The sequence below is a fragment of the Pseudomonas sp. 32A genome (genome assembly GCF_052682255.1).
Genome location: NZ_JBQYLY010000001.1, coordinates 4054856 through 4112526, shown reverse-complemented (window position 1 = coordinate 4112526; position 57671 = coordinate 4054856). Strand labels below are relative to the sequence as shown.

General features: G+C 60.6%; 46 protein-coding genes and 3 pseudogenes (1 of these 49 cut by a window edge). 25 read left to right on the top strand and 24 right to left on the bottom strand.

The genetic code is table 11. The features are described from left to right. Nucleotides 1–514: 514 nt before the first annotated feature. Together ACUN0G_RS18860 and hmpA are read right to left on the bottom strand one after the other, a co-directional pair. Nucleotides 515–1021: a disulfide bond formation protein B gene (locus tag ACUN0G_RS18860; RefSeq protein ID WP_258347750.1), complete on the bottom strand. Its 507-nt coding sequence runs from the start codon at nucleotides 1019–1021 to the stop codon at nucleotides 515–517. 236 nt (nucleotides 1022–1257) lie between these two features. Further along, nucleotides 1258–2438 (bottom strand): annotated as a pseudogene (gene hmpA, locus ACUN0G_RS18855) (NO-inducible flavohemoprotein). A gap of 147 nt (nucleotides 2439–2585) precedes the next feature. Between hmpA and norR the strand changes: the two are divergent. Continuing rightward, nucleotides 2586–4130: a nitric oxide reductase transcriptional regulator NorR gene (gene norR, locus ACUN0G_RS18850; protein ID WP_445574004.1), complete on the top strand. Its 1545-nt coding sequence runs from the start codon at nucleotides 2586–2588 to the stop codon at nucleotides 4128–4130. A 139-nt stretch (nucleotides 4131–4269) separates the two neighbouring features. On the opposite strand, the gene ACUN0G_RS18845 is transcribed toward norR, so the two are convergent. After that, nucleotides 4270–5181 carry a DMT family transporter gene (locus tag ACUN0G_RS18845; protein ID WP_177044446.1) on the bottom strand — a complete coding sequence of 304 codons (912 nt, stop codon included), beginning with the start codon at nucleotides 5179–5181 and terminating at the stop codon, nucleotides 4270–4272. 137 nt (nucleotides 5182–5318) lie between these two features. Between ACUN0G_RS18845 and ACUN0G_RS18840 the strand changes: the two genes are divergently transcribed. Continuing rightward, nucleotides 5319–6194, top strand: a complete 876-nt coding sequence (locus ACUN0G_RS18840) for a helix-turn-helix domain-containing protein (protein WP_063027310.1) — start codon at nucleotides 5319–5321, stop codon at nucleotides 6192–6194. A gap of 135 nt (nucleotides 6195–6329) precedes the next feature. Here the strand turns inward: ACUN0G_RS18840 and dacB are convergent, their stop codons facing one another. From dacB to ACUN0G_RS18805, 7 genes are all read right to left on the bottom strand, one after another. Continuing rightward, entirely contained in the window at nucleotides 6330–7790 is a 1461-nt protein-coding gene (gene dacB, locus ACUN0G_RS18835) for a D-alanyl-D-alanine carboxypeptidase/D-alanyl-D-alanine endopeptidase (protein ID WP_445574003.1), read from the bottom strand. A 101-nt stretch (nucleotides 7791–7891) separates the two neighbouring features. After that, on the bottom strand, nucleotides 7892–10318 hold the full coding sequence (locus tag ACUN0G_RS18830; protein ID WP_445574002.1) for a TonB-dependent siderophore receptor: 2427 nt from the start codon (nucleotides 10316–10318) through the stop codon (nucleotides 7892–7894). A 110-nt stretch (nucleotides 10319–10428) separates the two neighbouring features. Further along, nucleotides 10429–11364 (bottom strand): glutathione S-transferase family protein, encoded by a 936-nt coding sequence (locus tag ACUN0G_RS18825; protein WP_445574001.1) that lies wholly within the window; start codon nucleotides 11362–11364, stop codon nucleotides 10429–10431. 75 nt (nucleotides 11365–11439) lie between these two features. Further along, nucleotides 11440–11715, bottom strand: a complete 276-nt coding sequence (locus ACUN0G_RS18820) for a GIY-YIG nuclease family protein (protein WP_445574000.1) — start codon at nucleotides 11713–11715, stop codon at nucleotides 11440–11442. A 36-nt stretch (nucleotides 11716–11751) separates the two neighbouring features. After that, the gene (locus ACUN0G_RS18815) at nucleotides 11752–12222 is read right to left on the bottom strand and encodes a nuclear transport factor 2 family protein (protein ID WP_445573999.1); all 471 of its coding nucleotides are present in this window, start codon (nucleotides 12220–12222) and stop codon (nucleotides 11752–11754) included. A 100-nt stretch (nucleotides 12223–12322) separates the two neighbouring features. Continuing rightward, the gene (locus tag ACUN0G_RS18810; protein WP_421524206.1) at nucleotides 12323–12958 is read right to left on the bottom strand and encodes a response regulator; all 636 of its coding nucleotides are present in this window, start codon (nucleotides 12956–12958) and stop codon (nucleotides 12323–12325) included. A gap of 201 nt (nucleotides 12959–13159) precedes the next feature. Beyond that, a complete protein-coding gene (locus ACUN0G_RS18805) occupies nucleotides 13160–13900 on the bottom strand; it encodes a response regulator (protein WP_445575569.1) in 741 nt (246 codons plus the stop codon). 507 nt (nucleotides 13901–14407) lie between these two features. Here ACUN0G_RS18805 and ACUN0G_RS18800 point away from each other — a divergent pair. Together ACUN0G_RS18800 and ACUN0G_RS18795 are read left to right on the top strand one after the other, a co-directional pair. After that, nucleotides 14408–15037, top strand: a complete 630-nt coding sequence (locus ACUN0G_RS18800) for a DUF1120 domain-containing protein (protein WP_445573998.1) — start codon at nucleotides 14408–14410, stop codon at nucleotides 15035–15037. A 42-nt stretch (nucleotides 15038–15079) separates the two neighbouring features. After that, nucleotides 15080–15352, top strand: a pseudogene (locus ACUN0G_RS18795) (DUF1120 domain-containing protein); the annotation flags it as partial. Between the two features lie 83 nt (nucleotides 15353–15435). On the opposite strand, the gene ACUN0G_RS18790 reads toward ACUN0G_RS18795, so the two are convergent. After that, nucleotides 15436–15612, bottom strand: a complete 177-nt coding sequence (locus ACUN0G_RS18790; RefSeq protein WP_445575568.1) for a twin-arginine translocation signal domain-containing protein — start codon at nucleotides 15610–15612, stop codon at nucleotides 15436–15438. Between the two features lie 128 nt (nucleotides 15613–15740). On the opposite strand from ACUN0G_RS18790, the gene ACUN0G_RS18785 reads away from it, so the two are divergent. From ACUN0G_RS18785 to ACUN0G_RS18760, 6 genes and pseudogenes are all read left to right on the top strand, one after another. Then, a complete protein-coding gene (locus ACUN0G_RS18785; protein WP_445573997.1) occupies nucleotides 15741–16370 on the top strand; it encodes a DUF1120 domain-containing protein in 630 nt (209 codons plus the stop codon). A 64-nt stretch (nucleotides 16371–16434) separates the two neighbouring features. Next, nucleotides 16435–17061: a DUF1120 domain-containing protein gene (locus tag ACUN0G_RS18780; RefSeq protein WP_445573996.1), complete on the top strand. Its 627-nt coding sequence runs from the start codon at nucleotides 16435–16437 to the stop codon at nucleotides 17059–17061. A 15-nt stretch (nucleotides 17062–17076) separates the two neighbouring features. Next, nucleotides 17077–17775 carry a fimbria/pilus chaperone family protein gene (locus ACUN0G_RS18775; protein WP_421524211.1) on the top strand — a complete coding sequence of 233 codons (699 nt, stop codon included), beginning with the start codon at nucleotides 17077–17079 and terminating at the stop codon, nucleotides 17773–17775. A 141-nt stretch (nucleotides 17776–17916) separates the two neighbouring features. Next, nucleotides 17917–20284 (top strand): annotated as a pseudogene (locus ACUN0G_RS18770) (fimbria/pilus outer membrane usher protein). An 11-nt stretch (nucleotides 20285–20295) separates the two neighbouring features. Continuing rightward, nucleotides 20296–21423, top strand: a complete 1128-nt coding sequence (locus ACUN0G_RS18765) for a DUF1120 domain-containing protein (protein WP_445573995.1) — start codon at nucleotides 20296–20298, stop codon at nucleotides 21421–21423. 15 nt (nucleotides 21424–21438) lie between these two features. Then, nucleotides 21439–22089 (top strand): DUF1120 domain-containing protein, encoded by a 651-nt coding sequence (locus ACUN0G_RS18760; RefSeq protein WP_445573994.1) that lies wholly within the window; start codon nucleotides 21439–21441, stop codon nucleotides 22087–22089. Here the strand turns inward: ACUN0G_RS18760 and ACUN0G_RS18755 are convergent. Both ACUN0G_RS18755 and ACUN0G_RS18750 read right to left on the bottom strand, forming a co-directional pair. Beyond that, on the bottom strand, nucleotides 22086–23366 hold the full coding sequence (locus ACUN0G_RS18755; protein ID WP_445573993.1) for a CynX/NimT family MFS transporter: 1281 nt from the start codon (nucleotides 23364–23366) through the stop codon (nucleotides 22086–22088). The genes ACUN0G_RS18760 and ACUN0G_RS18755 overlap by 4 nt on opposite strands. Further along, a complete protein-coding gene (locus ACUN0G_RS18750) occupies nucleotides 23356–24015 on the bottom strand; it encodes a FadR/GntR family transcriptional regulator (protein ID WP_445573992.1) in 660 nt (219 codons plus the stop codon). Before ACUN0G_RS18750 ends, ACUN0G_RS18755 begins: the two co-directional genes overlap by 11 nt. 159 nt (nucleotides 24016–24174) lie before the next feature. Between ACUN0G_RS18750 and ACUN0G_RS18745 the strand changes: the two genes are divergently transcribed. Together ACUN0G_RS18745 and ACUN0G_RS18740 are read left to right on the top strand one after the other, a co-directional pair. Continuing rightward, complete coding sequence (locus tag ACUN0G_RS18745; RefSeq protein ID WP_445573991.1) at nucleotides 24175–24486, top strand: type II toxin-antitoxin system MqsR family toxin; 312 nt, start codon at nucleotides 24175–24177, stop codon at nucleotides 24484–24486. Next, a complete protein-coding gene (locus ACUN0G_RS18740) occupies nucleotides 24483–24971 on the top strand; it encodes a type II toxin-antitoxin system MqsA family antitoxin (RefSeq protein ID WP_445573990.1) in 489 nt (162 codons plus the stop codon). Before ACUN0G_RS18745 ends, ACUN0G_RS18740 begins: the two co-directional genes overlap by 4 nt. A 59-nt stretch (nucleotides 24972–25030) precedes the next feature. On the opposite strand, the gene ACUN0G_RS18735 is transcribed toward ACUN0G_RS18740, so the two are convergent. From ACUN0G_RS18735 to ACUN0G_RS18720, 4 genes are all read right to left on the bottom strand, one after another. Continuing rightward, nucleotides 25031–25795: an amino acid ABC transporter ATP-binding protein gene (locus ACUN0G_RS18735; protein WP_003171943.1), complete on the bottom strand. Its 765-nt coding sequence runs from the start codon at nucleotides 25793–25795 to the stop codon at nucleotides 25031–25033. Nucleotides 25796–25805: 10 nt separating this feature from the next. After that, nucleotides 25806–26903 (bottom strand): amino acid ABC transporter permease, encoded by a 1098-nt coding sequence (locus ACUN0G_RS18730; protein WP_177040790.1) that lies wholly within the window; start codon nucleotides 26901–26903, stop codon nucleotides 25806–25808. 10 nt (nucleotides 26904–26913) lie between these two features. Next, nucleotides 26914–28095: an amino acid ABC transporter permease gene (locus ACUN0G_RS18725; protein ID WP_445573989.1), complete on the bottom strand. Its 1182-nt coding sequence runs from the start codon at nucleotides 28093–28095 to the stop codon at nucleotides 26914–26916. Between the two features lie 72 nt (nucleotides 28096–28167). Further along, nucleotides 28168–29199 carry an amino acid ABC transporter substrate-binding protein gene (locus ACUN0G_RS18720; protein WP_003216321.1) on the bottom strand — a complete coding sequence of 344 codons (1032 nt, stop codon included), beginning with the start codon at nucleotides 29197–29199 and terminating at the stop codon, nucleotides 28168–28170. A gap of 347 nt (nucleotides 29200–29546) precedes the next feature. Here ACUN0G_RS18720 and ACUN0G_RS18715 point away from each other — a divergent pair, with 347 nt between their 5' ends. Further along, a complete protein-coding gene (locus ACUN0G_RS18715; protein ID WP_445573988.1) occupies nucleotides 29547–30203 on the top strand; it encodes an alpha/beta hydrolase in 657 nt (218 codons plus the stop codon). Nucleotides 30204–30299: 96 nt separating this feature from the next. Next, a complete protein-coding gene (rhlB, locus tag ACUN0G_RS18710) occupies nucleotides 30300–31787 on the top strand; it encodes an ATP-dependent RNA helicase RhlB (RefSeq protein ID WP_445573987.1) in 1488 nt (495 codons plus the stop codon). Nucleotides 31788–31798: 11 nt separating this feature from the next. On the opposite strand, the gene ACUN0G_RS18705 is transcribed toward rhlB, so the two are convergent. Continuing rightward, the gene (locus ACUN0G_RS18705) at nucleotides 31799–36574 is read right to left on the bottom strand and encodes an RHS repeat domain-containing protein (protein ID WP_445573986.1); all 4776 of its coding nucleotides are present in this window, start codon (nucleotides 36572–36574) and stop codon (nucleotides 31799–31801) included. A 46-nt stretch (nucleotides 36575–36620) separates the two neighbouring features. Continuing rightward, nucleotides 36621–37649, bottom strand: coding sequence for a hypothetical protein (locus tag ACUN0G_RS18700; protein WP_445573985.1), 1029 nt, complete (start codon nucleotides 37647–37649; stop codon nucleotides 36621–36623). 254 nt (nucleotides 37650–37903) lie between these two features. Between ACUN0G_RS18700 and ACUN0G_RS18695 the strand changes: the two genes are divergently transcribed. Beyond that, nucleotides 37904–39040: an NAD(P)/FAD-dependent oxidoreductase gene (locus ACUN0G_RS18695; protein ID WP_445573984.1), complete on the top strand. Its 1137-nt coding sequence runs from the start codon at nucleotides 37904–37906 to the stop codon at nucleotides 39038–39040. Between the two features lie 156 nt (nucleotides 39041–39196). On the opposite strand, the gene moaE is transcribed toward ACUN0G_RS18695, so the two are convergent. The 5 genes from moaE to ACUN0G_RS18670 all read right to left on the bottom strand — a co-directional run bounded on the left by moaE (nucleotide 39197) and on the right by ACUN0G_RS18670 (nucleotide 43384). Next, nucleotides 39197–39646, bottom strand: a complete 450-nt coding sequence (gene moaE / locus ACUN0G_RS18690) for a molybdopterin synthase catalytic subunit MoaE (protein WP_445573983.1) — start codon at nucleotides 39644–39646, stop codon at nucleotides 39197–39199. 2 nt (nucleotides 39647–39648) lie between these two features. Continuing rightward, nucleotides 39649–39891: a molybdopterin converting factor subunit 1 gene (moaD, locus tag ACUN0G_RS18685; protein WP_003216306.1), complete on the bottom strand. Its 243-nt coding sequence runs from the start codon at nucleotides 39889–39891 to the stop codon at nucleotides 39649–39651. Further along, nucleotides 39888–40361 carry a cyclic pyranopterin monophosphate synthase MoaC gene (gene moaC / locus ACUN0G_RS18680; RefSeq protein ID WP_010170404.1) on the bottom strand — a complete coding sequence of 158 codons (474 nt, stop codon included), beginning with the start codon at nucleotides 40359–40361 and terminating at the stop codon, nucleotides 39888–39890. The genes moaD and moaC overlap by 4 nt, the downstream gene beginning before the upstream one ends. A gap of 152 nt (nucleotides 40362–40513) precedes the next feature. Next, nucleotides 40514–41908, bottom strand: a complete 1395-nt coding sequence (locus ACUN0G_RS18675; protein WP_008435664.1) for a PhoH family protein — start codon at nucleotides 41906–41908, stop codon at nucleotides 40514–40516. Nucleotides 41909–42259: 351 nt separating this feature from the next. Continuing rightward, nucleotides 42260–43384, bottom strand: a complete 1125-nt coding sequence (locus ACUN0G_RS18670) for a polysaccharide deacetylase family protein (protein WP_421524222.1) — start codon at nucleotides 43382–43384, stop codon at nucleotides 42260–42262. Nucleotides 43385–44345: 961 nt separating this feature from the next. On the opposite strand from ACUN0G_RS18670, the gene yaaA reads away from it, so the two are divergent. The 10 genes from yaaA to ACUN0G_RS18620 form a co-directional block, all read left to right on the top strand. Beyond that, nucleotides 44346–45125, top strand: coding sequence for a peroxide stress protein YaaA (gene yaaA / locus ACUN0G_RS18665; RefSeq protein WP_017477648.1), 780 nt, complete (start codon nucleotides 44346–44348; stop codon nucleotides 45123–45125). 868 nt (nucleotides 45126–45993) lie between these two features. Next, entirely contained in the window at nucleotides 45994–47310 is a 1317-nt protein-coding gene (locus ACUN0G_RS18660) for a nucleotide sugar dehydrogenase (RefSeq protein WP_445573982.1), read from the top strand. Between the two features lie 83 nt (nucleotides 47311–47393). Then, entirely contained in the window at nucleotides 47394–48875 is a 1482-nt protein-coding gene (gene alg8, locus ACUN0G_RS18655; RefSeq protein ID WP_017477650.1) for a mannuronan synthase, read from the top strand. Between the two features lie 36 nt (nucleotides 48876–48911). Beyond that, nucleotides 48912–50081, top strand: coding sequence for a PilZ domain-containing protein (locus ACUN0G_RS18650; RefSeq protein WP_421523709.1), 1170 nt, complete (start codon nucleotides 48912–48914; stop codon nucleotides 50079–50081). 95 nt (nucleotides 50082–50176) lie between these two features. Beyond that, nucleotides 50177–51598, top strand: a complete 1422-nt coding sequence (gene algK / locus ACUN0G_RS18645) for an alginate biosynthesis TPR repeat lipoprotein AlgK (RefSeq protein WP_421523759.1) — start codon at nucleotides 50177–50179, stop codon at nucleotides 51596–51598. Further along, nucleotides 51595–53082, top strand: a complete 1488-nt coding sequence (locus tag ACUN0G_RS18640) for an alginate export family protein (protein ID WP_003216288.1) — start codon at nucleotides 51595–51597, stop codon at nucleotides 53080–53082. Before algK ends, ACUN0G_RS18640 begins: the two co-directional genes overlap by 4 nt. Then, nucleotides 53082–54674 carry a mannuronan 5-epimerase AlgG gene (gene algG / locus ACUN0G_RS18635; RefSeq protein ID WP_445573981.1) on the top strand — a complete coding sequence of 531 codons (1593 nt, stop codon included), beginning with the start codon at nucleotides 53082–53084 and terminating at the stop codon, nucleotides 54672–54674. Before ACUN0G_RS18640 ends, algG begins: the two co-directional genes overlap by 1 nt. A gap of 11 nt (nucleotides 54675–54685) precedes the next feature. Then, the gene (locus ACUN0G_RS18630) at nucleotides 54686–56134 is read left to right on the top strand and encodes an alginate O-acetyltransferase (protein ID WP_258348625.1); all 1449 of its coding nucleotides are present in this window, start codon (nucleotides 54686–54688) and stop codon (nucleotides 56132–56134) included. 8 nt (nucleotides 56135–56142) lie between these two features. Next, a complete protein-coding gene (locus tag ACUN0G_RS18625) occupies nucleotides 56143–57252 on the top strand; it encodes a mannuronate-specific alginate lyase (RefSeq protein ID WP_445573980.1) in 1110 nt (369 codons plus the stop codon). 208 nt (nucleotides 57253–57460) lie between these two features. Then, nucleotides 57461–57671, top strand: the 5' portion of a protein-coding gene (locus tag ACUN0G_RS18620) for an MBOAT family O-acyltransferase (RefSeq protein ID WP_177080108.1). Its footprint extends 1355 nt past the window's final position; 211 of the gene's 1566 nt are visible here — the first part of the coding sequence; the start codon lies at nucleotides 57461–57463; its stop codon lies off the right edge, out of view.

Sequence of the window (57671 nt, the reverse complement as noted above, 5' to 3'; positions counted from 1 at the left end):
GCAGCACCGGACATTCAGTGCGGGCGATTGTAGTTAGCTAGCGATGTATAAACCATGTCTTATCCAGAAATAATTTTTATCGTTTCCAGCAATAATCCTTCACCATTATTGCAAAGGTCCGCGATCGTATCGCGTTTGATTCTCGACAAAAACCACAAAAATTGCCGTGTTATTGGGCGCTTTGCCACATCCCCTACAGGCTGTAAGGGCATCGAAAACTGATCCAAGTCCCCTAAAAACAAGGCATTCGGACATCAGGCAATGTCGCGTACCTCACGCCGCTCGCGGCCCCGGCCAAACGACGAACTGACAGCCACAAAACGCTGCCTTGTGCAAATTTATGCCGCGTTTACGGGCGTGAGAAACGTCCTGCGACAGCTTCCGTGTGACAACATGTCGCACGCTGCGCGCACCCAAACTTGCCCCGCGTCACGGTCCCTTCACAAAATGCCTACAAACAAAAACGCCCCGTCCTTCTTTATAAGGAAGGCCGGGGCGTTTGGTTGTTTACGGTTCAGGCTTTGTTCTGGCGATTCCGGTAAATACCCAGTGGCACCAGGATGACCGTCAGCACAAAGGCCACCAGCGCCCACTGCGCCAGGGACAGGCCGAGAACGGGCGGGTAAGGCGTCTCACAGAAACCGTCGACCTGGAAACCCAGGGGGAACACTGAAGCCAGCGGCAAGCCATCGACAATCGGTTGCAGCACATCGATGCCGCAGCTGACCTTCGGAAAGAACTGGATGTACACGTGATAGCCGGCGGCGGCGACACCCCCGAGGGCGCTGAGGGTCACCAGTGCTTCAAACAGCGTGACGCTGCGGGTGGTGCGCATGGCGGCACCGATGAAGGCGAAGATCGCGATCAGCAGCAAGGCATAACGTTGCAGGATGCACAGCGGGCAAGGTGCCTCGCCCAGCACCACCTGCATGTACAGCGCCCCGCCGATCAGCGCCAGGCAGATAATGCCCAGCAGTACCAGAAAGCGTCGCTCCCTGCCCAAACGCAATTCGTCGATCATCCCCGTTTCCCTTTAGCCAATGTTGGTTGTGCCAATGGCCGCAAGTTTACACGCGGACGGTGAAAGTTGAGCAGTTGGCGTGTGGAGGTTTAAACAGGGAGGGTTAACAGCGGATTAATGCCCCCTGTAGGAGCGAGCTTGCTCGCGAAAAACGTCAACGATAACGCGTACATTCTGGATATACGCGATGCCCTTGCGTTCTTCGCGAGCCAGCTCGCTCCTACAGGGAGGGTGGGTTATTCCAGCGCCGACGCCGGCCCAAAGAACTCATACCGGCTCTGCTGCTCCGGCACACCCAAGGCCTTCAAGTGACGCTTGATCGCCGCCATGAAGCCTTTAGGCCCCAGGAAATACGCATCCACGTCCCGCTCCTGGGGCAACCACGCCGCCAGTTGCTCCTGGCTCAGCATGCCAACCTTGTCCGCCGCCGGGCTCACGCCATCATCTTCGGCGTAGCAATAAAAACGCTTGAGCTGCGGATGCTGCGCGGCCAGGCCATCCACCCACTCACGGAACGCATGCACCCCGCCGTTACGTGCGCAGTGGATAAAGTGAATCGGACGTTCGGTGGCCAGGGCCGCTTCGAGCATCGGCAGGGTTGGCGTGATGCCCACGCCACCACTGATCAGCACCAGGGGCTTGTCGCTGGCCGCAACGTGAACTCCCCCGATGGCGGAAACAGATCGATGGTCGCGCCCACCTGGAACTGGTCATGCAGGTAGTTCGACACCCGGCCACCGGCTTCACGCTTGACGCTGATGCGGTACTGGCCCGAGTCGCCACGCGCCGACAGGGAATAGTTGCGGCGCACTTCCTCGCCCTCCAGCACCAGCTTCATGCCGATGTACTGCCCAGGCTCGGCGGCCAGGATCGGGCCTTTATCCACTGGCGCGAAGTAGAACGAGATGATTTCCGCGCTCTCCTCTACCCGCTTGACCAAGGTGAAAGGCCGCGCACCACGCCAGCCGCCCGGCGCTTCTTCCTTCTCTTTATAGATAGCCGCTTCGGCACCGATCAGGATGTCGGCCAGTTGGCCATAGGCAGCGCCCCAGGCGCTCATCACTTCAGGGGTGGCGATTTCACTGCCCAGCACTTCGGAAATCGCTCGCAGCAGGCAGGTACCGACAATCGGGTAATGCTCCGGCAGAATCTGCAGGGCCACGTGCTTGTTGATGATCTTCGCCACCAGGTCGCCCAACTGGTCCAACTGGTCGATGTGGCGGGCGTACATCAGCACGCCGTTGGCCAACGCCCGGGGCTGGTCGCCGCTGGCCTGGTGGGCCTGGTTGAACAGCGGGCGAACTTCGGGGTACTCGGACAGCATCATCCGGTAGAAATGGGTGATCAGGGCTTCGCCGCCACTTTCCAGCAGGGGCACGGTAGATTTGACGATGGCACGGTCTTGGGCACTAAGCATGGCAGACTCCTGAGTCTTTTTACTGATTACCCTTGGTTACTCAGCATTCATGCCAACTAATAAAACCTTATAAATCAGTAACTTGAATTAAATGTAGTCAGTATGACTTCCTACACCTTATAGTCACTATGACTACAAGGAGTCATTATGACTGCGAAGCCGCTGCTCACCACCCTGCTGCCCCTGGTCGCCGACCTGTCCCGCGAACTGCCCGAAGGCGAGCGCTATCGGCGCCTGCTCCAGGCCATGCGCGCCCTGCTGCCCTGCGATGCCGCCGCCCTGCTGCGCCTCGACGGCGAATGGCTGGTGCCGCTGGCGGTGGATGGCTTGAGCACCGACACCCTCGGCCGGCGCTTCAAGGTCAGCGAACATCCGCGCTTTGGTGTGCTGCTCAGCAGCCCCGGCCCCACCCGCTTTGACAGCGACAGCGAACTGCCCGACCCCTATGACGGTTTGGTAGACGGCCTGCACGGGCACCTGGAAGTCCACGACTGCATGGGCTGCCCGCTGTTTGTCGACGACCAGCCCTGGGGCCTGCTGACCCTCGACGCCCTCGACACCGAGCGTTTCGAGCGGGTGGAACTGGACGCCCTGCAAGCCTTCGCCAGCCTCGCTGCCGCAACGGTGAATGTTGCCGAACGCATCGAACGCCTGGCCCTGCGGGCCGAAGACGAACACCAGCGGGCCGAAATCTACCGTCAGGCCAGCGGCCAGCAGCACAAGGAGATGATCGGCCAGAGCAAGACCCACAAACGCCTGGTGGAAGAAATCAATCTGGTGGGCGGCAGCGATTTGACCGTACTGATCACCGGCGAGACCGGCGTCGGCAAAGAGCTGGTGGCCCAGGCGATCCACGCCGCCTCATCCCGCGCCGAGAAACCGCTGATCAGCCTCAACTGCGCCGCCCTGCCGGAAACCCTGGTGGAAAGCGAGCTGTTCGGGCATGTGCGCGGGGCGTTTACCGGCGCGCTGAACGAACGCCGGGGCAAGTTCGAGCTGGCGAATGGCGGCACGCTGTTCCTGGATGAAGTAGGCGAATTGTCCCTCACCGTGCAGGCCAAGCTGCTGCGGGTGCTGCAAAGCGGCCAGTTGCAGCGCCTGGGGTCTGACAAGGAGCATCAGGTGGATGTGCGCCTGATCGCCGCCACTAACCGCGATTTGGCCGAAGAAGTGCGCAGCGGTCGTTATCGTGCCGACTTCTATCACCGCTTGAGTGTGTACCCGCTGCAAGTCCCTGCCTTGCGCGAGCGTGGTCGCGATGTGCTGTTGCTGGCGGGGTTTTTCCTTGAACAGAACCGCTCACGCATGGGCCTGGGCAGCCTGCGCCTGACCAGCGATGCCCAGGCGGCACTGCTGGCTTATACATGGCCAGGGAATGTGCGCGAACTGGAACACTTGATCGGCCGCAGTGCCTTGAAAGCCCTGGGCAACTGCCGGGAGCGCCCGAAGATTCTCAGCCTCAGCGCGGCGGACCTGGACTTGCCTAACGCCACCGCACCACCGCTCGAAGAGCAGCCCGACCCCGTGCCGGACGTCACCGGCGACCTGCGCCTGGCCACCGAGAACTACCAGCGCCAGGTCATCAGCACCTGCCTGGAACGCCACCAGCATAACTGGGCCAGCGCCGCCCGCGAGCTGGGCCTGGACCGGGCCAACCTGGGGCGGATGGCCAAGCGCCTGGGCCTGAAGTAATGAACGGTGATTCTCAGGTAAAGGAGATCAACTGTGGGAGCTGTCGAGCCTTAGCGAGGCTGCGATGGCATCACTGCAGTGCACCTGCAAAACCGCAACGCCTGCATCGCAGCCTCGCTTGGGCTCGACAGCTCCCACACTAAACCTGCTTCGCCTTGTAGATTGGATTGATTGGCGCGCCAGCCTTGGGCTTACGAAACACCAACACATTCCCCAGCATCACCAGCACCAACCCCGCCAACGCCGGCGCTGTCCACTGATAGCCCTCGGCAAACGCCGAGACGTTCAACGCCACCACCGGGAACAGCACGGTGCAATACGCCGCCCGCTCCGGGCCCATGCGACCGACCAGGGTCAGGTAGGCGGTAAAACCGATCACCGACCCCGGGATCACCAGGTACAGCAACGAACCGATGTAGCGGCTGTTCCATTCCATGTCGAACGGAATGCCCTGCACCGCGCAGTACATCGCCAGCATCGACGCGCCATAGGCCATGCCCCAGGCATTGGTGGTCAGTGGCTTGAGGCCGGCCTTCTGTTGCAGGCTCGACAGCAGGTTGCCCGCCGAAAAACACATCGTACCGAGCAGCGCCAAACCCAGGCCGAGCAAGGTTTGCGGGCTGGCGGTGTGCCCCACCAATTCCGGCCAGAACAACAGCCCGAGGCCCAACAACCCGAGGCCGCCGCCCATCAATACATTGCGTGCGACCTTCTGGCCAAAGAACACCCGAGCGTTCAGCGCGTTCCACAAGGTCGCCGTCGAGAACACCACCGCCACCAGGCCGCTGGGAATCCACTGGCTGGCGGTCAGGAAGCACATGAAGTTGACGCAAAACAGGCACAGCCCCTGGGCCAGGCAGATCAAATGCCCACGGCGGTTCATCACCTGCAGCTTGCGGCTGAGCAGCAGCATCACGAACAGCACCAGCGCCGCCAGGCCAAAGCGATAAACGATGGACACCGGAATCGCCACCACGCCCAGCTGCCACTTGAGGGCAATCCAGGTGGTGCCCCAGATCAGTACGGTAAGTAAATACAGGAAAAGGTTCATGGCGGGCTCCGAGGGTTGAGCCACAGTTTCGCCCCGGGCGGCACCCAGCCTCTTGCACATTCTTGCGCTTTTGTCGGCTGCCGGGATCACAGGAATCGCCGCTGGGAGTAGGATGCGAGCTGTCAGAGAGTACGAATATGCCGCCACTGGAAACCCTGCAAGTCTTTCAATCCCTCAACCGCTCGCCCAACGCTCGCCTTGAGCTGTGCGCCGAGCTCGGTGACGGCTTGTCTGCAGCCTTGTGGAGCAACCATCACGACGCCCAGGATTACGAAGCCCCCGACCATCACACCCTGTCCTGCTACATCGGCGGCGGCACCGGCACCTTTCGCCGCGACCAGCCCGGCACCAAGGGCGGCCCGGACAAGTTGTGCATCCTGCCGGCCGAGCATCAGTCGGCCTGGGTGATCAACGGCGAAATCCGCCTGGCCCATGTGTATTTCAGCCCGGAGCAATTCGCCCTGGGCTGCGTGACCTTGCTGGACCGTGAACCCCGCGAGTTGCAATTGCGTGAAAGCACCTTCCTCGACGACGCGCAGCAGGCCCGGCGCTTTCACCAGTTGATCAGCCTGAACTGGAAAGAACCCGGCGAGCGCCTGCTGACCAGCAGCCTGGCCCATGAAATGCTCAGCCATACCTTGCTCAGCCAGGTAGGGATGCGTGAGGGGTTGCGCTTGAAAGGCGGGCTGGCCGCCCACCAGCGTCGGCAATTGGTGGAGCACATCGACCAGCAACTGGCCGAGCCAATCAGCCTGGGGCAGTTGGCAGGCTTGTGCGCCTTGTCGGAGTACCACTTCGCGCGGATGTTTCGCGAGAGCTTTGGCCTGCCGCCCCACCAGTACCTGCTGGCGCGGCGCCTGGCCCGCGCCCGGGAGTTGTTGCGTGGCGGGTCATTGCCCTTGGGCGAGATTGCGCTGGCATGCGGGTTTTCCAGTGCCAGCCACTTTACCAACCGGTTCCGCCAGGCGATGGGCGCGACGCCCGGGGAATACCGCCAGGCGTTCCTGCCTTGAAATGCAATCTGCCTGACTGCACAGCACCAATGTGGGAGCGGGCTTGCTCGCGAAAGCGGTGGATCAGTCAGTACATGTGTTGACTGTCATACCGCATTCGCGAGCAAGCCCGCTCCCACATTTGATCTTCGGTGCTCAATAGTCCGTGCTGTTGGCCAGTGCCGTGGCCAGACGGTTTTCCAGCGCCTTGACCCGCGCGCCTGCGACCACGTAATTGTTGGTCACCATCGAAAACACCAACTGGCGTCCCTTGGCATCGGTGACATAACCGGTCAACGACGACACGCCGTTCATCGAGCCGGTCTTGCCGTGCAGGTTGTTTTCCGCCGCCGTGCCCCGCAGGCGATAGCGCAAGCTCCCACCCACCATCCGGCCCGGATTACCGGCAACCGGCAAGGCGTTGTACCAGGCGTTGAACCAGGGCTGTTTGCTGGCGGCCAGCAGCACGTCCGTCAGGTTCTGCGACGACACCAGATTGCGCCGGGACAAGCCCGAACCGTCCACCTGGTTCAACGTCGCCGTATCAATCCCTTGACGCTTCAGGAACCCCGCCACCGCCGCCACACCGGCAGGCGCCGTACCGGCATTCACGGTCTTGCGGCCCAGGGTCTTGAGCAGTGCTTCAGACATGTTGTTGTTGGAAAGCTTGAGCAGCGGCGTGATCAATTCCTGCAACGGCGCCGACTCATGCATCGCAAGCACCGTCGCCGTGGTCGGCGTCACACCCCCGATCATCCGACGCCCTTGCACGACAATTCCCTGCTGCGCCAATGCCTGCCCAAACAGATTGGCCACCAGTTGCGTCGGCTCCCAGACGCTGACCAATTGCCGACTCTGCTTGCCCGGGGCCAATGCGCCACTGAGGCGCAACAGGTTGGTGCCGTGCTGGCGATTGATCCCATAGCTGTTGCCCAGGCCGCTGACGGCACGGTTGCCAATCTGCACGTAGTCGGTCGCCGGGCTGATATCCACCGTCACCGGGCGCCCCGCCACGGCCGGCGCCTTGGCCGTGACCAGCAAGGAACCCGCATCGAAGTCGTCATTGGGCGACACTGTCAGCGCCGAAATCTGCGCGCCGTAGTAGGTGCTTTCATCGTCCTGGGACCAGTCGGTGCCCAGGCGCTCGGCGTCGAAGAACGTGTCATCGAACACCAGGTCGCCCTGCACTTGCTGGATGCCCTGCTGCGCCAGGCTGGCGGCCAACGCCTGGTAATCCGCCCACTGGATCGTCGGGTCGCCCAGGCCGCGCAGGTAGAGGTTGCCATTAAGCACCGCGCCCTGGCGGGTGCCGTCGCTCAACAGTTGCGTGGCAAAACGGTACTGCGGCCCCAGCACATCCATCGCCGCTGCAGTGGTCAGCAACTTGAGGCTGGAGGCCGGCGTCAGCCGTGTGCGTGGGTCGTGTTCGTAGAGCGTGCTGCCGCTGCGGGCGTCGCGCACCATCAGCGACACGCTGGCACCGTGTAAGGCTGGGTCGGCCAGCAACTGGTCGAGGGTGGCGCTGGTGGAAGTTTTCGGCGCCGTGGCGCAACCGCCCAGCAACACGCTCAAGCCCAGCAGCAGCCCGCCGGTGTGTATCCATCGTCCCAACTGCATCGGTATCGTGTTCCCGCAAAGTCATTAATGGCGGCCACGCTAGCAGCTCGACAACCGTATGGCGAGGCAGCCGGCTACCGCGCCATACGGTGCAGCCGAAATTAGAACGTCAGGGTGCTGGACACCGACACCTGCCGCGCATCGCCGATGGACACGAACTGAGTGTTCACTGCGGAGGTGTAATAGGTTCGGTCAAACAGGTTCTTCACGTTGAGCTGGAACTTGACCTTCTGCCCCTCGATTTTAGTGTCATAGGTGGCAAACGCATCGGCCACGGTGTAGCCCGGCAAGTCGAAACTGTTGGCCGCATCGCCCGAGCGCTCGCCGACATAACGTGCACCGGCGCCGACCCGCAGTTGATCGCCACCGAGGATGCTGCCGAAGTCATACACCGCCGACAGCGAGCCGGTGTTCTTCGCGACGTTTTGCAGGCGATTACCTTTGTATTCGGGGTCCTCAGTAACCTCGGCATCGGTGTAGGCATAGCTGCCGATCACGCTCCACTTGTCCGTCAGTTGGCCGCTGGCATCCAGTTCCAGACCACGGGAGCGCACCTTGCCGGCGACGCTGTACACCGAAGTCAGGCCATCGCCCACCTGCACCAGCACGTTGCGTTTTTCGATGTTGAACAGGGCGGCGCTGGCGGTGATGCGGCCCGGTATATCGAGTTTGGTCCCCAATTCCCAGGACTTCGATTGCTCCGGCTCAAGGCTGCCATCCAGTATCGTTTTATTGGCCAGAGGCGCGATGGTGGAGTTGGGCTTGAACGACTCGGTGTAGCTGCCATAGAACGACAGCTCGTCGGTGTAGCGGTACACCAGGCCGACCCGTGGTACCCATTTCTGGCCATTGCCGTCGGTGTTGGCGGTGAACGGGACGCCCTTGCCGGCGTATTGGTCGTACATCTGATAACGCGCGCCGCCCACCAGGATCCACTGGTCGGTGAGGTGGATCGCGTCCTGCATAAACAGCGAATCGCTGCGCAGCAGGTCGGTCTGGTTACTGTCCGGCGCGCTGACTTTGCTGCCCGCCACTTCATTGCCATAGACCGGATCGTTGTAGTTGAACGTGCCACGGGGCGACTGGCGGATCAGGTCGGCCCGGTAGATCTTGCGGTACTCGTCATCCAGGCCGAAGGTCAGGTCGTGCTGCATGCCGGCGACATTGACCTTACCTTCAAGGCTGGCGGTGGCGAAGCGGTCCGTGGTCAGCGCGCCCTGGGTGCCGTCCATGCTGCGGGTCAGGGTGCCGTTGGTGTTGACCTTGACCACGCGCACCTGGCTGGCATCGTAGGTTTCGCGGTTCCAGCTATAGCCGAAGTGGGCCTTCCAGTCGTCATTCAGGTCATGGTCGGCCTCGAAGCGGTACAGGTCAGAGCGGCCTTCCATATTATTGAACGGTTCGTCCAGCCGACGGGTAGCCGGAATATCCAGCGGATGGTTGGTCGTAGGGCTGATGGCGGTCCCCCGGTCAAACGGCGAGAGAAACTCCCGGTGCTCATAGGCGAACAACAGCTTGGTGTTCTCGCCGTACCAGGCCAGCGACGGGGCGATCAGGCTCTCGCGGTGGGTACCGTAGTTGCGCCAGTAATCTTCGTCTTCATGGTCAACGATCAGGCGATACGCCAACCCGCTGTCACCGATCGGGCCCGTGGTGTCGAGGTTACCGCCGCTGCCGTTCTTGCCGTCACCAAAGGTCGAGCCGCGCGCCGTCAGCGAGGTGGATTGAATCAGCTCGGGTTTCTTGCTCACGATGTTGACCACGCCACCCGGATCCTGGATGCCGTACAGCAACGACGACGGGCCCTTGAGCACTTCGACGCGCTCGGCGGTGGAGTTCATCGCGCGGCCCTGCACCAGCGGCATGCCGTCCTGCATGATCGAACCGCTTCGGTTGTCACCAAAACCACGCAACATCACCGCGTCCTGGGTGCTGCCCAACGTGTTGGCCTGGGTAATGCCGCTGACGTTAGCCAGGGCATCGTCGAGGTTGCGCGGCTGTTGATCGCGAATCACCTGGGCCGGCACGACGTTGACGGTTTGTGGGGTTTCCAGCAGCAGGCCGTGGGAACGCATCACCGAACTGGTAGGCGGCGGCTGATAGCTGGTGGTATCCGAGGCCAGGGCGGCACCGCTGATGGTAGTGGCGCCGAGGTTCAGCGCGCCGTCGGTCGGCAGTGGCTCAAGGGCCAGGGTGCGGGCGTCGATCTGGCGGAAAGTAAAGCCGGAATTACCCAGCAGGCGTTGCATGGCCTGGGCCGCGCTCATCTGCCCGCTGATCGCCGGAGCCTTGATCGCATAGGGCGCTTCGTCGGTGTAGACCACGCTGATGCCGGTCACCCGGGTGAAGTCGCTCAAGGCCTGGGGCAGCGGCTTGGCGGCCAGGGCAAAGTTGAACAGCGTGCTCTGCTGCTGCGCCTCAGCCGCCTGCGCCACGCCCAGGGGCAGCAGCGCCAACCCCGAAACCGCCAATACCGAGGCTCCCAGCCAATGTTTAACCGAACCCGCCGACGTTGCCCTGGACTTCATGCTTGAGAACCCGTGTGTAAAAAGCGCTGTTAATGCGAATTGATCGCAGTTTCAAGCACTACACGGATGGCCGACAGGTTTACCTCACACCGATTTGAAAATAATTTCAGTCACGCCGGTTGGATCCGAAATCCGAAGCGCGGAACGTGCACATGGACGGTGCCGGCGCGTTCATCGGTGCGCCGCAGAATCAGCTCTTCACTCCCGGCAAACAGCAGTTCCCCGGCCACCGGATCGGTGCCGTAGTCAGTGGCGCTGAGGGTCACTTGCTGGCCGGGCTTGAAGCCGTTCGGGTCTTCGAAAATCTCTTCCGGCAGGTTGGCCGGCGTGGCATTGCGCGCGACTTCCAGGGCTTGCTCGGCGCTCATCTGGCTCGACGTGCCATGGCCGAAACTCAACACCCGGGCCAGCCAGGCGGCCACCGCAGGATAGGTTTCCACCAGCGGCGAGGTCACCGGCGACCCCATGAGGAACCACAACGGGTGCGCCAGGGCGAAGTCGGCAATCGACGGCTCGCCGAACAGGAAGTCGCCCTGCTGGTGCTGCAACTGCTGATTGATACGACCGATGATCACCGGCCATTGATGCTTGGCCTGATCCAGTTGCACACGGGTGGCCGTGCCGCCACTGAACAATTTGCTGCGGTCGGCCACCAGCACCTGGAGCATTTGCGGCGGCACTTTGGCGAACTTGACCGCCAGGGATTCCGGCTGGAACACCAGGCTCACGGCATGGGAGAACACTGTCGAATCAGCCCAGGCGGCGAAGCTTTGGCTGACCAGTTCCAGGCCTTGGGGAAACAGCGCCGGCGCGGACTTTTCCAGCTCCAGGCGGCGGGCGATCAAAGCGGTGTCGCAGTAGATATCGGCGCCCACCTGCAACACCGGGGTCTTGCGATAGCCGCCGGTGAGGGCGGTCAAGTCAGGCTTGGGCATCACCGGTGAAATGTGCACCGAACGCCAGGACAAGCCCTTGAAGCCCAGCAATAGCCGGGCTTTTTCGGCAAACGGGGATTGCGGGTAGTGGTGCAGGATCAACTCAGTCATGCCAGGCTCCGCTCAATGAGTGAGCGTCCAGCTTAGCCTGCAAACCCGGCAAAGGCGCGCATGGGAACCTATCAGTCAAACTGATGGGCCGATCGCCGCCAGGCACTCCTTGGCGCTTTTCTTGAGTTTTTTGATCAGACGTTCCTGGCGCAACGCCTCGGCCTTGCTGAAGCATGCCTCGGTGTACACCAGCGCCACGGCGGGGCTCGAGAGAAAAAACCGCGCGCCCTTGCCGCTCTGGTGCATGGCAAAACGGCGCACCGGGTCGTTGCTGATCCCGCAATAGAGCGAGCCATTGGCGGCACGTACCAGGTAGACAAACCACGGCTTGGCTTCAGAAGGAGTCGTCACGGATCAATTCGGCAAACCAAAGGAACGCCAATCTTATCAACGACTGGCCTGGAACGCCTTCAACCCTTTCAGGGCCTGGGCCCGCACGGCGTTTTTCACCAGCGGCGTCCAACCCAGCAACAGCCCTTTGGTGCCCAACGCCTGGCGTGACCAGCGCCACAGGTCGAAGTGGTCGTGATGCTCGCAGATCTTGCCGTCGCGAAATACAAAACGCGCCCGGATATCGTTGACCACGGTGTTGCCCGTGGCGCTGAACAGGTAGGTCGCCACCCAGTGGGCGCTGCCGGTGATTTCATCGCTGCGCACACTGTCGAAGGTCAGGGAAAAGTCCTTGGCCCGGGTGGTCAGCATGCGCCACATGTCGCCGGCACCACGGCCACGCAGTTCACCGAATGCCGGGTCGCTGAACACCACGTCGTCGGTGTAACAGGCGCTCATGGCCTCGGCATCCAGGCGCTGGAAGGCGCTGTAGAACTCGGTGATCAGGGCGTTATGGGCGTCGCTCATGGGCAGTTTCCGCAAAGGGGGTTTGGATGGTCGGTACGATAATCCCCAAGGCCCGGGAACACTACTGGCATCAACGCCAGGAATACCTCGTCCCATCCCTTCAGGGCACCATTCCGCTGCTGCGAGCATAGGCGAACAAATCCACATCAGTGGAGATACACAGCCGGTTCATGGCGGTGCTTTTCTGTTTGCTGATGGTGGAGATGCTGCGATTGACCCGCGCGGCAATCTGGCTGACGGTCATGCCGCTGGCCAGCATGCGCACCACTTCGCGTTCCTTGCCCGACAGTTGCGGCGGTTGTGATTGATCGCCCGTGCCGGCCTGCACCAACTGGGTCCGCAGGGACTCGCTGATGAAGGTCTTGCCCTCGCAGACCTCCTTGATTGCCGTGGGCAACTCCTTGGCCGATGCACTCTTGGCGACAATGCCTCGGGCGCCCTCGGCGAACGAAGCCCGCAGGGTGGCGATGTTGGCGAACATTGTCACCAGGATCACCGGCACTCCGGGGTATTGGCGTTGCAACAAGCCCAACAACACATAGCCGTCAGCCTGCTGCCCGCCCGGCATGGCGAAGTCCGTCACCAGTACGTCGCACGGGGTGGCATCCAGTACCCGCAGCAGCTCATCCGGGCCATTGGCCTCACCGACTACTTTGCACTTGCCGCTGGCCTCGATCACCACCTTTTGCCCGACTCGGACAATGGGATGATCGTCAGCAATAATTACGCGAAGCATAGGAACCCATGAGTGATGGCGAATTGATTTGCGCAAAATAACCCTGTCCGACGTGAGCAACAACCGCCTACCCAAGCGTGGTTTTCACTTGTGTCCCGTGTTCTTAAGTGGATGATTTTTTACCTACAACAAAAAAGGAAATCCCTTACAAATCAAGCCTACACACATAGGTAACACTCCCTACAAAAACTGGGGGAAGTGTCATAAATCTGTCAAATAGCGCAGGTACACCAGCAGGTCCTGGTCGAACTGCTGCAATGCCCGCGAGTTGTACCGAATGCCGTACTTGCGCACCTGCTCGATCAACTCCCCCGCACAGCGGTCCAGCTCAGTCTCGCCAAAAAACGCCAGGCCTCCCGCCAGGCGATGCAGACAGTCGACCAATGCATGCGGGTCGACGATACGGCAAGCCTGTACCAGGCCTGCGTAATCAGCCTCGGCCTCCAATACCAGGGTGCGCAACATCTGGTTCACCACCTGTTCATCACCAAATGTCTTGATCAGTTCGGCGCGGGTCGGCCAGTGCGCCCTGGCGGAGGTTGTGGCAGGCGGGCTCGGACCGGTAGCCGCGCCCGGCGGCTGTGGCAACCACTGCTCCAGCACCCTGCGCAATTGTTCCAAAGTCAGCGGCTTGAGCAGCCAGGCATCCATGCCGGCCTCAAGGCAGCGGCGGGCATCGTCCGGGGAAAGTTTGGCGGTCAGGGCAATGATCGGCACACGCGGGTGACCGTGTACGGCCTCACGCCGCCTGATCTCACGAGCCATGCTGTAGCCATCCAGCACCGGCATGCGGCAATCGCTGATCACCAGGTCGAAAGGCCGCAGGGCGATGGCCGTCAACGCGGCTTGTCCGTTGCCTACCAACGCGTAGTCGACTTCGAATTTTTGCAGAAACCAGCCCATCAAGGCGCGATAGGCCTGATGGTCTTCGGCGACCAGCACGCGCAGATGCTTCCAGTGAGCAGGAGGGCTGCGCCATGGCACGGTTTGCTGCCTGGGGGCGTCGTCAGCAAACACGCTTGGCGTCATGGCCACCTCGATATCGGTGCCGACCTGCCAGGGTCATTGGGCGACCCAGGCACATCGTCAGGTGAGGGTGCGCGCGACGAAGATTTTTAGATCATTCTTTTGGCACCCATTACCGAATCAAGCTATCCATATGAATACCACTCTAGCGATACAACTACTACGAAAAAGACAGTTTTTCCTACACGACAGCCCGCAAATTCCGACTTGACGAAAGCGAGCCATAGCGATAGCAGATTGTCGTAATTCTTGTATTTCCCCGCCTCCCCCCCCGGCGCTAAATTGCGCCCCACCCCAAGAGGGCAACCCGCCACTTCACCTGGCGGCCAACTATCCGAACTGACCCTACGCCGACCCGCGCCTCTATTTCTGCGCTGCGGTGACACGCACCCGTCAGTTGACCCAACACTGAGACAACACACCATGAACAAGCACCTGATCGCCGTCGCCAGCGCCCTGCTGATCACCGGCACCGCTCCCGCCTTCGCCGCCAGTACCGTGGACCTGACCGTCAAGGGCATCATCACCCCGAATGCCTGCACGCCTAGCCTGTCCGGTGGTGGCGTCATCGACCACGGCAAGATGTCGGCCAAGGACTTGAACACCACCCAGATCACCCTGTTGCCAAAAGTCACTTTGCAAATGACCGTGACCTGCGATGCGCCGGTGATCTTCGCCCTCAAGGCGACCGACAACCGTATTGGCTCCGGCACCGGCAGCGGCTTCGGGCTGGGATTTATCAATGGCACGCAAAAGCTGGGTTCCTATAGCTTGACCCTCGGCGCCACCGGTAGCCCGCCCCAGGCCGACGGCGAAACCGTGCAAGCCATCGGGTCTTTCGACAATGGCGTCACCTGGGAGCGTTGGAACAACTTTGAAACCGGCACCTATCTCTCGGTCGCCACCCTGGCAGACGCCAGCACCCCGCGTGCCACCCAGCAACTGGTCACCCCCGTGGCCTACAGCGGCTACATCAACCGCACCGACGGCCTGGACCTGAGCAACGAAGTCAATATCGACGGCTCGGCCACCATCGAAGTGATGTACCTCTAAACCCTTAACGTCATCGACTGCAACCAAAGGTGCCGCTCGCCCATGAATTCCTCATCCGCTGTCTTTCTCGCCACTTTGCTGCTGGCCCCCACCGTGCTGGCCGCCAGCAGTACCGACCTCGCCGTCACGGGCACCATCACGCCGAATGCCTGTGAACCCATGCTCTCCAGCGGAGGTGTCGTGGATTACGGAAAGATGGCAGCCAAGGAACTCAGTGCGGATCGCCCCACCTCTCTGCAGTGGCAGGTCATGCAACTGGAAATCCTGTGTGACGCGCCGACGTTCATTGCGCTGAACACCATCGACAACCGCGCAGGTACCGCGGCGATCAACCAGAACTGGCACGGTCTGGGCACAACTACCAACGACGAAAAACTTGGCAGTACCGGCTTCGGTCTCTACAACGCCGTGGCCGATGGCCTCGCCGCCAAAACCATTACCTCAACCGATGGCGGCGCCACCTGGAGCCCGTCGGTGTTCCTCGGCCATAGCTTGATTACGTCCATCGCCGCCGCCGGCAACAGCGTGACGCCGATTGCCGTGGAGCGCTTCAGTGCCGATCTGCGCGTGTACACGATGGTAGATGGTACCGACCGCTTGACCGTACTCGACGAAGTGCCGCTGGACGGCCACGCCACCGTACAACTGAAGTACCTGTGACCCTTTACCCAACCGACCCCACCCGAAAGGAAACGTGTGCCCCATGAAACTCACGCTCAATGCCCTGGTCACCGCGCTGCTGATCGGCAGCAGCGCCTCTGCCCTGGCGGCGTCAACCGTCGACCTGACCGTCAAAGGGGTGATTACCCCCAATGCCTGCACGCCCAGCCTGTCGGGCAGTGGGGTAGTCGACTACGGCAAGATTTCCGCCAAAGACCTGAACCTCACCACCGTCACACAACTGCCGCTCACCACCCTGCAACTGACCATTACCTGCGAAGGCGGCACACTCTTCGCCATCAAGGGCACCGACAACCGTGCCGGGTCCAACTCCGCCGGCGGCGGTTATGGGCTGGGGTTGATCAACGGCACGCAGAAGCTGGGCGCGTATGACGTGGTCCTGCTGAACGCAGTCGCCGACTCGGGTGCTGTCAGCGTGCTGGAATCAATGGATAACGGCATCACCTGGACCGACTCAGGCGACGCAATATTGCCAGTCAACGCGCTGGGAGCTTTCGGTGACAAGTCCAGCGGTGTCTGGCTACCGGTGTCGATCCAGCAAGTCACCACCGACTTGCTCGTCTACGGGCATATCGCCCGGGCCGACAGCCTGGACCTGAGCGATGAACACCCCATCGACGGCTCCGCCACGTTCGAAGTGAAGTACCTGTAAACCTGCGGCCTCGCCGTTCGCGGCGAGGCGCCTTACTTGCACCGAACACATTGAAGACCGAATGATGAACAGAACCCTACGCCTGTACGCGGCGCTGTTATTGCTCAACACCGGCTCTAGCGTGTTTGCCAGCACCGCCACCGAGATGACCCTCTCGGGCCTGGTCACCCCCAGTTCCTGCACCATCGCGCTCTCCGGCAGCGGCGTCATCGACCACGGCAGCATCCCTGCACATACCCTCAACCAGGAGGCGCCCACCCCGTTGCCCAGCCAATGGCTGGACGTGGAGATCCACTGCAGCGGCCCCTTGTTGTTTGCCCTGATCGGCATGGACAGCCGCGAAGATTCGTCTGCCGCACCGGACACCACCTACGGCCTGGGGAAAAACCCCAATGCCCCCACGGAACACCTGGGCACGGTCGGCCTGGCGTTCGAAGCCGCGCTGGGCGACGGCCAGGCCATGCAGTCACTGGTGTCAAACCCCGGAGCCGGCCTCTGGTTCCCCCAACCGGCCATCCACCCCAAGACCCTGATGGGCTTTGCCCGTCCCGGCCGACCGTTTCCGGAACCCATCGTCACCCTGACCACCCGGATCCGCGCACAGACCACCATCCACCCGGCGAACCGTCTGACCCTCAGACAGGACGTTCCCCTCGATGGCTCATTGGTTCTGGACCTGCGTTATCTCTAACTTAGGAAGTGCGTCATGAAGACCTATCCAACCTTGCTGGCCCTTGGCTGGCTGCTGAGCACCCAGGCGTTTGCCGACGGCATGGTGCCCGACACCTCGGTGGTGATCGTCAACGAGGCCAACGGCGAAGCCTCGGTGTCGGTGACCAACACCGACGGTAAGCTGGCCCTGTTGCACGTCACCCTGGAAGACATTCCGGAAGACACCGAATCGTTGCTGTTCGTCACCCCGCCCCTGTCCCGGGTCGAGGCCGACAAAAGCCAGCTGGTGCGCTTCATTCTGCGCAACCCCACGCCCCTGACAACCCAACGCCTGAAACGGGTGATCTTCGAAGGCATGCCCAAGGACCGTGATGCCGCCCAGGCAGGTCACGCTCGGGTGGGCGTGACCGTGCGCCAGAACCTGCCGGTGATCATTCATCCCAAGGGCCTGGCGCCGAACCGCACCCCCTGGACCGGGCTGACCTGGTCCCTGAACGGTGGTCACCTGAACGTCGCCAACCCTACGCCTTATGTGGTGCGCCTGGCCCAGGAGCTGCAATTGCTGCCGGGCAAGCAGAGCCTGGTGCTACCGCGCACTTATGTGTTGCCCGGCGAAACCCTGCGGCTCAGCACGTCTCACACCGCCACGGCCGTACGCCTGCAACCGGCCACCGTGTACGGCTTTGCCGTCGCCGCCTATGAAGCACCGATAACCGCCGCAAACGCTGAATAACGAAGTGACAGCCCTGTGACTGTCACCGGGGAGCCCGCCAACCGTTGCCGGCTTCCATAACCTGAGTGCCTTTACGTGAACACAGTAACCACTGACCCGGCTGGCGAAGCCGTGCCCGACTGTCCTTTACGCCCCGCCCGGATGCGGGCCGCGCTGCCACTGACCATGGCGTTGCTGTCGGCCGATGCCTGGGCCGACGCCTTCGACGCGCAAACCCTGCACCAGCGCGGTATCGACCCGGAGCTGGCCTACCTGCTGCTCGACGCACCGCGCTACAGCAGCGGCCGCCACGCCGTGAGCCTGACGGTGAACGGCCAGCGCCGTGGCCGGCTTGATGTGCAGTTCGACAGCCAGGGCGCGCTGTGCTTTGACCGCCCGCTGCTGGACGCCGCCGACCTGGTGATACCGGCGCCGCTGGGCGACAGCACTTGCCATGACTTCCTCGGCGAATACCCGCAAACCGTGGTGGAGCAAGATCCCGCCAGCCTGAGCGTGAGCCTGATGGTGCCCACCGATGCCCTGCGCCCGCGCCAACGTGAGCTGTCCGGTTATGAAACCGGAGGGTTCGCCGGCTTGCTCAACTACGACCTCACCGGTTTGTACAACCGCTATGGCGACGACGCCAGCCGCTTCGGCTCGGCCAATACCGAGCTGGGCTTCAACGCGGGCGACTGGATCGTGCGCAGCCGCCAGGTACAGACCTGGCAAGACTCCCGGTCCCGCAGTACCCACCTGGAAGCCTATGCCCAGCGCACCTTCGCCGAGCAGCAGGCGGTGTTGCAGGCCGGGCAGATCAACCTCTACAACCCGGTGCTGTCATCCGCGCAGATCACCGGCATGCAGCTGTTTACCGAACAGGCCCTGCAGGACCAGGAACAGGGCTCGACCATCAGCGGCATCGCCAACAGCCCGGCCCAGGTCGAGGTACGCCAGAACGGCGCGCTGATTCACTCCACCGTGGTGCCGGCCGGGCCGTTCTCCCTCACCGACGTACGGCGCCTGAACACACGCTCCGACGTTGAAGTGACGGTCAAGGAAAGCAGCGGCGAAGAGCGGCGCTTCACCGTGCCGGCGGCGATGCTCGGCATCGGCCTGCCAGCGCCGGGTTACTCGCTGGGAGCGGGCCGGGTGCGCAATATCGGCGATACACGGGGCGACGATCCATGGGTGATCAGCGGCGGCTGGAGCGGCGCCTTGAACCCGCGCCTGAGCCTGGGGGCCGGCGCGCTTGCCGCCGAAGACTACCGTGCCACGGGTGCCAGCCTCGGCCTGTTGCCGTGGCCAGACGGCCAGGTACAACTGTCGACCCAGATTGCCGATGCCCAACGCCTGGGTGAACGCGGCGTACAGACCGACCTGAGCCTGTCCCAGCGCCTGGGCCGGCAATGGTCGATCACCGCCGGCGCCTCCCACCGCACCATGGGCTATCGGGAGCTGGAAGACGCCGCCTACTACGACTCACGGGACGACGAAGGTCGCCTCACCCGCTATCGCGACCAACAGAGCCTCGCCCTGGGTTGGGCCCATCCATGGCTGGGCGCCTTCACTGCCGGCCTGTCGCGCACCACCACGTTCAACGGCGAAAACAGCAGTCGTGCCCTGGCCTCGTGGGGCACCAGCGTGCGCGGTGTGTCGCTGTCAGCCAGCGCCGAATGGCAGGTCAGCGGCCGGCAGAATAACGAGAACGCGGTGTACCTGAACCTGAGCGTGCCACTGGGTGAGAACCGGCGTGGGCGCTCCTGGGTGCGCAACTCCGGTGGCGAGCACCGCATCGGCCTGGGGGTGAACGAGCAGGTCAACGATCAACTCAGTTATCGGGTCAGCGCCGAGCACGACAGCCGCGACCAACAAGTGGAATCCACCCTCGGCGTGTCCTATCTGCCGCGCTATGCACAACTGGACATGAACTACAGCCGCTCGGACGCCGACCGTTCCAGCTACCAGGGCGGCGCACGCGGCGCGGTGGTGGCCCACAGCGGTGGCGTGACCTTCTCGCCTTACCCGGTGCGCGACACCTTTGCGCTGGTGTCTGTCGGCGATATGGCCGGGCAAGCTCACCACACCCAGCGGCCCGGTGTGGACCGACTTCCAGGGCCAGGCGGTGGTACCGCAAGTGTCCGCCTACGGGCGCAGCCCCGTGGAAGTACAAACCCAGTCGCTGCCGCGCAATGCCGATATCAGCAATGGCCTGGCCGTCATCAGCGCCGGACGCGGTGCGGTGGATCGCGTGGAGTTCGGTGTGGCCCTGACCCGCCGTGCCTTGCTCACCGTGACCACCGACCACGGCACGCCACTGCCCCGTGGGGCGACTGTCAGTACCGCCGATGGTGAGTTCGTGACCCTGGTGCAGGAAGGCAGCCAGGTGTTCCTGCCGAACGTGCTGGACCCTCGTCGCCTGTGGGTCAAGGCACCGGGCATGAGCCGCTGTGAACTGCAGGTTGAACTCGCGGAAAAAGCCGACCCGCAGGTGTATTTCGAAACCGCCCCGGCGCGTTGTGGGACGCCATGAGGAAGACTGTGATGAAGCGATTGTTACTGCTGGGAATGGCCTTGGGCGCCATCGTCCAGAGCCGGGCGCACGCCGACGAATGCCAATTGACCCTAAGCCAGTCGCGCCTGGATTTCGGCGTGATGAACCGCGCCGTGCAGCGCAACCCCGGCGCAGAAATTGTGCTGGGGGAGCGCCGCCTGAGCCTCAACCTGAACTGCCCGACACCCACCGATATGCACGTGTTCTACCGGGCCCTGGCCGCGACAGCCGAGCGCTACCGCTTTACCGAGCGTGGCAGCTACCGCGTGCACATCAGCGATGCGGTACTCGACGGCCAGGCGGTTGAACTGGGGTTGACCGGCGGGCAAGGCCAGGCGCCCAGCGCCAGGGGCAGGTCGCTCGACTGGAGGCCCGACCAGGCCATCGTGCCGTTGCGCGACGGCGTACCGACCACCGGCAGCAGCTTCTCGGCGCAGTTGCAGGTCGATGCCTGGGCACAGGCCGACGCCACACAAGTGCGTGACGCGGTGACCTGGGAAGCCACCGGGTTGATCGACGCCGTCGCCACCGGCCGCGCCCGGGAGCTGTCGGTGCAAGCCGGCTTCGCTCCGGCGGCCTGCGAAACCACGCTGTCCAACGGCGGCATCATCGACTTTGGCCGTATGTGGGCCAAGAGCCTGAACGCCGACAAGGAAACCGGCCTGGCCTCCCGCAGCCTGCTGCTGAGTATCGGCTGCGACGGTCCGACTCACTTTGCCTTGCGCATGCACGACAACCGTAGAGGCTCGGCCACCGGCGGCACCGATGAAACCGCCTACGGCCTGGGATTGGATGACAGCCGCAATAAGATCGGTCGCTACTTTCTCTATTTCGACCCCTTCGACCTGCGCGCCGACGCCCTGCCTCAGGTGTACCGCACCGACTCCACCACCGGTGGCGTGGCCTGGAGCAGTTCCAACGCCTACCCCATTCCCATCGGCAGCAGCAGTTTGCTCGGCTTTACCGCTCTACCCGGCAGCAATGCCGGCCCCTCGGCGATTCAGAACCTGAGCGGGCAGGTCAGCGTGCGCGCCGTTCTATCGCCCATGAACAGCCTGGATCTGCGTACGGAAGTACTGCTCGACGGTTCGGGCACGATTGAAATCATCTACCTCTGATCAAGGAGTATGGTCATGCACCTACGCCAGCGTTCTCTCGCAACACTTGCCCTGCTGACCCTCAGCAGCGGCGCCACGGCGGCTTCCAGTGTCGAACTCGGCATCACCGGCCTGCTCACCCCCAGCGCCTGCACACCGGCGTTGTCGAGCAACGGGCTGATCGACTACGGCAAGATTTCCCAGCAGGACCTGAACATCGATCGCGGCAAACGCCTGCCGGTGCGCTACCTGAGCGTGACCATCAACTGTGAGGCAGCGACCCGTTACGCCCTGCGCATGAGCGACAACCGCGACGGCACCGCCAACGTCAACAGCGAAATCTACTACGGGCTGGGCCTGGACCCGAGTGGCAACAAGATCGGCTTGTACTCCCTGACCTTCGACCCCAAGCAGACCGTGATCGACAGCCTGCCGGAGGTTTACGGCACCGAGTCCACCAGCGGCGGGGTCGCCTGGCGCACCGCCAACAGCAACCCGATCGACATCGGTTCGCGCAGCTTTCTCGGCTTTACCGACACCGTCGGCAGCACCAGCGGGCCGACGGCCTTCCAGACGCTGAGCAGCCTGGTCAGGGTCGATACGGTGATCGCTGCCAAGAACAATCTCGACCTCAGCAGCGACGTGCATATCGATGGTTCCAGCACTATGGAAGTGTTGTACCTCTAGACCTTCTCGCTGGTCACGGCGACATACCGCGCACGCCCGGCGCCCAACCCCGCGATGATCGCGCCCAGGCCGATCACCGCGAAAATCCAGCCGGTGGCGTTCCAGCCGCCGGTCCAGTCATGCACCAGCCCGACCGCGAACGGCCCCATGGACGCCAGGGTGTAGCCGATACCCTGGGCCATGCTCGACAGGTTGGCGGCTACATGGGCGTCCCGTGAACGCAGCACGATCAAGGTCAGCGCCAGGCTGAAGGTGCCGCCCTGGCCCAGGCCCAGCAGAATCGCCCAGCCCCACAAGCCGTCCAGCGGGGCATACAGGCAACCGAACAGGCCACCCAGGGTCAGCAGCATCACCGCCACGATGGCCAGGCGCTGGTCCTTGCCGCGCGTGGCCAGCCATGGCGCAGCCAGGGAGCTGGCCAACTGCACAATCACCGAACCGGAAAGCACCAGGCCCGCTTGGGTGGCGGTCAGGCCACGGCCGATCAGGATCGACGGCAACCAGCCAAACACTATGTAGGCCAGGGAGGATTGCAGGCCCATGTACAGGGTCACCTGCCAGGCCAGCGGATCACGCAACAAGCCCTTCACGCGATAGGCCACCTGGTGCGTACCGTGTTTCTGACCAACTTGCGGCAACCAGAACAACGCCGCGACCAACGCCGGAAGAATCCAGAACCCCAGGCCGATGTTCCAGCTGTCGCCGAAGTAATGACTCAGAGGCACCGTGGACCCCGCCGCCAATGCTGCACCCAGGCACAGCGCCATGGTGTACACGCCGGTCATGGTGCCGGCCTGTTTGGCGAAATCGCGTTTGACGATACCGGGCAACAGCACCCCGATGATGCCGATACTCGCGCCCGCCAGCAGGCTCCCGGCGAACAGCCCGACCTCACCCAATGAGCTGCGCAGGATGATGCCGCCGGCCAGGGTCAGCAGAATGCCCAGCACCACCCGCTCAGCGCCAAAACGCCGGGCCAGGATCGGAGCCAACGGTGCGAACAGGCCCAGGCACAACACGGGCAGCGTCGTCAGCAGCCCGGCCTTGGCCGCCGAGAGCCCCAGGCTATGGGAGACCTCAGCGAGCAGCGGCGCCATGCTCGACAACGCCGGGCGCAGGTTCAGCGCCACCAGGATCAGGCCCAGCAGCAACAGCCACGGACGGCTCACCACCGGCGGGCTGTGCTGGACCTCATCGTCATCGGCTTCGGCGTCGATCAGCAGTTCTTCAAGAGCATTTTCTGAACGGGGCATGGTGGTCTCGGGTTCAAGGTTCATTGATCAACTGCCGGGACAGGGCCTTGGCGCGTTCCGGGTCCTGTTGTTCCACGGCATCGAGCAAGGCGCCGTGCAGGTCGAACACCGCTTGCCGGCGCGGCTGGATGTTCAGGGTCTGGCGCAGTTGCGCGCCGACAATGCTGGAAAAGTACTGGTACAGCTCGCTCAAGGCCGGGTTGTGGGCCGCGTCCACCAGGCGTTTGTGGAACACCAGGTCGCAGTTGATGTAGTGCTCAAGATCACCGTGGTAATGGTCGCCGCTGGCGTTGAGCGCCGCGTGCAAAGCGGCCAGGTCTTCATCGGTGCGGCGCAACGCGGCCAAGCCGACTGCCTCGACTTCAAGAATCTGCCGCGTCTCCTGGGCCTGGGCCAGGGTGCAGTGGGACAAGGCTTTCATGGCGCCCAGAGGGTCGGTCATGGAGCGCAGGTAGCTGCCGTCACCCTGGCGGATCTCGATCAATCCGGAGAACGCCAATACGCGCATGGCTTCGCGCACAGTGTTGCGGCTGATCCCCAACTCGGCAGACAACTCGGGCTCGGTGGGCAGGCGTTCGCCGATGGCCCACACGCCTTGGGTGATGCGCTGGCGCAACTGTTCGAGGGCTTGATCGACGAGGGAGCGTTTGATCAGGGGGGCGATGTCTGTCATGGGTTTCGTCCTTTCATCCAATCATAGGATGAATTTTCCCACAGCCTATTCGGAGTTGCCTACAAAGGCAACGCACTAGGGTTCTTGGGCAGGCAAAGGAGCAGTATTTTCGATTGGTAAAATTACCCTCAGAGGGTAATTATTGGACTCAGGTGTCTTATGGAAAAGTACACACCTCATTACGATTTGGCGGTGATAAAGGCGGATGTCAGGCGGCTTGGCGCCAAGGCTTTCACACATGCGGCAAAGAAAACCGCAGAGGCGCTCGACCTTGATCTCTCGGAAATGCAGGCCGTTATTTTCGAACTGCAAAACAGGATGTTGTACAAGTCGATGACCACCTACGCGGATCATCGGATCTGGCATGACGTCTACCACATCCATTCACACGGTCTGGAGATTTACATCAAGGTGACTTACTGCTCCGGCAGCAACCCTCCGGTGATCTCCTTCAAAGGGATGAACCTATGAACACCCAACATTGCTTCATCTGCGGTGCCCCCGACGCCATGACGCGTTTTGAGGGTCGCAGCGAAACCATGCGTATAAAAGGTATGGAGCGGCGCATTGATGATCTTTCGGGCTGGGAATGTCAGGTGTGCGAGGACGGCATGTATGACCCCGATAGCTGCGAAAGTCATGCCAATGCCGGTGATGATCTGCTCCACGCCGCCCGAAGAATGATGGGCGCTGAACTGAAGCGTATCCGTCGCAAGCTGCACCTCACGCAAAAAGAAACCGTGGGCTTGCTATCCGGTGGCGGCCACAACGCATTCTCACGTTACGAACGCGGTGAAATAACGCCGCCCAAACCATTGATGGTTCTGATGCGCCTGCTGGATCGTTACCCCCACTTGCTCACCGATGCGAAGGAGCTGGCCGAAGGCGCAGACCTGCGCAACGCCTTCACCTACACCATCAACAACAAAACGCAAGAAGTCCTCAACGCCTCTTAGACAGGCAAAAATAAACCCGGCACCAGGCCGGGTTTATTGTTTCAAGCATTACCCATGGATCAATGCAGAATCTGGCTCAGGAACAGCTTGGTCCGATCATTCTGCGGGTTGTCGAAGAAGTCATTCGGCGCCGCCTGTTCAACGATCTCGCCCTTGTCCATGAAGATCACGCGGTTGGCCACGGTACGCGCAAAGCCCATTTCGTGGGTCACGCAGAGCATGGTCATGCCGTCTTCCGCCAGGCCGATCATGGTGTCCAGCACCTCTTTCACCATCTCTGGATCGAGTGCCGAGGTCGGCTCATCGAACAGCATGATTTTTGGCTTCATGCACAGCGCACGGGCAATCGCCACGCGCTGTTGCTGACCGCCGGAGAGTTGCCCCGGAAACTTGTGGGCCTGCTCCGGAATACGCACGCGCTCAAGGTAGTGCATGGCAATTTCTTCAGCCTTGCGCTTGGGCATCTTGCGCACCCACATCGGTGCCAGGGTGCAGTTCTGCAGGATGGTCAGGTGCGGGAACAGGTTGAAGTGCTGGAACACCATGCCGACTTCCCGGCGGATCGCTTCGATCTGCTTGAGGTCGTTGGTCAGTTCCACACCATCGACCACGATGCGGCCCTGCTGGTGCTCTTCCAGGCGGTTGAGGCAGCGGATGGTGGTGGACTTGCCGGAACCCGACGGGCCGCACAGTACGATACGCTCGCCCTGCTTGACGTTCAGGTTGATGTCTTTCAACACGTGGAACTGGCCGTACCACTTGTTGACGCCCTGCATCTGAATAATGCCTTCAGGGCTCACAGGCTGTTTGATCGCTTCACTCATCACAACACTCCTAACGCTTGTGGCCTGTGTCCAGCTTGTGTTCCAAATGAATGGAATAGCGGGACATACCAAAACAGAAAATCCAGAACACCAGGGCGGCGAACACGTAGCCTTCAGTGGCCATGCCCAACCATTTCGGGTCGGCTGCGGCTTGCTTGACGCTGTTGAGCAGGTCGAACAGGCCGATGATGATCACAAGGCTGGTGTCCTTGAACAACGCGATAAACGTGTTGACGATGCCCGGGATCACCATCTTCAGCGCCTGGGGCAAAATCACCAGGCCCATGCTGCGCCAGTAACCCAGGCCCATTGCGGCAGCGGCTTCGTACTGCCCCTTGGGAATCGCCTGCAAACCGCCGCGCACCACTTCGGCCACGTAGGCCGACTGGAACAGGATCACGCCGATCAACGCCCGCAGCAGTTTGTCGATGCCCATGCCTTCTGGCAGGAACAGCGGCAACATCACCGACGACATGAACAACACGGTGATCAACGGTACGCCGCGCCAGAACTCGATGAAGGTCACGCAGACCACACGAATCGCCGGCATGTTCGAACGCCGACCCAGCGCCAGCACAATGCCCAGCGGCAAGGCCCCGGCAATGCCGACGGTGGCGATCACCAGGGTCAGCATCAAGCCGCCCCATTGGCTCGTGGCCACGTTGGTCATGCCGAAGATCCCGCCGTGCAGCAGGAAGTAGGCAACGATCGGGTACACCACCAAAAAGCTCAGGCCGTAGACCGCCTTGCGCGTGAAGCGCGAGATGAACAACGGCGCCACACCCACGATGGCCAGCCACACGGTCAGGTCGACGCGCCAGCGCAGGTCGCCGGGGTAGTAGCCGTACATGAACTGCCCGAAGCGCTGTTGGATAAACACCCAGCAGGCGCCCTCCTTGGTGCAGTCGGCGCGGGTGGTACCGACCCAGTTTGCATCGAGGATCGCCCAGTGCAGGATCGGCGGCACGACCAGGTAGATCAGGTAGAACGCCAGCAATGTCAGCAGGGTGTTGAGCCAGCTGGAAAACAGGTTGGCGCGCATCCATGCCATCGGCCCGAACACTTTGCTCGGTGGCGGCATATCAGGTTTGAAAGTATGCGTACTCATGCAGGTTTCCTCACCGCTCGATCAGCGCAATGCGCTTGTTGTACCAGTTCATCAGCAGGGAAATGCTGATGCTGATCGCCAGGTACACGCTCATGGTGATGGCAATAACCTCGATGGCCTGGCCGGTCTGGTTGAGCACCGTGCCGGCAAACAGCGAAACCATTTCCGGGTAACCGATACCGGCCGCCAGTGACGAGTTTTTCGCCAGGTTCAGGTATTGGCTGGTCAGCGGCGGAATGATCACGCGCAGGGCTTGCGGGATGATCACCTTGCGCAGGGTCGGACCGTTGCGCAGCCCGAGGGAGCGCGCCGCTTCAGTCTGGCCGTGGCTGACGGACTTGATGCCTGAACGCACGATCTCGGCGATAAACGCCGCGGTGTACACGGTCAAGGCCAGGGTCAGCGCCAGCAACTCGGGAATCAGCACCCAGCCGCCGACGAAGTTGAAGCCTTGCAGCTTGGGCATTTCCCAGTGCAGTGGCGCGCCAAAAACCAGTGCGCACAGTGCCGGGATCACCACCAACAGCGCCAGGCCGGCCCAGATTTTATGGAACGGAACACCGGTGGCTTCAAAGCGTTTGTTGGCCCAACGGGCCATCAACACAATGGCGATGATCGCCACCACCACGCTGATCACAAACGGCCAGAAACCGTCCGCCATCAACGCGGCGGGCATGTTCAGGCCACGGCTGCTGACGAAGAAGGTGTCGCCGAAGTTGTGGCTGTTACGCGGCCCCGGCATCGTCAGGAATACCGCGAAGTACCAGAACAGGATTTGCAGCAGCGGCGGAATGTTGCGGAACACTTCCACATACACGGTGGCCAGCTTGTTGATCATCCAGTTGGGCGACAAGCGCGCCACACCGATGATGAACCCGAGGATGGTCGCCAGGACCACACCGATCACGGTCACCAGCAAGGTATTGAGCAGGCCGATCACAAAGACCCGGGCATAGCTGTCCGATTCGGTGTAGTCGATCAGGTGCTGAGCGATGCCGAAGCCGGCACTGCGCTCAAGAAAGTCGAAACCCGAGGTAATGCCCCGGTGTTGAAGGTTGGTTTGCGTGTTGTTGAACAGGTACCAGCCCAACGAGACCACCGCCACAATCGTGATGATCTGGAATAGCCACGCACGCACTTTTGGATCACTGAAGCTGAGCTTCTGTTTTGGTGCGCCGATTTGATTTTGCATTAAGTGCCCCAGGAATAATGGAACAGAACATCACCCGGCGGTTGGCCCACCGGGTGATAGAACCATCAGCGATCAGCGCACAGGTGGTGCGTATTGAATGCCACCGTTGGTCCACAGTGCGTTCAGGCCACGATCGATTTCCAGAGGCGTGCTCTTGCCGAGGTTTTTCTCGAACACTTCGCCGTAGTTACCCACCTGCTTGACGATCTGTACGACCCAGTCTTTCTTCACTTTCAGGTCTTTGCCGTATTCGCCGTCAGCACCCAGCAGACGGGCAACGTCCGGGTTCTTGGTGGACTTGGCTTCAGCTTCGACGTTTTTGGAGGTGATACCGGCTTCTTCAGCGTTGAGCATGGCGTAGCCAACCCAGCGCACGATGGCCAGCCACTCGTCGTCGCCGTTACGCACGACAGGGCCCAGTGGTTCTTTGGAAATGGTTTCCGGCAGTACCACGTAGTCCTTCGGCGAAGCCAGCTTGCTGCGCTGTGCGTAGAGCTGGGACTTGTCGGAGGTCAGTACGTCGCAACGACCGGATTCCAGCGACTTGGCGCTTTCATCGGAGGTGTCGAACGTGATCGGGGTGTACTTCAGGTTGTTGGCGCGGAAGTAGTCGGAAACGTTCAGCTCAGTGGTGGTACCGGCCTGGATGCAGATGGTTGCACCGTCCAGTTCCTTGGCACTTTTAACGCCCAGCTTGTTGTTCACCAGGAAGCCAACACCGTCGTAGTAGGTGATGAAGCCCGGGAATTTCAGGCCCATGCCGGCATCGCGGGAGCTGGTCATGGTGGTGTTACGCGACAGGATGTCGACTTCGCCAGACTGAAGCGCGGTGAAACGCTCCTTGGCATTCAACTGGCTGAATTTGACCTTGGTTGCGTCGCCGAATACGGCAGCGGCAACAGCACGGCATACGTCAGCGTCGATCCCGAGGATCTTGCCACTGGCGTCCGGCACCGAGAAGCCTGGCAGACCGTCGCTCACGCCACACTGCACAAAGCCTTTCTTCTGCACGGCATCCAGCGTGGCGCCAGCCTGGGCGAAACCACTGACACCCAGTACGGTAGCCGCGGTCACGATGGCCAGGGTGGATTTCAATACCTTCATTCAAACCTCCAGTTTTGCTCTTGTTGTGCCTGCGCTCGAACCCCACCGCACCCTTATGAGGCGACATCGACCCGTGTTGGCTTTTTTTGGGGTCAAACAGCGTGAGGTTTTTGCTTTAAGTCCAGTTGCTATCCCCCGAGCGTCAGTCACTGATAGTGTTACCGCCCGGGGTGAGCCTTGACATCGGGTTTCACATAGCAAGCCCCGTACCAGACTGATGGCTGAGTCGTTTCAGCCCATGGTCAAGAGCAAAAGATTCAACCTTGCGACATTCTCTTAACAGATCAACCCGTCGCGCACCGTTCCGACGCACTCAATCGGAGCGCACGCACATTTATGGAGCAGACATGACCGAACCCTTGATTCTTCAGCCCGCCAAGCCCGCAGACGCCTGCGTAATCTGGTTGCATGGCCTGGGTGCCGATCGCTACGACTTCCTGCCGGTGGCTGAAGCCCTGCAGGAAAAACTCCTGTCGACGCGCTTTGTCCTGCCCCAGGCGCCGACACGCCCGGTGACCATCAATGGCGGCTACGAGATGCCGAGTTGGTACGACATCAAGGCCATGAGCCCGGCGCGCTCGATCAGCGTTGAGGAACTGGAAGCCTCGGCAAAAATGGTCACTGACGTTATCAAGGAACAAAAAAGCAGCGGGATAGACGCCTCGCGGATTTTCCTCGCCGGTTTTTCCCAGGGTGGCGCCGTGGTGTTCCACACCGCGTTCCTGAAATGGCAGGGTGCTTTGGGTGGCGTGATTGCCCTTTCCACCTACGCTCCCACTTTCGGTGACGAACTCGAATTGTCGGCCAGCCAGCAACGAATTCCGGTGCTGTGCCTGCACGGTCAATATGACGACGTGGTGCAGAACGCCATGGGTCGCAGCGCCTATGAGCATTTGAAGTCGCGCGGTGTCACCGCCACATGGCAGGAATACCCAATGGGCCACGAAGTGTTACCCCAGGAGATACACGATATTGGCAACTGGTTGGCCGCCCGCCTGGGCTGAAAACCAGCCATTGTGTAGCCGCATGACCAACGCACTACGCCGCGCCCGATTCTTGCATTACACTGGCCGGCGTACATTCCTTAACCAATTGATGAGATGACCGTGCTCAAAGCACTCAAGAAGATGTTCGGTAAAAGCGAGGCTGAGCAGCTCGCGCCAGGTTCCAGTGCCCCCGCCCACGTTCAAGGCAGCCGCAATGACGGCCAGCAGCCTGGCCGGACCGCACCTGTAGCCTCGCCAAAAAAAGAGCCGGTGACCACACCCGCCACGGTTAACGTCGCTGGAGAGCCAGCCGCCGACCAACCACGCCAGGAGCCACGCCAGGAAAAGCCGCGCCGTGAACGCGCGCCCAAACCTGTGGTTATTCCCTGGAAACTGGAAGACTTCGCCGTCGAACCCCAGGAAGGCAAAACCCGCTTTCATGATTTCAAGCTCGCCCCGGAACTGATGCACGCCATCCAGGACCTGGGTTTCCCATACTGCACGCCGATCCAGGCGCAGGTATTGGGCTTTACCCTCGCCGGCAAAGACGCCATCGGTCGCGCCCAGACCGGTACCGGCAAGACCGCCGCCTTCCTGATCTCGATCATTACGCAGCTGTTGCAGACCCCACCGCCGAAAGAGCGCTACATGGGTGAACCGCGCGCCCTGATCATCGCCCCGACCCGGGAGCTGGTGGTACAGATCGCCAAGGACGCCGCCGACCTGACCAAGTACACCGGCCTCAACGTGATGACGTTTGTCGGCGGCATGGACTTCGACAAGCAGCTCAAGCACCTGGAAGCGCGCCACTGCGACATCCTGGTGGCCACGCCGGGCCGCTTGCTGGACTTCAACCAGCGCGGCGACGTGCACCTGGACATGGTCGAAGTGATGGTGCTGGACGAAGCCGACCGCATGCTCGACATGGGTTTCATCCCGCAAGTGCGTCAGATCATTCGCCAGACCCCGCCGAAAAACGAACGCCAGACCCTGCTGTTCTCCGCGACCTTCACCGAAGACGTGATGAACCTCGCCAAGCAGTGGACCACCGACCCGTCCATCGTCGAGATCGAGGCACTCAACGTTGCCAGCGAGAACGTCGAACAGCACATCTATGCCGTGGCCGGTGCCGACAAATACAAGCTGCTCTACAACCTGGTCAACGACAACGGTTGGGAGCGGGTCATGGTGTTTGCCAACCGCAAGGACGAAGTGCGCCGCATCGAAGAACGCCTGGTGCGTGATGGCGTGAATGCCGCGCAACTGTCCGGCGATGTGCCGCAGCACAAGCGCATCAAGACCCTGGAAGGTTTCCGCGAAGGCAAGATTCGCGTGCTGGTGGCCACCGACGTGGCCGGGCGCGGGATTCACATCGATGGCATCAGCCACGTGATCAACTTCACCCTGCCGGAAGTGCCGGACGACTACGTGCACCGGATTGGCCGTACCGGCCGTGCGGGCGCGGCGGGTGTGTCCATCAGCTTTGCCGGTGAAGACGATTCGTATCAGTTGCCGTCGATCGAAACCTTGCTGGGTCGCAAGATCAGCTGCGAAACGCCGCCGACGCATTTGTTGCGTCCGGTGGAGCGCAAACGCCCTTAGGCTGGAAAGCCTCAGGCCGAATTCCATTCGGCCAGGATGGGTTGGCGAACACGCGAGGCCTCCTGCGAAAAGGTCTCATGGAAAGTGAAGCTGCTGCCCGACATATCGACAAGGCGATGGGCCTGAGGCTGGGGTTGCGGCTGCCCCAGTGGCTGCTGCAAGTTCTCGGCATCGCCCCCGATAGGCGCTGCCGGCTGGCGCTTTCTGATCCGACCGTCGACCGAGCGGTACAGATTGACCACGCGCAAGCCAAAACGCGTCACCCCCCAGGCTTGGCTTGGCAGCGTGATGTCATCGAAGAACCTGTAAGAAGCACCGGCCAGCAACTTGCCAGCGGCCTGCAATCCAGCCCCTGCTTGGGAACTCAATAGACTGAAGCTTCGGCCCCCCGGACCTGCGGCGGCTGCAACCGCCCGGGAAGCGCTCGCCGCCGCTATCCCTGCGCCCCCTAAACTGGCCGCGACCCCCACCGCTGCAAAGGTCAGCGATGCCCAGTTCAGGACGTTGATTTGACTGGAGCGATCCCAGCCCATCTGATTGTCGGCCGCCTCAACGCTCAGTGCGGCAATCCCCAACGTCCCACCTACTGAGGCCGCGCCGGAGGCCAGCAACAGCGCGCTCTTGCCGGCAATGGTCAGTGCAGCGGCTTGAGCGCCGATGGCAGCGAGCAAGCCCGCAGTTGCAAGCCCAGCGGTGACCACCGACATGCCCAGTGCAACACCGGTCAGTGCCCACCGGGCCCATGTTGGAAAACTGAAGAGGCCGCTGGGGTCCGACCAATTCACCGGGTCACCGCCACAATAGGCGTAGCTGTTGATCCCGCCCTCGTCAAAAGGACTGAGGGGATCAGGAGAGAGAAACACCATGAGTTCGGGATCATAGGCACGGCGCCCATTACCCAGGTGATAGAGGTTGACCGGTACATCCAGCCGCTCGCCCTTGTAGGCGGGCAGTTGCAGATGGACCATCGAAGGAGGCGTGCCATCTGCCAAGGCGATCCTGGCGTCACCGTAGGGCGCGTACTGCCGGCGCACCTGCTCCATGCCCGGCGCCACCACGCCGCGGACACTGCCAGCGCCGTCATTGACCAGTAGTTGCTCGCGATTACCGTGATCACGGTAGGCCAGCACCTGGTCGCCGTCGCGCACGTAATGCACCCGCTTACTGCCTTCCACTAGCGTGTCGAGCCGATCCCCGGCATAGGCCAGCATCACGGGGGCTTCGTTGCCTCGCGCAGCAAGCACCTGGCGTGCTTCGCCGTCGTATTGATAGCTGTACCTGAGGCCGTCGACCTGCACACTAGTAAGCTGGTCAAAGCCGTTGTACGCATAGCTGCGGCTGGAGGTGCCCTGTTGTAAATTACCGGAGGCGTCATAGCTCAGGGTCAGGTTTTGCAGCGGGTTAGTGTGGGTTACGCGCGTCAGGCAAGCAGGATCTTGACCCTGGAAAAAGCGCTCGCTACGGTCGCTGCTGCCATCGGTAAATGTCGTCTGCACTTCGGTCATATTATCGAGACCGTCGTAACTGAAACGCTGTTCCTTGATCGCCCGACCCAATTTATCCATCGGGTATTGCGTGCCCTCGCACACATAGGATTTGAGTCGCGAATAACCATCGTAAGTGAACGTCTCGCCCGTGACCACGGCGTCATTCGCATCTTTCAACGTGCGAGTGGCCAGCAGGCCATCGTCGTAATAGGTGCTGGCAATGTTCTGCAGTAGCGCACCGAACTGATCCAGCTTACGTTCTGACTCACGCCCCCATGCGTCATAGGCTACCGAGTCGGTAAGACGCATGAATTGGTAACTGAGGGTTCGCGCCGATGGGCGCCCCAGGCTGTCGTAAGCCTGGATCGTGCCGATAAAACCGGTGGTTGTCTGTTGGAGGCGTCCGAACAGGTCATATTTCAGGTCACTGCGCTGCCCATCCGCCGAGGTATGCCGCAACAGCCGCCCACCCGGTGAGTAGCTGGTCAGGCTAGTCAATGCCTGACTGCCCAGCGTCTGAACTTCCTTGGCGAGATAGCCGTTCTCGTCGTAACTCATCTCATGCTTGAGCCCGGCTGTAAGGGATTGTCGCATCGCGCCACTGATGGGGTCGTACTCAAGGTCTATCGGCGCATGCCCTGCCATCTGGACGCCCGTCAATGTTTCCAGCTCGAGGTCATACCCGTACTCCTGGCGGTCACCGCGCGGCGAAGTCACCGCCACTGGCGCAACCTGGTTGGGCTTGTACTCCCAGGTCGTAGCTGTTGCGTTGCCACGCGCTTGGGAAATGACGCGGCCCAGGCTGTCGTATTCACGCGTGCCAAGCAGCTTGCTGTCTACGGTGAGGGTGCGCACCATTGGCTCGCTGGTGCCAAGCGCATACGTCGTCAACCGCTCACGGGGCGGCGTTCCGTCGGAGGGAGTTTCCAGGCTGCGCACCACACGATCAAAAATGTCATAGGTGTATTCAGTCTTGGTCTTCCTGGCATCGATGCGCTCCGTGCAGCGGCCCAGCCCGTCATAAGTACGGGTTTCCACCACGATGCGCTCACCGCCAACGCTCACGCGCTCAACCCGTGCAGGTTGATTGTGTTCGTTGAACCAGGTTTCCAGTTGCGCGTCACCTTGAACCCCCGTCACCCGGCGGTTGAGGAGCGGGTCATATTCATCGATCAATACCCGACCATCGGGTTGAGTTACCGTCCAGGGGTTGCCCCAGATGTTATAGGCGTGGCTGGTTTTCAATGTACGTGGCCCAGCACCCAGATAATCCAGACGGGTTTGCTTCACGAGCCGCCCGAGTGCGTCGTACGCCCAGGAACCCAGAAGCCTGTCATTGTCCGCGATGCCATCAAGGGATTGCGCAGCAGAGAGCTGGCGCCCCATGCCATCGAAATACGTGAAGAGCACGGTGCCTTGTGCGTCCGTGGTGACCAAATGGGCCATCTTGGCCCCGGCCGAAAAGTGATAGGCATAAGTACGTCGTGCCATCTGGGGCTTGCCTGGCGCGGCGGTTTCCGATGTCAGCCGCCCACTGACATCGTACGTCATCGCCAGGCTGCCGACGGCATCACGTGTCATGTCGAGCAGACGCTGATTGGTCAGTGACCACGTGCGCGCGGACTCGAGCCATTGACCAGGCTCACGCCCCTTCAAGCTCCGGACTTCGGTGATCGAGTCGCCATTGAAGGTGCAGGTGAAAACGGAGACTAGAGAGAGTTTGTCGATCGTCGTCGTGGAGCTTTTCAAGCGACCATGCAGGGCGGGGTTGGCGGCCACAGAATGATAGTTATAAGACGTATGGGTGCCCCCTTCAAGGTTGATGGCAAGCGGCATGACGAAGTAGCCGCCCCCCGTTATCGAGACGTCGGTGTGGGAATGTTCAGTGGTCCGAGCCGCAGTGGTCGATCTGGCCGGGAAAAGCTTTTCCAGCTTCAGGTAACGTTGAAAGAGTCCATGGGGGTCGGCAGGGCATCTTCGGGGCTCGCCGGTCACCGGGTAATAAGTGTATTCGGTGCGTACGCCGGAGGCCTCGGTGCGGCTTAGTTCGTTGCCGAAGTCATCGGTGGTGATACTGACCACTTCCGCCCTTGGGGGTTTGCCACCCTGGGGATACAGCTCAAAGGTCTTGGTGATGCGGCTCGGAAGTTGGAGATTGGCGGGCTGATTTGGAAACTGGATGCCCCGAACTTCATTGTAGACAGTCTCGGTTTTGACCTGGCTGCCATTGGCTAGCATTAATTCCTCAGTCATCAGGTGAAAACGATTATAAGTGGCGCGGGTAGACCGCAGGGGCTTGCCATTATTATCAACGTAAGTTTCTTCCGCCCAATAAGCGTACTCGCTATCCACCCGATACAAATTATCCTGGCCCTGGCGAAACCCGCCATTAAGAGGATATCCCGTGAAGTTACGGTTGGGACTGTAGTTATAGGAGCGGACGACGGAGGGCTGCCCGCGCCCAGGGTTTTGCTCCCAGTGGGTGACGACCGGAATATACAAACGGGCATCGTATTGAAGCCCATTGGTGTTATACCGAATTATCTCCTGCCCCCCCATGGGTGTCATAACCTGCGAAATAGCCACCATTGCGTCAGGCAACCTGAGGTACTGAAACGAATAGGCCTCACTTGCGACTGGCCCGGCCAGGTCATAAGGAACCGTGACCTTGGTCAGTTGGTTGTCGATATGAGTATATTCAAATCGCGTACGGGCATAACGATTACCATCAATTAGTGTATCGGCGGTTACCAGCGATCCGGCGGAATACTTCAGCATCAACAGCTCGGTTTCTTTATCGTCAACAATACTCTGCAATAAGTTATTACCGCCATACCGGAAGCTCAGCCGCTCGCCATTTTCGAACTGGATGGCACTGATCTTATAGGGACCGGGAATGCTGAGGGGACGCAGGATTTCGACAGTGCCATCCTTGTAAATTACGTGCAGCGTATTTTGCGCAACCCGTTTTATGGTGAGGTCCTTCAACTTATGGTCGGTAATAACAGCATTGTCCCCTACGGAGGGCAGCCCTTGGGTTAGATATTGTTCACCGTTGAGTAGCGTAAGCTTGAAGCTGTTCGGGTCAAATTCGGTATTCGACAAGCTCCAGCCTTTACCGTAGCCACTGTTGCGGGTATCCATCATCGAGAACGCCAAGGCAATCTCCCGACTGACCTCTAACGGCCCTTTTGGGCTCAAGACTGCCAAACGAATCAGACACCCATACTGCCCGGTGCGCAGGTCAACCGAACCGCCGAGGTGGGCACTGAAATTAAACGCGTTCGAATAGATGTCCATAGGCCCGCCGGTTCACACTCAGAGAGGGGATTTAATGCCTGGAACGTCAGGGTTTTGAAGTGGCGCGCAGCACCATCACATTGTAATTGTCGGTCTCGGTCAGGTAATAGTGATGCGAGCAGCCATAACTATCGACCATTGTCCAAATACTGGCCCCTTGTTGATCGGTGTTGGGGTTATTCAACCAGGCCTTGACTCGCGCAGCACGCATGATTGTATTGCGTTTGTTCGCAGGAATTAGTTCATTTCCTCCTGAAGATTTTTTCAGCAGGCTATTCATTGTGATGTTTCCAACAGTATTACCCCGTATGACACCGCCGATCTGTCTAATACCACGCCCAATATCCCAAGTGTAGTAAATATCAAAGTGATCCCCCTGAACAGATGGATCATCTAATATTACGGGACAAGTCGGAGGTATATTCTCGACAAATCTCAACCCAAGGGGTGGCGTCCAATAATAAATATCCACATCCACATTCGACACTGAAAAAGCGTTGGTATCAGCCCAATGATCGAGCCGCTCAGGGGACAATGTATAGGGTTCTTGGGATCTTACAGTGACAGATGATTGATAATTAATATTATCTCTCAGCATATTAGTTGTGTACGTTTTATTACCCACCGTAATTCTTGCCATAAACTTCTGACTACCCGCTGATGTCTGATCACACCTCAGGTAACGCTTCACATTTTCTAGCGGACCAATACCGGGTATCGGCTGAATAATAGGGTTCGAATGGACAGCATTCGTGCTAGGCGCCTCAAGTAACCCCGACCACCGCCCCATGTTAAATTCATTCCTTTTTGTATCACAATACCATCCGTCTGGCATTGTCGCTGCTGGGTTTGTGGAATACTCAACCACCGTGGCACTTTCAAGCTCCTTCTCATCAAAGGCTTCCAACTCCCATATACCATCAGCGTTTTTCTTCTCTTTTTGGACAATTATATCGACTTGGCATTGCTGTTTGCCACCCAGATATACTTCACTACTAACTACATTGCCACCGCCAGGGCTAGGGAATTCAATATCAAACGTTTTTAAACGAACATTCGGATCTTCTGCTTTCATTTCCTTCTCCTTATCCAACATAGAGAACAGTTATTATCAACGCCACATCTTGTACCGGCCTGATGCAAGTAAGCGCTTTATAGAAGGGACCGCCTACTGTTAGAAATAACAGTTTTTCCGGAATTTTCAGGTCAAAAGGAAATAGCTATTTCCGGTTTTATCGCCAGGCTGAATATAAATGTGAAAGCGGGCTTGTGGGGGAGCAAGCAAGCCTGCACATTTGGTTTCAGCACTTTAAAATCCAGGAGGAACACATGAATCAGGCCGACTACCTCATCATCGGCGGTGGCATCGCCGGCGCATCCGCCGGCTACTGGCTGTCACACCATGCCCGCGTCATCGTGCTGGAACGCGAGTCGATGCCGGGCTACCACTCCACTGGCCGTTCCGCCGCCTTGTACATCGCCGCCTATGGCACGCCCCAGGTCCGCGCGCTGACGCTGGGCAGCCGCGCCTTCTTCGATCAGCCGCCCGCAGGCTTTGCCGAACACCCCTTACTCACGCCACGGGGCGAATTGCTGGTGGACTTGATTGGCGACCCCGATGAGTTGCAGCGCCAATACCTGAGCGCCAAGGCGCTGGTGCCGGAAACGCGCCGGCTCGACATCGAGGAGTCGATGGCCATCATGCCGATCCTGCGTAGGGAAAAAGTCCACGGCGGAATCTACGACCCCACCGTCTGCGATATTGATACCGATGCGCTCTATCAGGGCTACTTGCGCGGCATTCGGCGCAATGGCGGAGAAATCCACACCGACAGTGAGGTGCAGAAACTGACCCGTGACGCTCAAGGACTCTGGCAGGTGCGCACGGCCCAACAGCACTTCAGCGCCCCAGTGATCCTCAACGCCGCCGGCGCCTGGGCCGACCACATCGGCGAGTTGGCCGGTGCACTGAAAATCGGCCTGCAGCCCAAACGTCGCAGTGCGTTCGTCTTCGCCCCGCCTGCCGAACTGAACATCCATGCATGGCCGGAGTTGGCCGCCCTCGACGGCTCGTTCTATATGAAACCCGACGCCGGCATGTTCCTCGGCTCACCGGCCAATGCCGACCCGGTGGAGCCCCACGATGTGCAACCGGAAGAGCTGGACATCGCCACGGGCATCTATCATATCGAGGAAGCCACCACCCTGAGCATCCGCCGGCCTGCGCGGACCTGGGCCGGGCTGCGCAGTTTCGTCAGCGATGGTGATCTGGTCTGCGGGTTCGATCCACAGGTGGAGGGATTGTTCTGGATTGCGGCTCAGGGCGGCTACGGAATCCAGACCTCTCCGGCGATGGGCCAGGCCAGTGCGGCGCTGGTGCGCGGGAAGCCGTTGCCGGATGCATTGGCGGAGTTCGGGTTGACCGAAGCGATGCTGTCGCCCCACCGTCTGCAAGCCTCGACCTGACCCCCGTGGCGAGGGAGCTTGCTGTGGCGAGGGAGCTTGCTCCCGCTGGAGTGCGCAGCGCTCCCACTTGTTTTTGGGGCCGCTTCGCAGCCCAGCGGGAGCAAGCTCCCTCGCCACAGCTAGCTCCCTCCCCACAGCTAGCTCCCTCGCCACACGTTATTTCCAGCGGTCAGCGGCTGCATGATCGCTGTCGCGCCCTTCCACCCAGCGCGGCCCTTCGCTGGTGTTTTCCTTCTTCCAGAACGGCGCGCGCGTCTTCAGGTAGTCCATCACAAAGGCGCAGGCATCGAACGCCGCCTGACGATGGGCACTGGCCGCCGCCACGAACACGATCGGTTCACCCGGCTCCAGGGCGCCAATGCGGTGCAACACTTCCAGCTTGAGCAGCGGCCAGCGTTGCTCGGCCTCCACGACGATTTTGCCGAGGGCCTTTTCAGTCATGCCCGGGTAGTGTTCGAGGAACATCCCCGCCACCTCCAGGCCATCGTTGAAGTCGCGCACATAGCCGACAAAACTCACCACCGCGCCTACGCCCACATTGGCCGCATGCATCGCATTGACCTCGGCGCCGGGATCAAACGCCTCGGCCTGCACCCGAATCGCCATGGTCAGCCTCCGGTCACGGGCGGGAAGAATGCCACTTCGTCGCCAGCCTGCAGCGGCTCTTCAAGGTCGCACAGTTCCTGGTTACGAGCGCACATCAGACTGGCCTCATTGAGCACCGCGAATTCCGGGTCACCGGCCAATGCCTGGCGTACAGCGTCGACCGTCGCGAAGTCGCCTTCCATCTCCAGGGAGTCCAGGCCAATCGCTTCGCTGTAGCGCGCAAAAAACAGTACGTTGATGCTCATGCCTGGTCCGCCTTGAAATGCCCGCTTTTGCCGCCGAGTTTTTCCAGCAGCCGAATGTTCTCGATGGTCATGCCACGGTCCACGGCCTTGCACATGTCGTAGATCGTCAGGGCGGCAACACTGGCCGCGGTCAGCGCTTCCATCTCCACGCCCGTCTGGCCGGAGAGTTTGCAGCGGGCGACGATGTGCACCGCGTCCAGGCCATCGGCGCTGAGCTCGACCTTGACCCCGGTGAGCATCAACGGGTGGCACAGGGGAATGAGATCACTGGTTTTTTTCGCGGCCTGGATCCCGGCGATACGGGCCACGGCAAACACGTCGCCCTTGGGGTGGGCGCCGTCGACAATCATTTTCAGGGTTTCGGGCAACATGCGCACCCGCGCTTCGGCCACGGCTTCACGGAACGTCACGGCTTTTTCAGTGACGTCGACCATGTGGGCGCGACCTTGGGAATCGAGATGAGTCAGCACAGGGATACTCCTGATCAGGAGCCCCGATTGTAAACCCAACACCGACCAAATGTGGGAGCGGGCTTGCTCGCGAAGGCGGTATGTCAGCCAATAAATGCATCGACTGAACCACCGCTTTCGCGAGCAAGCCCGCTCCCACATGGGTTGATGGGTTACAGGTGAGATTCGGCGTATTCGGCCAGAATCGAACGAGGGACACCTTGCAAGGCGATGTGCACGCCGTTCGGGAAGTCCTTGAAGCGTTCCGTCAGGTAAGTCAGCCCGGAGCTGGTCGCGGACAGGTAAGGGGTGTCGATCTGTGCCAGGTTACCCAGGCACACCACTTTGGAACCGGCGCCAGCACGGGTGATGATGGTTTTCATCTGGTGCGGCGTCAGGTTCTGGCATTCATCGATCAAAATCAGGCTCTGCTGGAAGCTGCGACCTCGAATGTAGTTGAGGGATTTGAACTGCAACGGCACTTTGCTGAGGATGTAGTCGACGCTGCCATGGGTGTTTTCGTCATCCATGTGCAAGGCTTCGAGGTTGTCGGTGATCGCCCCCAGCCACGGCTCCATTTTTTCCGCTTCGGTGCCGGGCAGGAAACCGATTTCCTGGTCCAGGCCCTGCACGCTGCGGGTGGCGATGATGCGGCGATAGCGCTTGGTAACCATGGTCTGTTCGATGGCGGCCGCCAGGGCGAGGATGGTTTTCCCCGAACCTGCAGCGCCGGTCAGGTTGACCAGGTGGATGTCCGGATCAAGCAAGGCATACAGCGCCAGGCTCTGGTAGATATCACGCGGTTTCAGGCCCCAGGCTTCCTGGTGCAACAGGGGTTCCTGATGCAGGTCGAGGATCAGCAGCTTGTCGACCTGGATCTCTTTGATCCAGCCCACAAAACCCTGTTCGTCGATGATGAATTCGTTGATGTGCACAGCCGGCAGGTTGTCGATCAGCTGTACCTGGTGCCAGGTGCGGCCATGGTCCTGACGGGTTTCGACCTTGCTGACGCGATCCCAGAACGAGCCGGTCATGGTGTGATAACCACGAGACAGCATCGACACGTCGTCGACCAGTTGGTCGGTACTGTAGTCCTCGGCAGCGATCCCACACGCTCGTGCCTTGAGGCGCATATTGATGTCTTTGGTCACCAGCACCAGGCGCAGGTCCTTGTCGCGTGCGTGCAGGTCGATCAATTGGTTGATGATTTTGTTGTCGTTCAGATTTTCCGGCAGCAGGCTGTTGGGCTCGCTGCGCTTGTTCATCAGAATCGACAGCAAGCCCTTGGGCCCGCCTTTGCCACGCTGGATCGGTACGCCCACCTCGACATCGTCGGGGGAGGCTTCGCCGAGGGTCTTGTCGATCAGGCGGATGGCCTGGCGGCATTCGGCGGCAACGCTGTGGTGCCCGCTTTTGAGTTTGTCGAGCTCCTCAAGCACGATCATTGGGATGGCGACGTGGTGTTCTTCGAAGTTGAGCAGTGCGTTTGGATCGTGAATCAGTACATTGGTATCAAGCACATAAAGGATTGGCTGGTCGGAAGAAGGGTTACGTCCATGATCATCCATACTCGGTCACCTTTGTGGGAGCCAGTCGACGCAATACCACGACAGTGCTGCGCCTCGATTCGACCGTCGAACGCACTTGAGGGGCGTCAAGTGCGGTGCACACAAGAGGTGTCTTGGAAGACGCCACCTGTGTTGCAGGTTTCGGCTGTCTGTCTTCGTAATACCGCAAAACACATGACAGGAAAAAGCACTTTGACGTTTTTTTGAAGTTTATTTTTCAGGATGACGAATAGCACTAGGCGAGCCGGCATTGCACCGTTAAAGTCGGAAGTCCGCCTGTATCGAAATATCTCCCAAATTCCCCCCTGAAAAACCTCAGCCCCAACAGGGCCGGGCTTTTCGTGCTTTTTTTCAGCGAAACGCTTCGCGGCAATCCTGCCAGCCGAGTCCACTTTCTGCCGTGGCGTGTAAAAGCCAGGGTAATGCGATACGCGCCTTGTCCTGGGTGTCGTGGAATACGATCACCCCGCGCCGCCACAACAGCATCAGCGTGAGCACGCGGTTGGCCGACTCATCAGCCTTGAGCTTGCCGGGTTCGTCTTCCGAGTCGATGTCCCACAACGCCACTTGCAGCCCTTGTGCCTGGAAGAAGCCTTGGCTATCGGAGCGGCGCTGGCCGTAGGGTGGGCGGAACAGTGGCAGGTAGTTTTCCGGCATCAGGTTTTGGGCCAGGGAAGCGCTGCGGGTGATGGACGACTGCCAGTCGACCCAGTGGCTATGGGAGCGGTATTGCCAGCCCTGGGTGCCGACGCACTGGCCTTGGTACAGCGCCTGCACATCGGTGGCCGAGCTTTTCTCGACGCGGGTTTGCAGGCTGTTGCCGAGCACGAAGAAGAGGCCGTGCATTTTCTGTTTGCGCAGGTAGTCGGTGAGCCAGTCGGTGTTGCCGCTGACGGGGGACGGGCCGCTGTCAAAGGTCAGCAGGAACATCCGGTCGTTGAGTTCGTCGCCGTTGCGTTCGTGATCGCCGAAGCGCGCGATTTCGCTGCTGATCTGGGGGAACAGGGCGGCCTTGCGCAACTGTTCATCCAGGTAGCGCTCGTGGAATGCTCGGCTGGGGCCGGCCCAGCCTATATAGAAGGAGTCGTCGCTGACTTCGAACTTGGTGGCTTGTTCGCGCAGGTCGTCCATGTTTTCCACCAGGTAGCAGAAGGAGGCGTCCTGTTCGCAGCTTTGTTGGGCGAAGGTGTAGTTTTCCAACAGGCGTTGCCACAGTTGGCGGCGCAGGTCGTCGATGGCGGCCAGGTTGATGATCTTCAGGCCCAGGCGCTGCTTGAGGGCGGGCTCGTCGAGGGCTTCGCTGGCCAGCAGGGTGTGGGCGAACATCAGGATTTCTGCGCGTGAGGCGACGTCGAACAGGGCGGGGTTGCTAAGGCGTTCGGGCCAGGTGCCGCGGTCCAGGGTCGCGACATCCACGGGGGCGGCTTGGGCGCCCAGGCAGATGAGCCAGGCTGACAGTAAAAGCGCAATTCGCACGAAGGGTCTCCCTTTCCAGAGTCGTCGGGCACTATAGCCGATCACATTGGATTGGTTGGTGTGCATATCCGTTGCTGCGGTAACGGTTGCTGACGGTTCCGCTCTTACAGCGGCTCACTTTTGAAGAGCGCAAAAGTAAGCAAAACGCTCTTGCCCCACCACTCGGCACCTCGCTTAGGCTCGGTGTGCCCTCACTCCGGCTTTGGACCGTGGGCCGCCGTCATGGGCCATCCCTGGCCCAGGACGGCTAACCTGGCGTCCTGCCAGGTTACCCACGCTCCAAAGCCTGCGTTCGGCCAGCGTGGTTTAACGGGGCGCCTAAGATCAAGATCAAAAGCAGATCAAAAGCACAGCGGCCTCCCGGCCGGCTTGAGTGTTGAAGAGCAAAAGCCAAATCAAAATCTAAAGCGGGCACGGTCCAAATGTGGGAGCTGGCTTGCCTGCGATGCAGACAACTCGGTACATCAGGTACACCCAGTTGATGCCATCGCAGGCAAGCCAGCTCCCACAGAAAAGCAGCTTTGCTTTTGCTTTGGTCTTTGCTTTTGCTTTTGCTTTTAACACTCAAGCCGGCCGGGAGGCCGCTGTGCTTTTGATCTGCTTTTGATTTTGATCTGACTGCCCCATTCAGCCCGAGGCCGAACGCAGGCAGTGCGGAGCGGGTAAACCGGCAGGACGCCGGTTTAGCCGCGCCGGGCCATGGATGGCCCGTCGCGGCGGCCCGCGGAGCAATGCCGGAGTGAGGGAACACCGAGCCCTAGCGAGGTGCCGACAGGCGGGGCAGAGCCCTTTGCTTACTTTGGGGCTTTTCCAAAGTGAGCCGCTGTAAGAGCGGAACCATAAGCCGCCGTGACCTAAATAACGGATATACACACAAACCCCCAGCCATCTATCACCTTCATAGGTGGAGTCAAACCGCCCTACCCCCTAGAATCCCCCCACGATTAAAGGAGACGACTTCATGCTGACGGTGATTTCCCCCGCCAAAACCCTCGATTTCGAGTCAAAGCCGGTCACCCCGCGCTTCACCCAACCGCAATACCTCGACCACTCCCAGGAGCTGATCGAACAACTGCGCGAACTGAGCCCGGCGCAAATCAGCGAACTGATGCACGTCTCCGACAAAATCGGCGGCCTCAACGCCGCACGCTTCGGCAGCTGGACCCCAGCCTTCACCCCCGCCAACGCCAAGCAAGCCCTGCTGGCCTTCAAGGGCGATGTCTACACCGGCCTCAACGCCGAAACCTTCAAGGACGCCGATTTCACCTACGCCCAGGATCACCTGCGCATGCTCTCCGGCCTCTACGGCCTGCTGCGCCCACTGGACCTGATGATGCCGTACCGCCTCGAGATGGGCACCAAACTGCCCAACGCCCGTGGCAAGGACCTGTACGCGTTCTGGGGCACCCGCATCAGCGAGTGGCTCAACGAAGCCCTGGCCGAACAAGGCGATGATGTGCTGCTCAACCTGGCCTCCAACGAGTACTTTTCAGCAGTCAAACGCCCGGCACTGAACGCGCGGATCATCAACACCGAGTTCAAGGACCTGAAAAACGGTCAGTACAAGATCATCAGCTTCTACGCGAAAAAGGCCCGGGGCATGATGAGCCGGTTTGTGATTGAAGAACGCATCAACGATCCGGCCAGGCTCAAGGAGTTTGACGTGCAGGGTTATCGCTTCAATGCGGAGCAGTCAAAGCCGGATAACCTGGTGTTCCTGCGGGATCACGCCCCGGAATAACCTGACAACGAAGATCCAAATGTGGGAGCGGGCTTGCTCGCGAAAGCGGTGGTTCAGTCAATGCCTTTGTTGCCTGACACGCCGCTTTCGCGAGCAAGCCCGCTCCCACATATTGTTTGCATTCCAACCCCGAACTCGTCATTTATTTGGCGTCAAAAATAATTCTTCAGACTCCCTAACATTTATTTCACTCGACATTCGTCAATTTTTTTCGTAGTGGCACGGCTTTTTTCAAAGCGTAGTGGCACAAAACTATTTACCCCTCGCAACTCCCCGCAACTACTGGCCTAAATAGCAAGTGCTATCACAATAGTACTAGTGCCATCTTTCCTAATATTTCAAGAAATTTCCGGAAACAGGATGAGTGGACCGGAACTATGTCCTAAAGCACCGCTCATACCACCGGTAACGATTATCTCTGAAGATGTAAGAGATGACTTACGTGGCGACCAACGGAAGTAGCAAAGTTGTCATACAGCTTTGACTCAATGGTCAATTCATCAACTGATTAGTTGAAGGCGGACGAAAAGTTTTCACTATTTTCTCCGACAAGGCCAAGGCTGAGCTCACCTGTATGGGTCAGTGAAACAACCCAAGCCGTTGATACATAAGGGCTCTAAGCCCATGTCAACGCCTTGCGGCACTGGCGCCAGGCCCTTCCCCAGGAAGGCTGGCTGCATTTCAGGGCAAGCCCCAACAATAAGGCCAAGTTGCGCACAACTTGAGTGCATTAGTTAGTCACTCGACTTTTAGTATGCCTGCACTGGATATATCGACGTTTACTCGTCGCACTTTCCAGTGCCTGAGTGACGCTTCAAAACATGAACTCCGGCCATCTAGTGGCACGATTAACAATGAGGTAAATGCGATGCGCATCAGCATATTTGGTTTGGGTTACGTCGGCGCGGTATGTGCCGGTTGCCTGTCTGCACGGGGCCATGAGGTCGTTGGCGTAGACATCTCCAAGGAAAAGATCGACCTGATCAACGCGGGTAAATCCCCCATCGTTGAACCGGGTCTGGGCGAACTGTTGAGCCAAGGCATTCAAACCGGCCGACTGCGCGGCACTACCAATTTCGCCGACGCTATCCGTGATACCGACCTGTCGATGATTTGCGTCGGCACGCCGAGCAAGAAAAACGGCGACCTGGAACTCAACTACATCGAATCGGTATGCCGCGAGATCGGGTTTGTCCTGCGTGACAAGACCACTCGTCACACCATCGTGGTCCGCAGCACTGTGCTGCCAGGCACCGTGGCGAACGTGGTGATCCCGATTCTCGAAGACTGCTCCGGCAAGAAAGCCGGCGTCGACTTCGGCGTCGCGGTCAACCCTGAGTTCCTGCGTGAAAGCACCGCCATCGCCGACTACGATCTGCCGCCAATGACCGTCATCGGCGAATTCGACACCGCTTCCGGCGATGTCCTGCAGTCGCTGTACGAAGAACTCGACGCGCCGATCATCCGCAAGGACATCGCCGTCGCCGAGATGATCAAGTACACGTGCAACGTCTGGCATGCGACCAAAGTGACCTTCGCCAACGAGATCGGCAACATCGCCAAGGCGGTAGGTGTCGACGGTCGCGAAGTGATGGAAGTGGTCTGCCAGGACAAGACCCTCAACCTGTCCCAGTACTACATGCGCCCAGGCTTTGCCTTCGGCGGCTCCTGCCTGCCCAAGGACGTGCGTGCCCTGACGTACCGCGCCGGCTCCCTCGACGTGGATGCGCCGCTGCTCAACTCGCTGATGCGCAGCAACGAATCACAGGTGCAAAACGCCTTCGACATCGTCTCCAGCCATGACAAACGCAAAGTCGCCCTGCTGGGCCTGAGCTTCAAGGCCGGCACCGATGACCTGCGCGAAAGCCCGCTGGTGGAACTGGCAGAGATGCTGATCGGCAAGGGTTTCGACCTGAGCATCTACGACAGCAACGTCGAATACGCTCGCGTACACGGCGCCAACAAGGACTACATCGAAGGCAAGATTCCTCACGTGTCGTCCTTGCTCAACTCGGACTTCGACGAAGTGATCAACAACTCCGACGTGATCATCCTGGGCAACCGCGATGAGAAGTTCCGTGCCCTGGCGCATAACGCACCCCACGGCAAGCAAGTGGTCGACCTGGTGGGCTTCATGTCCAAGGCCACCAGCGTGAGCGGTCGTACCGAAGGCATTTGCTGGTAACAGCAACGGCAAGCTTCAAGCGGCAAGCGTCCTGATCCCCGGCGCTTGTCGCTTGAAGCCTCCTTCACTTGCGGATGACGCCTATGTCCAAGTTAAAACACGTACTCCTCCAATCCGCCGGCTGGCTGTTTTTCCTGAGCCTGCTGATGGGACTCGCCCTGCTGTTGCCGGCGAGTACGTTCGACTCCGAGTCGAAGAATTTTATTTTCCTGATTGGTGCCGTCGGTATCTGGCGCTACTCGATGGGTGCTACGCATTTCTTTCGCGGCATGCTGTTCCTGTACGTGGTCTACCCGCACCTGCGGCGCAAAGTGCGCAAGCTGGGCAAAGCGGCAGACCCGTCCCACGTATTCCTGATGGTCACCAGTTTCAGGATCGACGCGCTGACCACAGCCCAGGTCTACAGCTCGGTGATCCGCGAGGCCATCGAATGTGGCTTCCCCACCACCGTGGTCTGCTCCCTGGTGGAAATGTCCGATGAGCTGCTGGTCAAGAGCCTGTGGGCCAGGATGAACCCGCCTGACCACGTCAAGCTGGACTTCGTGCGTATCGCCGGTACCGGCAAGCGTGACGGCCTGGCCTTCGGTTTTCGCGCCATCTCCCGCCACCTGCCGGACGACCGCGCCGTAGTGGCCGTGATCGATGGCGACACCGTGCTCGCCGAGGGCGTCGTGCGCAAGACCGTGCCGTGGTTCCAGCTGTTCGGCAATGTCGGCGGCCTGACCACCAACGAGTTCTGCGAAGTGCGCGGCGGCTACATCATGAGCGAGTGGCACAAGCTGCGCTTCGCCCAGCGCCACATCAACATGTGCTCCATGGCCCTGTCCAAGCGCGTGCTGACCATGACCGGTCGCATGTCGGTGTTCCGCGCCAACGTGGTCACCGACCCGGGCTTTATCGCCGACGTGGAAAGCGACTCGCTGCAACACTGGCGCCTGGGCCGCTTCAAGTTTTTGACCGGTGACGACAAGTCCAGCTGGTTCAGCCTGATGCGCCTGGGCTACGACACCTTCTACGTACCGGATGCCGCAATCCACACCGTGGAACACCCGCCGGAAAAGAGCTTTATCAAGGCCAGCCGCAAACTGATGTTCCGCTGGTACGGCAACAACCTGCGCCAGAACTCACGTGCCCTGGGCCTGGGGATGCGTCGCCTCGGCCTGTTCACCAGCATCGTGCTGTTCGACCAGCGCGTGTCGATGTGGACCTCCCTGCTGGGGCTGACCGTGGCAATCATCGCCACCTTCAAATACGGCGGCGCATTCATCCTCGCCTACCTGCTGTGGATCGGCATCACCCGCCTGATTCTGACCCTGCTGCTGTCGTGCTCCGGCCACAAGATCGGCCCGGCTTACCCGGTGATTCTCTATTACAACCAGATCATGGGCGCGCTGGTGAAGATCTACGTGTTCTTCCGCCTTGATCAACAGTCCTGGACCCGCCAGGACACCAAACTGACCCGCGATTTGGCCAGCTTTCAACGTTGGTTCAACACCTGGTCGTCTCGGACCATGACCTTCTCCGCCGGCAGCATTTTCGTTGCCGTGTTGCTGATGATGGTTTGACCCTGCCAAGCCTGAATTAACTAGGAACTAAACACCATGAATAGCCCAGTAAACGCCAACGTTGTCCACGAGTCCGAAGCCCAGCGCCAACACGCCCGGGTAAAAATCCCGGCCAAGCTGCGCTTCTTCGGCGCCGACCAAACACCGATGGAAGTGCGGGTCATCGACCTGTCCGCCGGCGGCCTGGCATTCAACGCCCCGCAGCAGCCACTGAAAGTCGGAGATGTGCATAAGGGTCGCCTGCAGTTCGTGATCGATAACCTGGGCCTGGCGATGGACGTTGAGCTGCAGATTCGCTCCTACGACCGCCAGACCGGCCGCACCGGTTGCCAATTCCAGAACCTCGACGCACAAGACATCTCCACCCTGCGCCACCTGATCACCTCGCACCTGGCCGGCGACATCGTGACCATGGGCGACGTGCTGGCGACCCTGCAACGGGACAACTTCACCAAGGCGCGCAAGGTCAAGGACGGCGGCAGCAACATGACTGCGGCGGGCCGCCTGCGGGCGGTGACCTTCAGCCTCGGGATCTTTGTGGTGGGGTTGGTTGCCTTCGGTTTTGTCGTCAAATCGGTGTACGGCATGTACTTCGTCAGCCACGCCACGTCCGGCCTGGTGAGCGTGCCCGGGATGAATGTGACCATGCCTCGCGACGGCACCGTACAGAGCCTGATCAAAGGCGATGCGGTCGCCGCCAAAGGCGCGCCATTGGCGACGTTCAGCACCAGCATGCTCGACGTGCTCAAGGGCCATCTGGACGAAGACCAACTGCAACCGGCCAAGGTTGAAGAGCTGTTCGGCAAACAAATGACCGGCACCCTCACCTCCCCGTGCGACTGCGTCGTGGCCCAGCAATTGGTCGCCGACGGTCAGTACGCCAGCAAGGGCGACGTGATCTTCCAACTGGTGCCACGCGGCAGCCAGGCCAACGTTGATGCACGCTTCTCCTATCGCCAGTTTGCCGACGTTCGCCCGGGCACCCGCGTGAACTTCCAGGTGGCGGATGAAGAGCAGGTGCGTACCGGCACCATCGTCAGCAGCACCAGCCTGAACAGCAGCGAAATGTCTTCCGACATCCGCGTGCAGATCAAACCCGATGCCCCGCTGGACAGCACCTACGCCGGTCGCCCGGTTGAAGTGACCAGCGACCGCGGCCCATCCCTGAACTGGCTGATCGACAAAGCCATGGCTCACGGTCTGTAAGCGAGGACATGCCTGTGAACCCTACTCTAAAAACAGCGCTGGCCAATGTGGGAGCCGGGCTTGCCCGCGATGACGGTGGTGAATCCACCATCGGCATCGCAGGCAAGCCAGCTCCCACCCAAAGCAGGTCCCACTCTGCCTTGGCGTATTGTGCCCTGGCCTTGGCCGTGAGCCTCGCCGGTTGCGCCGGCCTGCCCGACCAACGCCTGGCCAATGAAGCCCTCAAGCGTGGCGACACGGTTACCGCGCAGCAGAACTACCAGCAACTGGCAGACCTGGGCTACAGCGAGGCCCAGGTGGGCCTGGCGGATATCCAGGTCGGCACCCGCGACCCCGAGCAAATCAAGCAGGCCGAAGCAACCTATCGCGCGGCTGCCGATACCTCGCCCCGTGCCCAGGCACGCCTGGGTCGCCTGCTGGTGGCCAAGCCCGGCGCCACCGAAGCCGAACACCATGAAGCCGAAGGCCTGTTGAAAAAGGCCTTTGCCAATGGCGAAGGCAACACCCTGATCCCGCTGGCAATGCTCTACCTGCAATACCCGCACAGTTTCCCGAACATCAACGCCCAGCAGCAGATCAGCAAATGGCGCGCCTCGGGTTACCCGGAAGCCGGTCTAGCCCAGGTGCTGCTGTATCGCACCCAGGACACCTACGACCAGCACCTGGATGAAGTGGAAAGCATCTGCAAGGCCGCGCTGAACACCACCGATATCTGCTACGTCGAGTTGGCCACGGTCTACCAGAAAAAAGCCGAGCCGGAAAAACAGGCCGAACTGCTCAAGCAAATGGAAGCCGGCTACAGCCGTGGCACCGTCACCGCCCAACGGGTCGATAGCGTGGCTCGCGTGCTGGGTGATGCAAGCCTGGGCAAGACCGACGAAAAAACCGCCCAGGCCCTGCTGGAAAAAATCGCCCCTGCTTACCCGGCCTCCTGGGTCAGCCTGGCGCAACTGCTCTACGACTTCCCGGAACTGGGTGACGTCGACCAGATGATGAAGTACCTGGACAACGGGCGCGCCGCCGACCAGCCCCGCGCCGAACTGTTGCTGGGCAAGCTCTACTACGAAGGCAAGTGGGTCCCGGCAGATGCCAAGGCCGCCGAAGAACACTTCCAGAAAGCCGTCGGCCGCGAAGTGGCTGCCGATTACTACCTCGGCCAGATCTACCGCCGTGGCTACCTGGGCAAGGTCTATTCGCAAAAGGCCCTGGACCACTTGCTGACGGCTGCGCGCAACGGCCAGAACAGCGCCGACTTCGCGATTGCCCAACTGTTTTCCCAAGGCAAAGGCACCAAGCCCGACCCGCTTAACGCCTATGTCTTCAGCCAGTTGGCCAAGGCCCAGGACACGCCGGAAGCCAACGACCTGGCGACCCAGCTCGAAGCCCCGCTGACCCCGGAACAACGCGCCGAAGGCCAACGCCTGGTGCAACAGGAACTGGCGGTGCGCGGCACCCTGGCCCAAAGCACGCTGCAATTGCACGCCCTGCAAGAAGAAGACGGCGAGGAATCCCTATGAAGCTCAACCCATTCGTCAAGGCCGGCATCGGCCTGACCTTCGCCCTGCTGTGGTCGTGCCCGACCCTGGCCGCGCTGACCGAAGCCAAGAATTTCGGCCTGGAAGTCAAAGTCACCGGCCAGTCCGAAGATGACCGCGACCTGGGCACCCAGAAAGGCGGCGACGTCAACGGCATCGGCCTTGACCTGCGCCCGTGGATCTACGGTGAAAGCGGCAACTGGAGCGCTTACGCCATGGGCCAGGCCGTGACCTCCAGCGACATCATCGAGACCGACACCCTGCAACAGTCCTCGGATGACGCCACTCAACAGACCAGCAATGACGACCGCAAAAGCAAGAAGAACTACCTGGCGATGCGCGAGTTCTGGGTCGCCTACGGCGGCTTCACGCCCTATCCCGGCGAGATCCTCAAGCTCGGTCGCCAACGCCTGCGCAATGACGACGGCCAATGGCGCGACACCAATATCGAAGCGCTGAACTGGACCTTCGACACCACCTTGCTCAAGGCCAATGTCGGCGTCGCCGAGCGCTTCAGTGAGTACCGCACCGACCTCAAGGAACTGTCGCCCAAGGACAAGGACCGTCAGCACCTGTACGCCGACGCCGCCTATCAGTGGACGCCAGGCCAGTGGATCGGCCTGCGCGCGCACCACACCCATGACGACGGCAAGCTCGACTACCCGGAACCGGGCGTGGCCACCGACTCGCTGGACAAGCGCGAGAACGGCGACCTGACCTGGCTCGGCATCGAAGCCAACAGCGATGCCTATAACTGGCGCAACACCAACACCGTCAACTACTGGGCGAGCGTCACCGGCATGCAGGGCGACCGCGACACGGTCAACGCCTTGAACGCCGACGGCACCCGCCCGGCCAACGCCAAGCGCAGCGATGACGTGAATGGCTGGGCCACCGATTTGGGTGTACGCCTGCGCCTCGACCCGCAGTGGCAAGTGGGCGCCGCCTACTCCCGCGCCAGTGCCGAATACGAGCAGAACGGCCTGCAAAGCAACCGTTCGAACTGGACCGGTACCCAGTCCCGCGTCCACCGCTTCGGCGAAGCGTTTCGCGGCGAGATGAACAACATGCAGTCCATGAGCCTGTTCGGTTCCTGGCAGCTGCGCGAGGACTATGACGCCAGCCTGGTGTACCACAAGTTCTGGCGCGTCGACGGCAACAAGCCGGTGGGCAGCAACGGCATCGACGCCGTGCAGAACAACACCGATGACGTGACCGGCGCGATCCTGTCCAGCACGTCCCTGCCGCTTGAAGACGGCAAGAAAGACCTCGGCCAGGAGATGGACCTGGTGGTCACCAAGTACTTCAAGAAAGGCCTGCTGCCGGCCGGGCTCAGCCAGTCGATCGACGAACCGTCGGCCCTGGTGCGCTTCCGTGCAGGCGTGTTCAAACCGGGCGACGCCTACGGCAGCCAAGTCGACTCGTACATGCATCGCGCCTTTGTCGACGTGATCTGGAAGTTCTGATGGGAGCCTGCGCAATGAACCCTCAAGCCCTCAAAGGCTCGGTCAGCCTGCTGGTCGCAGCCATGCTGCTGGCCAGCACTTCGGCCTTCGCCGATGTCGCGCAGCAGGTCAAGGCGCCGACCATCGCCAAAGAGCTGCAACAGGCCAAGACCTACACCATCTCCAGCCCGCCGACCGCGCCGCTGGAGTTGGCCAAGCCTGCGCTGCCGGACGTGTCCGGCTACACCGCGGCGAATATCGCGAAAAAGATCGTGCGTACCAAGCCAGGCAAAGTCAGCATCCGCCGGATGATGCAGGAAGACGCCCTGAAGGACTTCATCGGCGGCGACAACAAGATGGCCGAATGGGTGGTGCGCCAGCACGGTATTCCCCAGGCGATCTTTGTCGACGACGGCTACATGAACCTCAAGGACCTGCTGAAGAAAGTGCCCAAGCAGTACTTGAGCGAAACTTCGCCGGGGGTGTTCCTGGCCAAGTTGCCGATCGTGGTGGGCCGTAAAGGCATCCTCGAAATCGACAAGCAGACTCAAGAGCTGCGCCTGTCCCAGGAAGCCGGTTCGTTCCTGATCAACGACGGCCAGCTGTTCGTACGTGACACCAAAATCACCGGCTGGCGCGAGAAGACCAACGGCCCGGCGACCTTCCAGTCGCCCAAGGAATTTCGTCCGTTCCTGCTGGCCTGGGGCGGCACCGAGACCTACATCGCCAACAGCAAGATGGCCAGTTTCGGCTACGCCAACAGTAAGTCGTATGGCGTGAGTATTTCCCAGTACACGCCGAACATGGCCAAGGTGCTCAAGCGCCCCGAGCCGACGGGCTGGATCGTCGACTCCGAGTTCTCGGACATGTGGTACGGCTTCTACTGCTACGAAACCACCGGCTTTGTGCTCAAGGGCAATACCTACAAAGACAACATCGTCTACGGCATTGACCCCCACGACCGTTCACACGGCCTGATCATCACCGACAACACCGTCTACGGCACGAAGAAGAAGCACGGCATCATCATTTCCCGGGAAGTGAACGACAGCTTCATCTTCAACAACCGCAGCTTCGACAACAAGCTCTCGGGCCTGGTGATCGACCGTAACAGCGTCAACAACCTGATCGCCGACAACGAGATCTACCGCAACCACACCGACGGCATCACCCTCTATGAGAGCGGCGATAACCTGCTGTGGGGCAACAAGGTGATCAGCAACCGTCGCCACGGCATCCGCGTGCGTAACAGCGTGAACATTCGCCTGTACGAGAACATCGCCATGGCCAACGGGCTGACCGGCGTGTACGGCCACATCAAGGATTTGACCGACACCGACCGCGACATCGCCCTCGACCCGTTCGACGCCAAGGTCTCGCTGATTGTAGTGGGCGGTGAACTGGCCGCCAACGGCAGCGGGCCGCTGTCCATCGACTCGCCGTTGAGCGTCGAGCTGTACCGCGTGTCGATGCTTGCGCCGACCAAATCCAGTGGCATCAGCTTCTCGGGCGTTCTCGGCGATCGCCAGGAAGAGATTCTCGACTTGCTGGTACGCCAGAAGAAAGCCGTGCTGATCGACCCTGTCGAACGCCAGACCGAAATGCAGGACTGAGGATGACCTTTATGCACCCACACATGATCAAACTGCTCAGCCTTTCGGGTTTGACCCTCGGCCTGCTCGCGGCCAGCCAGGGCGTGCGCGCCGACGAAATCAAGGCGCCAACCTTCACCGCCGAACCGTGCTGCAGCCTGTGCCCGGCCGCCCACGATGCGAAGAACTACACCACGCGCTACCAGCAGAACTTCACCACCCTGGTGCAAGCCCAGGGCGATTGGTTGTTCCGTACCCAGGAAGACCTGCGCACCGAATTCGACACCAGCCCCGCCGGCTACAAACGCATGCAGCAGCTGCACGATGCGTTCAAGAGCAAGGGCGTGGAACTGGTGGTGGTCTACCAGCCAACCCGTGGTCTGGTGAACCGCAACAAGCTCAACCCTGAAGAGAAAGCCAAGTTCGATTTCGACAAGGCCCTGGGCAATTACAAGACCATGCTCGGGCGTTTCGCCAAGATGGGCTACGTCGTGCCGGACCTGTCGCCGCTGACCAACGAGCAACTGCCGGACGAGTTGCCGGCCCACGATTTCTACTTCCGCGGTGACCAACACTGGACGCCATACGGCGCCCAGCGCACCGCCAAAATCGTCGGCGCCAAAGTGCGGGCGATGCCTGAGTTTGCCGGCATCCCGCAACGTGAATTCGAGACCAAACGTTCCGGTCGCATGGGCAAGACCGGCACCCTGCACAACATGGCCGGGCAGCTGTGCGGCACCAGCTACGCGATCCAGTACATGGACCAGTTCACCACCGAGCCCAAGGGCGAAGCGGCGGACGGCGACCTGTTCGGTGATTCCGGCAACCCGCAGATCACCCTCGTGGGCACCAGCCACAGCGGCAAGAACTACAACTTCGCCGGCTTCCTGGAACAGGAAATCGGTGCCGACATCCTCAACGTCGCCTTCCCCGGCGGTGGCCTGGAAGGCTCGATGATCCAGTACCTGGGCAGCGAAGAATTCCAGAAGACCCCGCCGAAGATTCTGATCTGGGAATTCTCGCCGCTGTATCGCCTGGACCAGGAGACCATCTACCGCCAGATGATGGCGCTGCTGGACAACGGCTGCGAAGGCAAGACCGCACAGATGAGCGCCAGCACCACGCTGAAACCCGGCAAGAACGAATTGCTGGTTAACAGTTCGAACAAAGACCTGCGCAACGCCAGCCATCAGGTCGACATCCGCTTCGCCGACCCGTCGGTGAAAACCCTGCAAGCCACCCTCTGGTACATGAACGGGCGCCACGAGGACATCAAGATCGAGAAACCCGAAACATCCGATACAGACGGGCGTTTCGCCTTTGAACTGCGCACCGATGAAGACTGGGCCACGCAAAACCTGCTGGCCGTGGAAGTGCAGGGCCCTGAAGCGGGCCAGGCCGCGCAGAAAGTCGAGGCGAAAATTTGCACACGCAACGTATTCCCCGCCGGTGGTCAACAGACTGCTTCGGCCGGGCAATGAGGTTACCTATGCAGAAGTTATTGATTCCATCGTTGCTGGGCCTGGCGATCTTCGCCGGCTCCGTCAATGCCGCCGCGCCATTGCGTCCGCCGCAAGGCTATTTTGCGCCGATCGAGGCGTTCAAGACCGGCGACTTCAAGAATGACTGCGACGCCATGCCGGCGCCGTACACCGGCTCGCTGCAATTTCGCAGCAAGTACGAAGGTTCGGACAAGGCTCGTTCCACGCTGAATGTGCAGTCCGAAAAAGCCTTTCGCGACAGCACCGCCGACATCACCAAGCTGGAAAAAGACACCAGCAAGCGCGTGATGCAGTTCATGCGTGACGGTCGCCCGGAGCAGCTGGAATGCACACTCAACTGGCTCACGAGCTGGGCCAAGGCCGATGCATTGATGTCCAAGGACTTCAACCACACCGGCAAGTCCATGCGCAAATGGGCGTTGGGCAGCATGGCGTCGGCCTATGTGCGCCTGAAGTTCTCCGATTCCCACCCGCTGGCCAACCACCAGCAGGAGTCGCAGTTGATCGAAGCCTGGTTCAGCAAAATGGCGGATCAGGTGGTGAGCGACTGGGACAACCTGCCGCTGGATAAAACCAACAACCACTCCTACTGGGCCGCCTGGTCGGTGATGGCGACCTCCATCGCCACCAACCGTCGCGACCTGTTTGACTGGGCCGTGAAGGAATACAAGGTCGGCGCCAATCAGGTGGATGCCCAAGGCTTCCTGCCCAACGAATTGAAGCGTCAGCAACGGGCTTTGTCGTACCACAACTACGCCCTGCCGCCGCTGGCGATGATTGCCAGTTTTGCCCTGGTCAACGGTGTGGACCTGCGCCAGGAAAACAACGGCGCCTTGAAACGCCTGGGCGACAACGTGCTGGCCGGGGTGAAAGACCCGGAAATCTTCGAGAAGAAGAACGGCAAGGAACAAGACATGAAGGACCTCAAGGAAGACATGAAATTTGCCTGGCTTGAGCCCTTCTGCACCCTCTACACCTGCGCGCCGGAAGTGATCGAGCGCAAGCACGGGATGCAGCCGTTCAAGACGTTCCGCCTCGGGGGTGACCTGACCAAGGTCTTCGACCCGGCGCACGAGAAAGGCAACAAAGGCAGCTGATACAAGGCTCCCACACCTGGACTCGGTCCAAATGTGGGAGCTGGCTTGCCTGCGATAGCGGTATGACATTCAGCGTTGATGTCGACTGACACACCGTCATCGCAGGCAAGCCAGCTCCCACACTGAACACGTACACCCTCCCAGATTCGTGGGGGGGTTTGGGGGGGCCGTTGGCCCTTGACTGTTGGTTAAACATGGAGAGATCGGGATGGTTTTCTCGTCCAATGTGTTCCTGTTTCTGTTCTTGCCGATCTTCCTCGGCTTGTACTATTTGAGCGGGCAACGCTATCGCAATCTGCTGCTGCTGGTTGCCAGTTATGTGTTCTACGCCTGGTGGCGAGTGGACTTCCTGGCGCTGTTCGCCGCCGTGACGCTGTGGAACTACTGGATCGGCCTGAAGGTCGGCGCGGCAGGCGTGC

Bases quoted from the DNA above. Each gene is read 5' to 3' on its own strand.
- ACUN0G_RS18650 (WP_421523709.1), top strand. From the start codon at position 48,912: ATGAATAGCCCAGTAAACGCCAACGTTGTCCACGAGTCCGAAGCCCAG.
- ACUN0G_RS18735 (WP_003171943.1), bottom strand. From the start codon at position 25,795: ATGAGTGAAGCGATCAAACAGCCTGTGAGCCCTGAAGGCATTATTCAG.
- ACUN0G_RS18625 (WP_445573980.1), top strand. From the start codon at position 56,143: ATGCAGAAGTTATTGATTCCATCGTTGCTGGGCCTGGCGATCTTCGCC.
- ACUN0G_RS18705 (WP_445573986.1), bottom strand. From the start codon at position 36,574: ATGGACATCTATTCGAACGCGTTTAATTTCAGTGCCCACCTCGGCGGT.
- ACUN0G_RS18775 (WP_421524211.1), top strand. From the start codon at position 17,077: ATGAAGACCTATCCAACCTTGCTGGCCCTTGGCTGGCTGCTGAGCACC.
- ACUN0G_RS18700 (WP_445573985.1), bottom strand. From the start codon at position 37,649: ATGAAAGCAGAAGATCCGAATGTTCGTTTAAAAACGTTTGATATTGAA.
- moaE (WP_445573983.1), bottom strand. From the start codon at position 39,646: ATGGCGATTCGGGTGCAGGCCGAGGCGTTTGATCCCGGCGCCGAGGTC.
- ACUN0G_RS18815 (WP_445573999.1), bottom strand. From the start codon at position 12,222: ATGAGCGACGCCCATAACGCCCTGATCACCGAGTTCTACAGCGCCTTC.
- ACUN0G_RS18780 (WP_445573996.1), top strand. From the start codon at position 16,435: ATGAACAGAACCCTACGCCTGTACGCGGCGCTGTTATTGCTCAACACC.
- norR (WP_445574004.1), top strand. From the start codon at position 2,586: ATGACTGCGAAGCCGCTGCTCACCACCCTGCTGCCCCTGGTCGCCGAC.
- ACUN0G_RS18755 (WP_445573993.1), bottom strand. From the start codon at position 23,366: ATGAACCTTGAACCCGAGACCACCATGCCCCGTTCAGAAAATGCTCTT.
- ACUN0G_RS18845 (WP_177044446.1), bottom strand. From the start codon at position 5,181: ATGAACCTTTTCCTGTATTTACTTACCGTACTGATCTGGGGCACCACC.
- algG (WP_445573981.1), top strand. From the start codon at position 53,082: ATGGGAGCCTGCGCAATGAACCCTCAAGCCCTCAAAGGCTCGGTCAGC.
- ACUN0G_RS18640 (WP_003216288.1), top strand. From the start codon at position 51,595: ATGAAGCTCAACCCATTCGTCAAGGCCGGCATCGGCCTGACCTTCGCC.
- ACUN0G_RS18730 (WP_177040790.1), bottom strand. From the start codon at position 26,903: ATGAGTACGCATACTTTCAAACCTGATATGCCGCCACCGAGCAAAGTG.
- ACUN0G_RS18785 (WP_445573997.1), top strand. From the start codon at position 15,741: ATGAAACTCACGCTCAATGCCCTGGTCACCGCGCTGCTGATCGGCAGC.
- ACUN0G_RS18810 (WP_421524206.1), bottom strand. From the start codon at position 12,958: ATGCTTCGCGTAATTATTGCTGACGATCATCCCATTGTCCGAGTCGGG.
- ACUN0G_RS18720 (WP_003216321.1), bottom strand. From the start codon at position 29,199: ATGAAGGTATTGAAATCCACCCTGGCCATCGTGACCGCGGCTACCGTA.
- ACUN0G_RS18825 (WP_445574001.1), bottom strand. From the start codon at position 11,364: ATGACTGAGTTGATCCTGCACCACTACCCGCAATCCCCGTTTGCCGAA.
- alg8 (WP_017477650.1), top strand. From the start codon at position 47,394: ATGTCCAAGTTAAAACACGTACTCCTCCAATCCGCCGGCTGGCTGTTT.
- ACUN0G_RS18725 (WP_445573989.1), bottom strand. From the start codon at position 28,095: ATGCAAAATCAAATCGGCGCACCAAAACAGAAGCTCAGCTTCAGTGAT.
- ACUN0G_RS18745 (WP_445573991.1), top strand. From the start codon at position 24,175: ATGGAAAAGTACACACCTCATTACGATTTGGCGGTGATAAAGGCGGAT.
- ACUN0G_RS18750 (WP_445573992.1), bottom strand. From the start codon at position 24,015: ATGACAGACATCGCCCCCCTGATCAAACGCTCCCTCGTCGATCAAGCC.
- yaaA (WP_017477648.1), top strand. From the start codon at position 44,346: ATGCTGACGGTGATTTCCCCCGCCAAAACCCTCGATTTCGAGTCAAAG.
- ACUN0G_RS18860 (WP_258347750.1), bottom strand. From the start codon at position 1,021: ATGATCGACGAATTGCGTTTGGGCAGGGAGCGACGCTTTCTGGTACTG.
- ACUN0G_RS18760 (WP_445573994.1), top strand. From the start codon at position 21,439: ATGCACCTACGCCAGCGTTCTCTCGCAACACTTGCCCTGCTGACCCTC.
- moaD (WP_003216306.1), bottom strand. From the start codon at position 39,891: ATGAGCATCAACGTACTGTTTTTTGCGCGCTACAGCGAAGCGATTGGC.
- ACUN0G_RS18740 (WP_445573990.1), top strand. From the start codon at position 24,483: ATGAACACCCAACATTGCTTCATCTGCGGTGCCCCCGACGCCATGACG.
- ACUN0G_RS18630 (WP_258348625.1), top strand. From the start codon at position 54,686: ATGCACCCACACATGATCAAACTGCTCAGCCTTTCGGGTTTGACCCTC.
- ACUN0G_RS18840 (WP_063027310.1), top strand. From the start codon at position 5,319: ATGCCGCCACTGGAAACCCTGCAAGTCTTTCAATCCCTCAACCGCTCG.
- ACUN0G_RS18660 (WP_445573982.1), top strand. From the start codon at position 45,994: ATGCGCATCAGCATATTTGGTTTGGGTTACGTCGGCGCGGTATGTGCC.
- dacB (WP_445574003.1), bottom strand. From the start codon at position 7,790: ATGCAGTTGGGACGATGGATACACACCGGCGGGCTGCTGCTGGGCTTG.
- ACUN0G_RS18830 (WP_445574002.1), bottom strand. From the start codon at position 10,318: ATGAAGTCCAGGGCAACGTCGGCGGGTTCGGTTAAACATTGGCTGGGA.
- ACUN0G_RS18765 (WP_445573995.1), top strand. From the start codon at position 20,296: ATGAAGCGATTGTTACTGCTGGGAATGGCCTTGGGCGCCATCGTCCAG.
- ACUN0G_RS18715 (WP_445573988.1), top strand. From the start codon at position 29,547: ATGACCGAACCCTTGATTCTTCAGCCCGCCAAGCCCGCAGACGCCTGC.
- ACUN0G_RS18675 (WP_008435664.1), bottom strand. From the start codon at position 41,908: ATGGATGATCATGGACGTAACCCTTCTTCCGACCAGCCAATCCTTTAT.
- ACUN0G_RS18800 (WP_445573998.1), top strand. From the start codon at position 14,408: ATGAACAAGCACCTGATCGCCGTCGCCAGCGCCCTGCTGATCACCGGC.
- ACUN0G_RS18695 (WP_445573984.1), top strand. From the start codon at position 37,904: ATGAATCAGGCCGACTACCTCATCATCGGCGGTGGCATCGCCGGCGCA.
- rhlB (WP_445573987.1), top strand. From the start codon at position 30,300: ATGACCGTGCTCAAAGCACTCAAGAAGATGTTCGGTAAAAGCGAGGCT.